This is a genomic window from Bacillota bacterium (genome assembly GCA_018818595.1).
Classification (GTDB): Bacteria; Bacillota_I; Bacilli_A; order Izemoplasmatales; family Hujiaoplasmataceae; genus JAHIRM01.
Genome location: JAHIRM010000013.1, coordinates 230,687 through 286,525 on the forward strand (window position 1 = coordinate 230,687; position 55,839 = coordinate 286,525).

Sequence of the window (55,839 nt, forward strand, 5' to 3'; positions counted from 1 at the left end):
GAATTGTCAAGTTTTGCCATTAATAGTTTAGCAGCTAAAACTTCATTTATTTTAGGTGAAAGTCAGTTTTCAAATAAATACATGCTTGCAGTTTTACCGATGTTTCATGGGTTTGGATTATGTATGGGCGTTCATGCAATGCTTTGTAATGGCGGAATTAACACATTAATGCCAAAATTTGATGCGCTTCAAGCAATTAAATTGCTTAAGAAAAATCAAATTAATTATGTTATTGGAGTTCCTTCTTTATTTGAAAACTTATTAAGCAAACCTGAAATCAGAGGGACACATCTACAAAATCTTCACCAAGCATTTGTGGGGGGAGATTATGTTGCTTTGGATTTAAAAAACAGATTTGATCGTTTGATGAAAGAATTTGGATCAAAAGCAAGATTGTTAGAAGGATATGGGTTAACAGAAGTTGTTACTGTTTGTTCGGTTAACACGTTAAAAGAACATGTACAAACAAGTGTTGGAAAACCTCTTCCAGGAATTGATATGAAAATTGTCGATGTAGAGACAAGAGCAATACTTGAAACCAATGTGCCAGGAGAAATTATTGTAGCTGGTGATACGATGATGAATGGATATTTAGAAGATGATGAAACGAACGCTTCAACCTTCTTAATAGATGATAAATCCAAAAAATGGATTCTAACAGGAGATTTTGGTTTTTTAGATTCAGAAGGCTATGTTCATTTTAAACAAAGATTAAAACGAATAATTAAAGTTTCTGGAATCCCAGTTTTACCTGCAGAAATCGAAAATTTATTGATGAATTTTAAAGAAATTAAAGAAGTTGCCGCAGTAGGCGTTCCTGATATCGAAAAAGGATTTATGATTAAATTATTTGTCGTTACAGATAATTCCGTTTCAACTGCTATTTTAAATGAAAAAATACATAAAGCAATCAAATCAGAATTATCGATGTATGCTATTCCCAAAGAAATCGTGTATTTAGATTCTTTGCCCAAAACAATTATTGGAAAGATTGATACGAGAAAATTAGAAACGATGTAAAAAAAACGACCATAAATGGTCGTTTTTATTTCATGCAGTATTTTTGTTTAGAATAAACGGTTGTTTACATCGCGGAAGTAGAAGACGATTAATTGTACAATGATTTCTTGAATTTTCTTAGCATCATTTACATTGTCTCTAAATACGACAAACAGCGCTTGAATAAAGCTTGAAGCTACTACTTTTAAGAAATAATCATTAAACTTACCTGGGTAGTATTCTTTGATTTTGTTGATGACCAAAGATTCTAATTGATTTTTTACTTGATGGTAATGAGTTCCACTTGAGTTAAAAATCATGATGAAAATTTCTTTTGTGTAAGGGCGAAGCACATTCATGACGTATGTCACGATTTGATTGGCTTCTTTTGGTGTTTCAATGTGTGTAATGTGTAACTTTTGGTCAAATGATTCGAGATCGTCAATTGCTTGTTGCGCAGGTAAAAGGATTGCATTAAATAGTGCTTCCTTATTCTCAAAATAACGGTAAATATTTCCTACAGTAATATTCGCGCTATCTGCAATTCTACGCATATTGGCACTTTGAAAACCGCGTTCAAAGAATTCCGCAATTGCGCCTTCGACGATCGCATTCTTGACTGATTCTTTTAGAACTTGCATAATATTCCTCCCTTGGATACGAGTATCCTTTTTTCTAGAAATTACCCGCATACTTAAATTCTTAAGGTCAACAGATAATTTATACATTCATTATATACGATTGATAAAAAAAAGGCAATACCTTTGCTTGAATTAACACAATATTTAGTTTTTATAACAAATAAAGCCAAAAATTTAACTAAAAAGTAACTGATAAATATTAGAAATATACTGTTTGATTTTTGGTTTTCCCTATTGTTTACTAATTAAATATTTATATCGAAAATCATTTAAGATAAACTGATTAGTTTATTGACATAAATATACATACGTTATATAATTTTTATATATTCGAAAAAGAGGTGAATCAAATGAAAAAGTTTTTTGGAAATGTAGTGATTCTATTATCTCTATTGCTTGTTTCTGCCGTCGCTATACCTTGGAATAACATCCATCAATGGTGGGGATTAACCTTTCCATTAATGAGCGACAACGAAATTTATGTCAAAGCAGGAATTGGCGGTCTGTTATTTATATTAAGTTTAATTTTCTTATTTATCGGTAATCATGAATATAAAGAGTATGGACATGTAAAACGTTCTACAGCCAATGCCGCGTTTTTCCCAATGTATATGTATTCCATTGGAGCACTTGTTTATCTAACAGCTTTAACATACTTTATTTACAAAGATAGTGGTTCTGGTTACGATTTCGTCTTTTTGCTAGGTTTATTAGCAACTACCGTTAATCTAATCGGATTTGGTCACATTATTGCTTCTGGATTCAAATCAAGAAGTAATCTCGTTCGAATCATCATTTTTGTTTTTTTAGTAGAATTAATGGCCGGAGTCATTTATGTAAGTCGTTTTATTAGGGTTTACAAAATTACAAACGCTGCTTATGGAGACCTTTACACTTATAATCATATTTTAATTGGGGCAGTTGCGATAGGACTTTACATTGTTCATGCAATTGTAATGACAATTCTTAAGAAAAAACATCAAGAAGAAACAGAGCTTGAATCTGAAATTGATGAAGTAAGACAAGAAGCACCTGTTTCTAAAAAACATGATCAAAAAGAAAAAGAACATGTAGTTGAAAAAACTAAAAATTCAACGAAAACGATTATGGTTTCTAAAGAACAAACCATTGTCAGTGGTGGTCAAAATTTAGATCCAACGAATATGCTTTATGAAGACATTAACGTTGATCCAGAATTTTCAAAGACTAGCAATCAAGACAAACAAGTTAGTTCGATAGAATACTATATTGAAAAACCTAAAATGTTTAAACCATTAGATCCTACATTTGATAAATTGGTTGAATATGTTAGAGAATTGCCTCAAGTAGTTACAAAACTAAGTGATGAAAAAATAACTTTTTATGTTGATCGAAAACCATTTTTAGTTTTGATGAACTATGGAAATTATTATCGTATGGCCTTTAAATATGAATTAGAAAAAGGAATCAGATTAATTATTAAATATCCTACCATTTCAAAAAACAAAGGCACCAAGGAAGAACTATGGTTTAAAGCCAATAATTATGGGGACTTACCTAAAGAAGTGGTTTATCAAATTGTCAAGACTTCATATGACAATGTTAACGCTTAAAAAGCATCCTTTTTGGTTGCTTTTTTCTTTAATTAATTTTAGTAAATCAATTGATTGCGTATGCTTTCTATGATAATATAAAAATGAGGTGATTGAAATGAAAATTCAAGAGGTTGAAGTTCTTAAACAGGCTTTAAATGACAAGAAAATAACATTAACAGAAGAAGAGTTCAAATCTTTGTGTGACGAATTTGATAGACTTTATATCTATGAATCCACAAGCTTTGATAATGGAGATTTTTCTTTTGAAGATGTATGTTTCTTGTTAGAAGATCATTCAAGAATATTCCCTGATAAAAGCGAACACATGAGAAATGCAATTATTAACAATTACCACGCGATTCAAATGGTACATAAATTAGTCAAAAATAATACAGCAATTACAGAAAACATTGTAAAAGATTTGCATCAAATTCTTGTGGATGATATGATTCCAGGAGGAGTGTATCGAACAAGAGACTTATTCATTCTTGGGGCGAAACATGTTCCGCCAACTTATCTAAAGATTTTCAAAAAAATGAACGATTACTTTCAAGAACTTGAAAATCCTGAATTAAAAGGTTTAACAAAAGCAGCTTATGCTCATTTACAAATTTTAAAAATCTATCCTTTTATGGATGCAAATGGTCGTCTTGCTAGATTGCTTTTGAATTATCAATTGGAACTAGAAGGATACCTTCCTCTTTCCATTACAAAAGGCGAACGAGATGAGTATTTCAGAACAATTGATGAATACAAGATAAACAAAGATATTGTTCCATTCACTGAATTTATTGCTAAATTAGAAGCCAAAAGAATACAAGAATTTTTAAACAGAGAGTAAATTTTTACTCTCTTTTTTCTTGGATTATGATACAATATTGTTGAGGTGAATCTATGAAATATGTTAATTATCCGTTAGATGAAGTAAGAAGATTATCATTTTATTTAGCAACAGAAGAATTTTTAGCAAAACACTATCCAAATGATGAGTATTTTTTTATGTGGCAAGTAAATCCTACGGTTATTTTTGGTAGAAATCAATTAATTGAAAACGAAGTAAATTTGGATTATGTAAAAGCGAATAATATTGAATTTTACAGAAGAAAATCAGGCGGAGGATGTGTATACGCCGATTTTTCGAATATTATGTTTTCGTTTATTACTCCAAACTTCAATAAAGATTTTGTTTTTGATAAGTATTTAGGAAAAGTAGTAGATGTATTAAAGAACCTTGGATTAAACGCATATTTTTCAGGAAGAAATGATATTTTAATTGATTCTTTAAAAGTGTCTGGCAATGCTTTTTACAAAGTAAACGACAAATCGATTGTACATGGAACAATGCTTTATGACACCGATTTATCTGTAATGGTGAAAGCCATAACTCCTGATAATGAAAAATTAATTTCCAAAGGTATTGATTCTGTTAGAAAAAGAGTTACCAATTTAAAAGAACATTTTGATTTGGACATTGAGACGTTTAAATCGGCTATGAGAAAACAACTTTGTGATACTGAAATGACTCTTTCAACGAAAGATATGATTCAAATTGAAAAAATAGAAAAATCTTATTTAAATCCAGATTTTATTTACGGAAAAAACCCGAATTATTCCATTATTAAAAAAGGAAAAGTTCCTGCAGGAATGATTGAAATTTCCCTTGAACTCAAAAACAATATCGTAAAAAAAATGAACATGTTAGGCGATTATTTTTTAGTAAGTGATCCAGATTTATTTATCAAAAACTTTATCAATATTCCGTTTACAAAGTCAGATTTTTCGAAGGTTTTAGATGAATTTGATATAAGCGAATACATTTACAATTTATCAAAAACTGAATTTTTAGATTTATTATTCTAAAGGAACTTTCTTGTGATATAATATTTTATTAGAGGTGAAGATTATGTCAGAATGGAACAAAACATGTCTTTATGATTTTCATGAAGAATTGAAAGCTAAAATGGAACCTTTTGCAGGTTTTTTAATGCCAATTGTTTATGAAGGGATTCAACAAGAACATTTAGCGGTAAGACATGACGTAGGAATGTTTGATGTTTCACATATGGGAGAAATAATTGTAAGTGGAAAAGACGCTATCGCCTTTGTCGAATACATTTTTTCAAATGAAATTACTTCCAAACCATATGGAAAAGTAGTTTATGGATTAATGCTTTATGAAAACGGAACAATTGTGGATGATTTACTTGTCTATAAAGTAAACAAAGAAGAATGTTTTCTAGTAGTAAATGCAAGTAATGTTGCAAAAGATTATGCTTGGATTGTCGAACAGACCTCCTCGTTTGAAGTGCTTATCAAAAATGTATCAGATGAGTTTTCTCAAATTGCCTTACAAGGGCCAAATGCAGAAACAAAAGCTTTAGAAGTTTTAGGACTTGATTTAAGTTTTTTAGAGTTTTATACGTTTCAATCAACTATTTACCAAGGATTTCCTTTAATTGTATCAAGAACTGGGTATACAGGTGAAGATGGATTTGAATTTTACGGAAATCACGATGTTTGCAAAATCATTTGGCAAAAATTGTTTGAACATGGCGTTGTTCCTTGTGGTCTTGGAGCGAGAGACACTCTTCGCTTTGAAGCTGCACTTCCATTATACGGTCATGAAATTTCAGACCAAATCACTCCACTTGAAGCAGGACTTAAAATGTTTGTCAAACTAGAAAAACCAAATTTTATTGGAAAAAAAGCATTAGAACTTCAACTTCTTCAAGGGTTAAAAAGAAGAGTCGTCGGATTAGAACTATCTGAAATGTCGATTCCAAGGCAAGGATATTTGATTTTTAAAGATGACATACAAATTGGAGTTGTAACAACAGGTTATTTATCCATTAGTTTAAATAAACCAATTGCTATGGCATTAATTGATATAGAGTACTCAAAAATCGGAACGGAAGTTTTCGTACAAATTCGCAAAAAATTAATTAAAGGAATTATTAGAGATAAAAAATTCTTAAAGAAAAACTATAAACCAAAAGGAGAAAATGTATGAGTAAAATAGTAGAAGGACTTTATTATACAAAAAGTCATGAATGGGTCAAAGTCGTAGATAAAAATATCGTTTTAATTGGAATTACTGATTTTGCACAAGCTCAACTTGGAAATGTTGTATTTGTGGATTTACCAGAAGTAGGATCTAAATTAGTAAAAGAAGAAGAATTTGGAGCAGTAGAATCTGTAAAAGCTGCATCCGATTTAATTGGCCCAGTATCAGGAGTTGTTCTTGAAGTAAACGATGATTTAATCGGAGAACCTGAAAAAATCAATGAAGATGCATTTGATGCATGGATGTTAAAAATTGAATTATCCAATCCAAATGAAATCAATGAATTATTAAGTAGTAGCGAATACCTTGCCATAAGTAAGTAGGTGAGATCGTGTTTAAATACTTTCCACATACAATAGAAGATATTGAGGAAATGAAAAATTTCCTTAAAATCAATAAAATTGATGATTTATTTCAAGACGTCCCAAAAGAAGTCTTGTTTCAAAAAGAATACAATATTCCTTCGCACTTATCCGAATCAGAATTGCGACGTTATTTTGAAAAGATAGCAAGTAAAAACAAAGAACTCATTCTTTTTACTGGACTTGGGTTTTATGATCATTATGAACCAGCCGTCATTAATTCTCTTCTTTCAAGACAAGAATTTTTAACAGCTTATACCCCATATCAACCAGAAATATCGCAAGGAACCTTGCAATACATTTTCGAATACCAATCCATGATTCAAACATTAACAGGAATGGATGTTTCCAATGCATCGATGTATGACGGAACGACCTCAACTGCAGAAGCTTGTTTTATGGCAGAATCAATTACCAAACGAAAAACAATATTAATATCTGGTACGGTTCATCCTTCAGTGATTGATGTTGTAAGAACATATGCTAAATTTAAAGGATTAACTGTAGAAATTATTAACGAAAAATCAGGAATTACCGATTTATCTCATTTACAACAATTGCTTGGAAGTCACGTTGCAGGAGTAGTCGTCCAAAAACCTAATTTTTTTGGAATCATTGAATCATTTGAAGAAGTTAGTAAAGCCGTACATGAACATGGGGCTATTTTAATCGAAAACGCAGATATTTCTACCTTATCAGTATTAAAGACCCCAAGACTTGATGGAGCAGACATTGCAGTAGGAGATTGCCAAAGCCTTGGAATGAATGTTGCTTATGGTGGACCTACTTTAGGATATTTAGCTACACTGAAACCTTATGTCAGAAAAATGCCAGGTCGAATTTGTGGATATAGCCTTGATGAGGAAGGCAGAAGAGCCTTTGTATTAACTCTTCAAGCTAGAGAACAACATATAAGAAGAGAAAAAGCCAATTCTAATATTTGTTCTAATCAATCCTTAATGGCATTATATGCAACAATTTATTTGGCTTTACTAGGACCAATTGGTCTTAAAAAAGCCAATTTACTATCGTATCAAGGAGCACATTATTTATACGATGAATTGATTAAAACTGGTAAATTTAAACCATATTTCAATCAACCTTTTTTCAAAGAATTTGTTTTAGAAACGCTGATTCCTTATGATATGTTACAAAAAGCGTGTATCGATAATGGCTTTTTAGCAGGCATAAGTTTATCGAATTATGATGAAAAATATCAAAATTTAGTAACCTTTGCGGTCACTGAAAAAAGACAAAAATCAGAAATAGATGAACTAGTATCTTTAGTAGGAGGTTTATCATGGTAGAATACGATAAACTGATCTTTGAATTATCTAAAGAAGGTAGAATAGGATATTCACTTCCCAATTCTTTTGCTAGTACATATCAATTTTTAGATTTAAACCAAGACTTACTCAGAACAGACTCTTTGCTTTTACCTGAAGTATCTGAACTTGATGTCGTAAGACATTATACAAATATTTCAAGAAAGAATTTTGGAGTAGAAACTGGTTTTTATCCTTTAGGATCTTGTACAATGAAATACAATCCTAAAATCAATGATGAAATCGCTTCAATCCAAATCTTTAATCGACTTCATCCATCACAACCAATGTCAACGGTTCAAGGTGTTTTAGAAATTTATGATCATCTTCAAGAGATGTTATCTGAAATTTCAGGTATGCACTCGTTTAGTTTGAATCCTTATGCGGGAGCACATGGAGAATTAACCGGACTTATGATTATGAAAGCCTATCACGAATCAAGAGGGGATTATAGTCGTAAAAAAGTGATTGTTCCTGATTCGGCTCATGGAACCAATCCTGCATCGACCATCGTTGCTGGAATGGAAGTCGTTGAGATCAAATCGAATTCATTAGGTCGAATTGATTTAGAAGCACTAAAACAAGTTTTATCGAATGAAATCGCCGGAATGATGCTTACCAATCCGAATACCCTTGGAATTTTTGAAAATGACATTATTGAAATTACTAAATTAGTTCATGAAGCGGGTGGATTAATGTATTACGATGGAGCTAATCTAAATGCATTACTTGGAAAAGTAAGACCTGGAGATATGGGATTTGACATCATGCATATTAATTTACACAAAACGTTCTCTACTCCTCATGGAGGTGGAGGCCCAGGATCTGGTCCAGTTGGAGTTTGTAAAAAATTAAGTTCCTTCTTACCAAATCCAAAAGTGAAAAAGGAATCGAATTATTACTACATAGAAAATGAAAAAGACTCTATAGGTCAAATATCTTCTTTCTTTGGAAATTTTAAAGTATGGTTAAGAGCGTATGCTTATATTTTGTCTTTAGGGAAAGAGTATTTAAATTTAGTTGGAGATTTTTCTACACTAAATGCTAATTATATTAAAGAATCCTTAAAAGAGGATTATAACTTGCCCATTGAAGGACCTTGTATGCATGAATGTGTTTTTGATGGATTAAAGGATCAATCGACAGGAGTTAGAACATTAGACGTTGCTAAAAGATTATTAGATTATAATTTTCATGCACCAACGATCTATTTCCCACTTTTGTTTCATCAATCCATTATGATTGAACCAACTGAAACAGAGTCCAAACAAACAATGGATGAGTTTATAAATGTTATGAAAAAAATTGCAAAAGAAGCAAAAGATGATCCTGATTTAGTGAAAAAAGCTCCTCATAATACACCGATTAAACGGATTGATGAGGTCTTTGCTGCTAAAAAAATGATTCTAACCTACAAAGACTACTTAGAACAAAATCTTTAGTAAGGGGGAATACTAATGAATATATTTAATTTATTTGGAGTTATTGATGTTGTCATTGTCATCGTCGTCATTTTATTTGCTGTTATTGGTTGGAAAAAAGGGTTTTTATTAAAAATTGTGGAGATGGCTTCGGGTATTTTTGGCCTTATAGCCTCCATCATTCTTGCTAGACCTTTTTCAACGGTGTTAAACAAATGGGTTGGGGAGTCTATTGGATTAAAAATCAATGAGTATTTATTGTCAAGATCGGATTTGTTTTCCGATGGATTAGCATCGACTGAAGTGAATTTTAGAGCGGCTTTAGAAGGTATGAGTTTGCCTCAATTTATGATTGATTGGATTGTGGACCCATTGGATTTTGCCAACATGACTACGTCCATTATTGATACCATTCAACCTATTATTTTGTCGCTTGTATTACTGGTTCTTTCGTTTATTGTCTTATTTTTCGGATCGATGATTGTGTTCTTTATTTTAAAGATTTTAGCAAAAATGGTTACTTCCATTCCTGTTATCAAGCAAGTTGATAAAATATTTGGTGTGCTATTTGGGTTAGTTAAAATTGGTGCTTTGATTTTTATCTTATTATTCATATTAGCATTATTGATTACCATTCCAGCAATTAATAATCTAATCGGAGAGTTCTTAGCCGTCGATATGCAGCTTGGAACAGAACAGTTTCGTTTATCGAAATGGCTCTATGATAATAATCTTTTGAAGCAAATAATTGATGTATTTATTTAAAATTTATTAATCTATTGAGAAAAACTGATTTGTAATTCAGTTTTTCTTTTTTTAATTGACAAAGGAGTTATTTTCCTATATACTCACCAAGTAAATCAAATTGAGAATACATGCTTTTATAAAAAAATAAAGCAGAAACGATTTTGATTTTATGAGGAGTTATGATGACAGATAAAGACATAAATGGATTAATAGATCATTTAAATAAAAATATCAGTTGCACATCCTCTTCAAAAGAGATGATAAAAAGTATTTTAAATACATTGTATAAAAAATATCAATTTAATAATGTTTCATGGGTAATGTATGATGATGAAAAAATTATTGATTATCTGAATGCAGTAGATTACGTGAATCCATTTTCTATCGTTGATGAAATTAGATATTTTGAAAGAAATCAAGATGTCGAATATAAAAAAGTTCTAATCGACACCAATATTATCTATTTATTTCGAATTAGTGCTAGAAGCATCCTAATTTTAAATTCTTCAACAGATCAAGACGAAAAAATACTTTATGAACCATTTATCGCTATAATTACTTCATTGTTTTTAGATTGTGATCTTGTTGCTTCTAAAAATTAAAAAGATGTGTTTGAAAGACAAGTTCTTTTAAAGCACATTCGTTGTGTTTTTCTTCTTAATATACTATAGTTATAATGTATTATTAATAGTTTTATAGGAGGAATGATTATGGATTTTTATGAAGCGTTATCAAATAGAAGAAGCATCTATCAATTATCGAATCAATCAATAGTAAGTGACGAGAAAATCGTCAAACTCATAGAAGCTTGTTTACAATATACCCCATCTGCATTTCATTCACAAAGCCAAAGAGTAGTAGTGTTATTTGATCAATCTCATGCTGATTTATGGGATATTACTTTAAAGTCTTTAAAAAACATCGTTTTAGCATCAGATTTCTCAGCTACAGAAAGTAAAATGAAGGGTTTTAAAAATGCTCATGGGACGATTCTTTTCTTTGACGATCAAGAAACTACACTTGGTTTGATGAAAAAGTTTCCTTTATACGAAAACAATTTTAAACTTTGGTATCAACAACAAAACGGAATGCTTCAAGAAAACGTATGGGTTGCTCTGTCTTTAGAAGGACTTGGCGCATCCTTACAACATTACAATGAATTAATTGAAGAAGAAGTAAAACAAGTATTTCATCTTCCAATTCATTGGCAAATGATTGCTCAAATGCCTTTTGGAGATATTTTAGTTAAACCAGAAGAAAAACCAAACATGCCGTTAAATCAGAGATTAATCGTCTTAAAATAAGAAAAGAGCGCTAAAGTTACCTTTAGCGCTCTTTTTAATAGTTGATAATTGCTTCTTTTAATGCTTCAATTAATTGTTCTTGTTTTACTTTCTTTACTTTAATACCATCAATATAGAGTATTGCTTCTTTTAATCCACCTGCAATGGCGATATTAGCCTCTCTTGCTTCTCCTGGTCCATTTACTGCACAACCCATAATCGCAACGGTTATCTCTTTGTTGATCGTTGTCAGGAATGCTTCAATTTCATTTGCGATAGGAATCATATCATATTGAATTCTTCCACAAGTAGGACAACTAATTAATTTTGGCTTTCGATATAAATTGAAATTAGATAAGATTTCTTTTGCGACTTTAATCTCTTCTTCAGGAGAGGCCGTTAGTGAGACACGAATGGTAGAACCAATGCCTTCACTTAATAATATTCCAAGACCAACGGAAGAACGAATGGTTCCAGAAAAAATGGTGCCCGCTTCCGTGATTCCAAGATGAAGAGGATAAGGAAATATTTGAGAGGCCATACGATTTGCTTGAATCGTATCTTCCATGTTTGTTGATTTTAAAGATAGTACGATATCAAAAAAACCTAATCTTTCGAGAAGTGAAATGTGGTATTTTGCTGATTCAATCATCGCTTCAGGAGAAGCAGACCCATATTTATCTAAAATATGTTTTTCAATGGAACCTGAGTTTATACCGATGCGAATAGGAATGTTTTTTTGAAGGCATTTATCAACAACCAGTTTTACGAGTTCATCACTGCCGATGTTCCCTGGATTAATTCTGATTTTATCGATTCCTTGGTTAACTGCTTCAATGGCTAACAAATAATTATAATGAATATCTGCAACAAGTGGAATATGCGTAAAACGCTTAATAAACCCAATGGCTTTTGCATCTTCTAAATCAAGAATGGCTAAACGAACCATTTCACAGCCAACGCTTTCTAAAGCTTGGATTTGTTTAATGGTTGAGGCGGTATCTTTTGTTAACGTAGTTGTCATGCTTTGAATGATGACTTGATTTGATCCTCCTATTGAAAGAGCACCAACACTTATTTTTTTTACTTCATGCCTTTTATACATTTGCTTCACCTACGTCTATTATACTCTATCAAAAAAAGAATTGAATATCTTTTTTGAATTTATAATAATTCAAAATAAAACATTTATCGTTTCAATTTGGTTTGTGATATTTAAAATCAAACATAATTATGATAAACTACGAGTAAGAAAAAGATATCAATTAGTAATTGAAGACGTTTAATATAAAAGAAAATAAAAAAAGGAGTATACTATGATACATACTTTAAAAAAAATAGCCATGATTTTAAACGCAGAATGTGTTACTTGGGGACTTGGAGGATCGACTCTTTTATATCACTATGGGTTAGTTGAAAAGCCACGTGATTTAGATATTATCATTGAAACAAAGTCCGTAAAGCAAGTAGAAAGATTGCTCTTACTTATTGGGTATAAAATGACTCCTCTTAGAAACGATGTTTATTCTACAGAAGTATTTATGGAGTTTGTAGTCGATGATGTCGATGTAGATATCATGGCAGGCTTTTCAATTTCCAAAGGGGCATTTACATATGTGTATGATTTTAATGCTTCCTCTGTTTCGAATTATATGGTAATTGAAAATGAAGATGTTCCTTTAACTTCGTTAGAAGATTGGTATATTCTCTATCAAATGATGCCAGATCGTAGCGATAAAGTACAATTAATTGAAAAGTACTTCCTTGAAAACGGAATTGAACATTTGCATTATTTATATGAAGCTTTGTTAAAACCTTTGCCAATGGAGATTAAAGAATCGGTTTTACAATTGATTAAAAAAGCAAAATAGGATGAATTTTCATCCTATTTTTTTTAGATATCTAAAAAGTCATATTTTAACTCTAGTTTTCTAAAAATTGTTACAATTAGAAAACTAAAAATCAAATAAAAGATGGCAGCTAGTATAAAAGGTGAAATCGTAAAATCTCTTGAAACAATTTCTTTTACATTTCTTAAAAGATCAGATAAGGCAATCACGCTTACTAAAGCAGTATCCTTTATCAATGTAATGACTTCATTGGTAATGGAAGGAATTTCTTTTCGAATCGCTTGTGGTAAAATAATAAAACGATATAATTGGAAATTACTTGCACCTTCAACCCGAGAAGCTTCAAATTGCTCTTTTGAGATGCTTTCAATTCCTGCTCGAACAATTTCTGTAAAATAAGCAGAATAATTGAGAATAAATCCAATGTATGCCACCATCATTCTATCTACACTAATGCCTAATGCGGGCAGCCCATACATGAAAAAGAATAATTGAAGCATTAAAGGAGTTCCTCGAAATAACCAAGTATAAAAAGAGATTCCTTTTTGAATGAGTTTGCCTCTTGATTTATATAATACCCCAATCAAGATACCAAAAGGTAACGACAGACAAAGTGTAACAGTAAAAATTTTAATTGAAACCAATGCACCATCCGCTAAATATTTGATTGTGTCAATTAAATAAATCATTCTCTATTTAAAAAAACATCCTCATCAAACCATTTTACAGAGATTTCAGCAGTGGTGCCATCTAGAATCATCTCGAGTAAAACTTGATTTACCATATCTCTAAAATCAGTATCTTCCAAACGAAAACCAATTCCGTATTCTTCCGTTCCAAAATTTTCAAGACAAATTTTATAAGTGTCATCTACTTGACTTAACATGTATCGTCCCATGATTTCATCGATTACAACTGCATCAATTGTTCCATTCTTTAAATCCAATAATGCAAAATTAAATGTATCATATTTTACGAATTCTCCAAGAGAAGAATAAATATCATTTCCCACAACCGCTTCTTCAGAGGCACTACTGATTTGAACCCCCACAGAGAGCCCTTCTAGATCAGAAATTTGATCGACAGAAGAATCACTATTTACAATAATAATTTGACTATTAGCAAGGTAAGGTTCAGAAAACGACATCTCAAGTAATCTCGAATCAGTAATCGTTAGACCATTCCAAATCATGTCAATTGTTTTGCTATTTAATTCTAATACTTTTGAATCCCAGTCGATGGATTGAAATACAACTTCAATTCCAAGCCTTAAGGCAACTTCTTTTGCTAAATCAACATCAAATCCTACAAGGTCTCCGTTGTCGTCTCTAAAGCCCATTGGCGCAAATGTATCATCAAGCCCTAACACAAAATATCCTTTTTCTTCAATTTGCTCCCACGTAGAACTTGTTTGTTCTTGAGCGCATCCTATAACTAATAAACTCAGTAAAACAGTAAAAAATAATGCAGTAATTTTTTTCATATAATTCACCTCGGACTACATTATACACAAACACTTTAGCGTTGTAAAGCGCTAAAGTGTTTGTTTCATAATGAAAACGGTTTCCAAGAATTTACTCTTTGAAAAACCGTTGGTTTATATAAAAATTTGATTATTCCTTTTTCGTTTTCATTCGATCTAAGACCAAAGAATATCCATTTGCACCATATTGCAGCGATTTATTTATTCGACTGATGGTCGCAGTAGAAGCGCCAGTTTCTCGAGATATGATTTGATAAGAGGTTTTACAATCTAACAAAGATGCCACTTTAAATCTCAATGCCATTTCTTTAATTTCTTGGATAGTGGATAAGTCTTCAAAGAAGCGATGACATTCTTCTTGCGTCTGAAGTTCTAAAATGGCTTCAAATAGAAAATCAATATTATCGTTTGCATATTTTGATTTATAAGTCATGAAGAAACACCTCTTTTGTCTATTTCATTTAAAAGATTTTAATTCCTTCTAAATATACACTTGTAATCTCTGAATTCTTTAATAAAATAAAATTAGCTTTTTTTGAAACTTCTAATGAACCGATATCATTAAATAAATGCAAAAAAGAAGCTGGATTTTTGGAAAATAATTCAATGGCTTTTTCGAAAGGAGTGTTTGTATAAGAAACAAAGTTTTGTAAAGCAAGAAGAGGTGTTAAGGTAGAACCAGCTCTTACACTGCTTTTTTTCAATCGAGATACTCCATTTTTAACAGAAATAGCAGTTTTTCCTAAAAAGTAGTCACCATCTTTCGCTCCAGTTGCCATGATGGAATCAGTCACCAAGATTGCTTTAGATAAACCTTTTAGTTTTACTAGTAAATTAACGGTATCTTTATGAAGATGTAATCCATCACAAATCATTTCGTAATAGATATCATTTGTTAATAAAGAATTAATAATACCAGGATGATGATGATCAAAAGGTTTCATAGCGTTAAAACTGTGAGTAAAGCTTTCTGCTCCGTTTTGTATGGCTTTTTCGGTTTCTTCCATACTTGCACCACTATGCCCTAAAGAAACACATACATTGTGAGCTTTAAGGTATTTAATAAGAGAATTTGCTCCTGTTATCTCAGGAGATAGAGTAACGAGAGTTATTAATCCTTTTGCAGCTTCTTGAAATTTCTTAAACAAATCAGTCGAAGCATTTTGTAAGTATTCTTCTGACATAGCTCCTTTGTAAAGAGGTGCTAAGAAAGGGCCTTCTAAGTGAATTCCTTTGATTTGTGGGAATTCACTTTGTAATGTAGCAATTTTTTCAAGTTGTAAAATCAAGGTTGGCACATCATCTGAAAGTAATGTGGGAAGAACGCTTGTCACACCATTTTTAAGATAAAACTTCATAATGATTTTCATTTCATCAAAAGACGCCATATTAAAATCATAACCCATGGCACCATGGGTGTGAATATCAAAAAAACCAGGAATTACATGAACTCCATCGATTGAAACAACAGAAGAAGTTTCGTCTTGAATCATTGAATCCATTTTTACAATCAGATCATCTTCAACTAAAAAATCCATTTTCGTCCATTGACCGTTTTGTGAAAGCATTCCGTTCTTATAAATAGTTTTCATCATGAAACCATCCTTCTTATTATATCTATACCGAAACTTCTTTCACTTAAAAGAGCTTACAAAAATGTAAGTTTTTTAATGATAATTGACAAATAAGTCATTCAATCAAATGAGTTCTTTGATTTTTTGTAATATCTCATCTACAATTGGAAGATTCTTCTTAAGCAAAAAAGTGTTTATTTCGCCAATTACTTTGTTAGAACCATCATAAAAAACGAGTGAATTCACATCTTGATTTTGAACAACTTTGCTTTCTAAAGCGACGTTTCTTACGATTTCTAAATGAATAATTGTTTGTTGGATAAGGCGAACATAAACCGTTTTTGAACGAGAATCAATTTTAACAAAAGAGAAAAAGATAATGGAAGTATAAATTCCACAAAGGACAATTGAAAAAAGAAAAAAGCCGATTAAGTAGCCTAGTTCAATAGGCTTGGTGTAAAGGGTAAGAACATTTATGCAAAGAAACAAAAAGTCAATAAACACACAAGTGATTTTCTGAGGAGTAGTGGTTAAAGAATATTTTTCCATAATTATCATCCCTTTTTGAGATTATAGTTTATTATACCTCTTAATGAAATGTAAATCTATTGGTTATGCAAAATTGATTAATTTGCAACATAATGTTTCATAAACGGTTGACATCGGTATATAATTTGATATTATATAGGTATACGATATATCGTAACGCGTTATAAAAAGAGGATATTATGAACGAAAAAATTACTTTATCGGAAGCAACTTATTACATCTTACTAAGCCTTAAAACGCCACTTCATGGATATGGAATTCTTAAGAAAGTAAAACTTTTGACAAATAATAGATTAATTCTTTCAAGTGGAACGCTATATGGAGCTATTACTTCTTTGCAAAAAAATAACTTTATTGAATTATTTAGTAAAGAACAAGGGAAAAAAGGGAAAAAGAATTATGTCATGACTCCTTTGGGATTTGAAGTATTAAAAAGTGAAATCAATCGTTTTAAAGAGATGGCAGAAAATGGAAGAAGTGAGATTTCAAAATAAAAAAAAGCATCTGATTAGATGCTTTTAAGATTATTTTAGATGAATAAGGCCAATTTGCAAATGAGCAGAAAAGGAAATGTCTAACTCATCACTTGTTATAAAACCAAAGTCACCTTTTTTAATAGGTTCATTTTGAAGAAAGCCATTTCCATTCAAACAAACAAAAAAACTGCCATATTCGTTATTTTTGATGGTTAATGAAGAGTCAATATCTAACACGTTAAAATCAAATGAATTAGAATCGATACTTCTTTTGATTCCTGAATCGGGAATTTTTGTCACACTGATAGCTTTTTCTACATGTAAATCTCGTTTTTTATTGTGATAAAGACGATCATAATCATAAAATCGATAAGTGATATCGCTTGATTGTTGAACTTCTAATAATAAAGTTCCTCGAAGAATGGCGTGTAAAGTTCCAGCTTCGATATAGAAAAAGTCACCTTTTTTAATTTCGATGGAACGAATCAAATGATGAAAATCTTGACGTTCTAAATAAGTTAAGAATTCAGCTTTGGTTTTTGCATTATGACCTATAATGATTTCGTTATGTGGCAAGGTATCGATGATATACCAACACTCGTTTTTACCACTTGAATGTTCTTTCTTTGCTTGTTTATCGTTTGGATGAACTTGAATGCTTAAATCATCTGAAGCGTCAATAATCTTAACTAAAATCGGGAAATCTTTGCTTGGATGATTTCCAAAAAGTGATTTATGATTTTCCCAAATTTCTTTTAGAGTCTTGCCGGAATATTCTCCGTTTTTGATGGTACTCATTCCATTAGGATGAGCACAAATCCCCCAGCATTCACCTGTATGTTCAGAAGTTGGATAATGAAATGTAGTTTTAAGTAGGTTTCCACCCCAGATTGTTTCTTTAAATATTGGGTTAAAAAATAGAACCATCCTTATCACCTCTATCATTATTATATCATATTTTAAAAAACTCATTCCTTAAAAATGAAAAGGAGAATAAGATTATGCGTATTCGATTTATTAAAACAACTGAATCAGACTTAGAAAACATTTTATCACTTTGGAACGATGGAGAAGTGATGAAGTATGTAGGATTTCCTGAAGGACTACATATGACACTAGATAAACTTAAAGTATGGCTTGAACGCGTGAATGCAAAAAAAGATACCTTACATTATTCCATTTATAGTAAAGATACCTATTTTGGGGAAACCTATTACTCCTTAAATGAAAATGAAGAAGTAGCATCGCTTGATATTAAACTAAAAAAAGCAGCAAGAGGTAAAAACATAGCTTATCAAGCTTTATCTTTTTGCATTGATCAGCTGTTTTTAAACACCAATGCGTTAAGAGCTAAAGTAGATCCTTCCATGGAAAATGATAAAGCCATTCGGTTATATAAACGATTAGGGTTTCAAGAAATAAGGCTTGTGACTTATGAAGGAAAGAATCACGTGTATATGGAAGTAAAGAAAGAACAGTGGCATAAGTATAGAATTAATCAATTAAGACTTGAAGACGTTAATTTTGATAATTTTATTGAAGTCATTTTTCTTTCGGTAAAAGAAAATCAAATCAATTTTATTGCTTCAAACGCCATTTCATTGGCTCAATCAAAATACCAAGAAGAATGCATTCCAAAAGCTATTTATGTTGGTTCAAATTTAGTAGGATTTTTAATGTATTGTGTGGATAGGGACGACCATGACTTCTGGATTTACCGATTTATGATTGATCAAAAGTATCAAGGAATGGGTTATGGATTGAAAGCGATGGAAATCATCATAACTTTCATCAAGAAAATATCGACAAAACCAATGCTTAAGATCAGCTTTGCTAAAGACAATGAAATTGCCAAAAATCTCTATGAAGCTTGTGGCTTTCAATCCACAGGAATCACTCAAGATCATGAAATAGTATATGAATTAAAATGGTAGTTTTTATGAACTACATTGAATTTTATATCTTATAAGAGGTATAATAAAGTATAACTGAAAGGAAATAGTCTCTATGCAATTACCAGGTTTTATTGATTCGCATTTGCATTTTTTAGGAATAGGATATAGCGCCTTTTTAGTTGATTTATCTGAGTGTAAATCGATTAAGGAAATCCAACAAAAATTATTAAATTCACCACGTCACTTTATTGTTATTGGAAGAGGTTGGAATCAAGAATCATTTTTAGAAAAAAGAATGATTTCTAAAGAAGATTTAGATGCAGTCTTTACACAGATTCCAATGGTATTAATTCGAACTTGTGGTCACATTATCGTTGTAAATAGTAAAATGCTTGAACTTGCTTCAATTTCTTCTAAGACCTCTCAAATTGAGGGAGGAACGTTTGATTTTGTTTCAGGCGTATTTACTGAGAAAGCCATTCAGTTAGTCTATAAGGCGATGCCGTCCCCTTCAAGAGAAGATTTACAACAATATTTTATAAAGGCAAATGAAATTTTACTTAGCAATGGAATTACTTCCGTTGCAAGTGATGATTTTTCAACATTTTCCATTGATTATGAAGAAATCATTAGTGTGCTTTTGGAACTATATGAAAAAAATCTCATTCAAGTAAGAGTAACAGAACAGGTGCATTTAGCAACTCTACCTTTATTAATAGATTTCATTCAAAAGGGATATGTAAATAAAAAGATAGGCAAACTAAGAATGGGACCTCTAAAACTTTTGGCAGATGGAAGCCTAGGCGGAAGAACCGCTCTTCTGAAGGAACCCTATTCAGATGATCCTTCCAACAAAGGAATCCAATCCTTTTCTTCGAAAGAGTTATTTGATTTCATTCATCTAGCAGATTCAAATGGCATGGATGTTGCCATACATGCGATTGGAGACCTTGCAATCGAACAAGTAATCGATGCAATTAGTGCTTCACTACAAATTACAAAAAGAACCAATCATAAACACAGTATTATTCATGCTCAAATGGCAACGTTATCTCAAATTGCTAAAATGAAAAAGTATAACATTGGCGCAATCGTTCAACCCATCTTTTTAAATAGCGATATTCAAATAATTAAGAAAAGAATTGGAAATAGGTATCTTGAATCGTATTTATTTTCTTCTATGGCAAAACTAGGACTTCGAGTTGGATTCAGTACGGACTCACCAGTAGAAAGTGTCAATCCGTTTCACAATCTGTATTTAGCTTTGTCAAGAACTTCAATGAAAACGCCATCTTTAGGTATTTTCTTGAAAAACGAATGTTTTACTCTAAAAGAGGCTATGGCTTGTTATCATAATGCCAATCTTGCATATACTTATCAAGAAAATACCGAAGAGGCCGATTACATTGTTATTGATACAGATCTTATAAATTGCACACTAGAAGAATTAAAAAACGCATGTGTATTAGAAACATATATTGCTTCTACACTTGTATACAAAAAGAAAGAGGAATGAATATAAAGGAGGTTAGAGTTAAATGCATCCTTGGTTAACGATGGATCCTTTTATTGTTTTAAGCCTTGCGAATATGAAACTTCGTAATTTTTATCATAGTCTTGATGCGCTTTGCGAAGATATAAACATTGATAAAATTGTATTAATTGATAAACTTTACGACATTGGATATCATTACGATGAAAAAGGGAATCATTTTATTAGTAATGACCTAGAAGAAATAGAAACGTTTAAGACGCAATCTTAAGCGTTTTTTTAACATTAATTTCTTATGAAAACATTTTCATTCAAAAAAGCATTGCCAGAAAAAATAAAAAGAATATAATGGATACCAAAGCGATGAACAAGAGAAGTAGAAATCTAAATTCTTTAAAGAGAACTTGTGGTTGGTGCAAACAAGTAAGAATCAATTTCGAACGTGCTTGGGAGTTTTTGAATCGAAGTTTTCCGAGGTTCAAACGTGTTTAGGCGTTAACTAAGTCAAGAGCTGGTATTTATTACCAGAATTAAGGTGGTACCACGGATATCCCGTCCTTAGCAAATTTATTTTGCTAAGGATTTTTTTATCTTTTGACGACTAAAATTCTAGAGGTTTAAACGTTGATTGGCGTTAACAGTCAGAGGTGTCAGATTCGTCTGAAATCAAGGTGGTACCGCGGATATTCCGTCCTTGGCAATTTTTTTGCCAAGGACGTTTTATTTATATAAAAATTTGAGAAAAAAGAGGAAAAGAAAAATGTTAAAGAAAAGTTTAAGTTTAATGCTTGTGCTATGCCAAGTACTTGTAGGATTTTTTTTAATGGGTTGTACATCGAGTAATGTATTTACGTACATTATCGACGAAGAGTACGAAGAATTTATTACAATGGGAACGAGCGCTGATTATCCACCTTATGAGTGGCCAACTAACGTTGATGGTACTCAAACTTTAGTAGGAATCGACATTGAAATTGCCAAAGAAATTGCCAAAGCTCTTGGCATGAATTTAAAGATTGTAAATAAAGGTTTTGATTACTTATTAGATGACTTAACCAGTGGAAAAGTCGATTTTGTCATTGCAGGAATGACTCCAACAGATGATAGAGCAGAAAAAGTAGATTTTTCTGTGGTATATTATGAAGCCATTCAAGTCGTATTAGTATCAGAAGATAATGCATCAGTCTATACAACGATTGAATCATTAAATAGTTCTTCGATAAGAGTTGGAGCCCAAATGGGAGCAATCCAACAAGACTTAGCAGAAGAGTTTTTTATCGATTCTCAAAAAGTGTATTTACAAACCATCCCTGATTTAATCATGAAATTATCAGAAGGATTAATCGAAGCTTTGATTGTAGAAGAACCAGTTGCAACAGGTTATTTAGCGAATGTAGAAGGATTAAGCATTGCATCATTCTCCATTGGAGATCCTGATGGTGGTTCTGCAGTTGCCGTTCAAAAAGGCAATCAAACTTTACTTGTAACTATCAACGAAGTATTAAATGGTTTAATGACATCCGGAAAATTAGAAGAGATTGTAAGTGAAATGATTTTATTAAATGGAACCGTTGAATAACAAGTAAGGAAGTGTTACCATGGATTTTAGTTTTTTATTAGAACCATACTATATAAAATTGCTTTTACAAGGGTTATTCGTAACTCTTGTTTTGGCAATTGTTGCGGTGTTTATTGGCGCAATTTTGGGAATTATTATTGCATTAATTCGGATGTCTAAAATTAAAATTGTTTCAATTATAGGGTCTTTTTACGTGGAAATCATTAGAGGAACGCCCATAGTTGTGCAATTAATTATATTTTATAGTTTGTTTCGAGTACCTGTTATTTTGATTGGAAATTATGATTTATCGCCTTTTGTTCCAGGAATGTTTGCATTATTTATCAATTCGAGCGCTTATATGTCTGAAGTCATTCGAGCAGGAGTTAACGCAGTTGACGTAGGACAAACAGAAGCCGCAAGAAGTCTTGGAATGAATTCTAAAATGACGTTTATTAAAATCATTTTTCCTCAAGCTATAAAGAATATTTTACCAGCATTGGGAAATGAATTTGTGACACTGATAAAAGAGACTTCTGTTTTAATGTATATGGGAGTTGCAGAACTTACATACCAAGCAGCGATGATTAAAACAGAGACTTATAGCTTTATGGAAAGTTATCTTGTTGTTGCAATTTTGTACTTGGTATTAACCTTTCCTACTTCTAAATTAATGGGCTATTTTGAACGGAGGTTAAAACGTGCTGATGCAAAATAAAATGATTGAATTACAAAACGTTTCAAAAACGTTTAAAGATGGAACAATCGCATTAAATCAAGTTTCATTAACAGTTTGTAAAGGTGAAGTATGTGTCTTGATTGGTCCTTCAGGATCTGGGAAGTCCACATTGCTTAGAACATTGAATCTGTTAGAAATACCTACAATAGGTGAAGTGATTTTTGAAGGGGTTAATCTATTAGACAAAAACATAGATGTAAATTTACATAGACAAAAAATGGGAATGGTCTTTCAAGGATTTCATCTATTTCCACATTTAACTGTTCTTGATAATTTAATGGTAGCTCCTTTATCAATCAAAAAATGGGATAAAGAATTAACAAAAATCAAAGCATTAGAAATGCTTGAAAAAGTAGGGTTGCTTGAAAAAAAATCAAGCTATCCCAATCAATTATCTGGAGGACAAAAACAACGAATTGCCATCGCAAGAGCTTTATGTATGGAACCCGACATCATGCTTTTTGATGAACCAACAAGCGCACTTGATCCTGAATTGATTGGTGAAGTCTTACAAGTAATGCGAGTATTAGCTAAAACAGGAATGACGATGGTGGTTGTTACCCATGAAATGGGATTTGCAAAAGAATTTGGCGATAAAATTGTTGTGATGGATGAAGGAAAAATCATTGAAGAAGGAACAAGTGATGAGGTGTTCAATCATCCGAAAAACGCTAGGACTTTAGAATTTTTAAGAAGAGTCATCGATAAAATTTAGTCAAATAAAAATATATAAAAAAAGGTAAGCAAGTTGCATTGACTTTTTAGACTCTAGGACTATAATTAAACTATGTGATTAAATTAGTCAATCTTTGAATTTCTAAGATAGAAAAATGGGGGAAATAAATCAATGCACAATAAAACAGTTGTTCTTTATCGTTCTAAAACAGGGTTTGCCAGACAATACGCCAAATGGATTTCACAAGATTTACACTGTGATATGTTCGATGCTTTTAAAATAAAATATGAAGACTTAGATAAATATCATATTATTATATATGGAGCCGGTCTTTATGCAAAAGGTATCAATGGTTTAAAAAAAATGAAAAAGAAATTTGCATTACTAAAAGATAAAAATATTATCGTTTTTGCAACAGGAGCTACTTTAGACCAAGAAGAAGATATTAAAAACATTCAAAAATCTAACTTTACTGAAAAAGAAATAAATACACTTAAATTCTTTTACTTAAGAGGCGGATTTGATTATAAACGTTTAAGTTTAAAAAACAAGTTTATGATGACACTATTAAAAATGAAAATTAGAATGCAAAAACATTTAACAGATAATGAAGAATCTTATTTAGATGCATTTCAAAAACCTGTAGATTATACAAACAAAGAATATCTCATGCCTTTACTAGAGTATGTACATAGTTTTTCTAAAACAAATAAGAAATAAGTTACTATTTATAGAAAATAAAATAACATATAAATCGCCACATTTCGTTTATAATTTGTGGCGATTTCCATTTTTTTACTTTATTGAATCGAGATTAAAAGTGCGAAAACATTGATATTTGATTTAGAATGTGGTACTATGGGAAAAACTCTTACAGACAAAAAACATTGGTTTTTCAGTATATTAGATATTTAATAAGGGGGAAAAGTTATGAAAAAATTATTAACTTCACTGTTAGCCATTCTTTTATTTTCAACAATGGCTGGATGTGATTTACTAAGCACAATCATCGCTGTAAAGGATTTTTCAGTAGAATACAGAGAATACTCAGATAAGTATAACGCTGCAGAGATGATGACCATTTCTACATCAACAACTTTAGAAATAATTGATACAGATATTGAAAGCTTTGAAGATATGGATACTCTTATGTATTTTGAAATTGATAAAAGAAATGCATTTACGTACACCGAGCAAACCATTAATGATGTTAAAAAGATTTCAATTTTAGAAGATACAGAAGATTTTACCATTGAATACATCTTAAACGAAGAGAATAACTATGTAATTCCTACTATTTTATCAGATGAAAGTGAAACGACAGTTTCCTCAAATGAAATCTTTACTTTAGATGAATCTTTTTCTATTTCAGATGTTCAAAACGAATTAAAAACAGGAGAACATGCATACGAGTTTGATATTTTACTAGACAAAGTAATTGATTTAAATAATATATCAGGATTTGTCGATCAATTTAAAATCTTTGATAGTGAATTATCCACGTTTGCCAATGCCGTTGCGCATGTCAACCTAGAATTTCTTGGAGAAAATGGTGGAATTCATGTGAATGCCGTTCTTGATTCTTATCAAATCACGTTTGAAGATAATACTTATGTAACGCTTACTCTAACAAACGAAACTACGTTAACTATTTTAGATGAATACGTTGGTATTGATATTTATGGAGACGATTATTTTATTACTCCAGTAGAAGACATTAGACTTGCAAAAAAAGTTTACAACGCCGATCAATTAATTAAAGCTTCTATTACAGAATTTGAAAATGGATACGTTAAGCTTTATTTAGAACCAGGAATATATGATGTTTTTTCAGATAATTTTGGATTATTTTCAGCTTCGCAACTATATGATGCTGATCAAAATGAAGTTCTTTTAAACGCTGTAGATTCGATTCAATATGAAATTATGACTGAAGGAACCTATTATTATTACTTGATACCAACGACCAGTTTTATTTTAGATTTAACGTTTGCAGAAGTAGTAATAGAGCCAATCGAATAAATACTAACTATTTAAAAGCAAGTTTGAAAATTCAAACTTGCTTTTTTTTATGTCTTTTTGAATACTGAATATTATATTTAAAAATTAATTGATTTCGTTTGTCTCAAATGATAAAATATATAATGATAATAATAATATAAAAATTATTTTTGTAATTGATTTTACGTTTATTTAATTTTCATTAATTACTTTTTTAAAAATTAAAAGAGAGAATCTTTTAATCAAATACAAATTAAGTGTGGGGGTACACTAAAGTGATGAAAAAAGCAATGTGTGTAATATTTTGTTTAGCGTTTTTATTTACTTCTTATGGTTGCGAATTGCTTAAGGGAAGTTCTGATTTAACTCAATTATCTGCACCAGTTGTGACAAGCGTTGATTCAAGTCAAGTCATACATTGGAATAGCATTTCAAATGCCAGTGGATATGTTGTAAGAATTAATACCGTTGAAGGATCAACGACAGAATTATCATACAGTATTTCTTCTTTAATCGATGATTCACAAACGGTTGTTATTAAAGTCAAAGCAAAAGGAAGTGCACTATACTCTGATTCAGAATGGTCAAGTGAATATACATTTGACTTTGTTAAATCTACGACAATTGATGAAAATGACTCTCTTAGATTAACTGGAATAGGTCAATCCATTAATGTGGTTGAAGCAGGCTATGTTACATCAATCATTTATGATGCCATTTTTGATAAAGAAGAATTATCAAATCTTGATTTCAACGAAACAGACCCAGATTCACCAAACATGGGTGGGTATTATTCAGAAACCTCCATTTCTGGATTTAATTCTAAAACGGAAGTGACATTTGGAATCAATAAAGCTTCAAGTAAAGAAACGAAAAAGAAATTCACAAACAATGGATTTTCTCTTGGCGTTTCAGCAACGTTTGACTATAAATCTTATTCCAATCAATTCTATTATACAACGTATCAATTTGTATATACCAAAGTACTTTCTTTAGATGAGTATGCGACTAATATGAATAAATATAGTGATATGTTATCAGATAACTTTATTGCTACCATTAATGGTTTTAATCCAGATACAGTCACAGAAACGCAATTAAAAAATTTCTTTAAAGTTTATGGGACACACATTATTACTTCAGCGGTTTATGGAGGAAGTACACAAGCTTATTATTCGGTGTTAAATAACTCAGTTAACATTGATGCTTCTTTAAAAGTTGAATTAGAACAAACGACAAATAGTGTCATGCAAACAGCTATGACCGGTGGTGTTAGCAGTTTGTCTGCTTCTGTTTCCGAGGAATTAGGAATTAGTAACGAATATTTTGAAACAACTTTTTATGCTTCATTTAAAGGTGGAAACGTAGTCCCTTGTACCAATGAAGCTGCTTTTGCAGATTCATTAAGTGAATGGACAGAATCTTTTAATAACGCAGAAGATAAAGAAGATAAAAGTGTTATTGTAGGAATCTCCGAAGGTGGATTGTATCCAATTTGGGAATTATTACGTGCAGATTATCCTGCTCTTGCAGAAAAAATGGAAGATGCTTATGCAGATTATTCTGAAAACACATACAATGAATTTATTGATAAATTTGCCTTTACTGGAATTGAAATTTCTACTGCAAGCGATTTAAGTCTATTAAGAACAAATCCAAGTGGGTCTTTTATTCTTATGAATGATATTGATTTAAATAACTCTTATTTTACGCCAATCGAATCTTTTCAAGGAACGTTTGATGGAAATGGAAAAACGATAAGTAATTTTCTTATGACGGTACCAGCAGTAGATAATCCAGGAAATTTTGGATTATTTAAGACACTTGGTGCCAATGCACATGTTTATAATTTAACAATATCTGACGTTTCTATTGTAGGCAATGCTTATCAAGAAGGAACATATAGCTATATTGGTGCTTTAGCAGGAGTATCTCTTGGTAAAATTGAGAATGTAACCGTAGTTTCTTCAGATATAGCAGTTAATAGGGGAAAATCTGCCATTGGCGGAATTGTTGGTTCAAATGAAGGAGAAATCACAGATTCTTATGTATCTGGGCTTTATTTGTTTAATAACGGAGATATTGGAGGCATAGCAGGAATTTCTTCTGGAACCATAAATAATTCCGAAGTGGATGATTTGGAAATTATCCACTGGGGAAGTAAAATAAATAATTCCAAAAGCATCGGAGGATTAGTGGGATTCAATACAGGAGTTGTCCAAAATTCAGGTGGAGCAGGGCCAATATCAATGGAATATAAAGGCACAGGAACCGGTGGAATATGGCCTTTTACAATATACATTACTCCTAAATTTGGATTTGTGGTAGGAAACAACGGAACAACAGGTGTATTAAATTCAGTCTATTTTGATACAAATAGTACAAAAACAAATACAGGTGGATGCAGCACAGATTATTATTTTGCAAAAAGCAATGGTGCTGCTGGGAAAAATGACGGACAAATTGTCTAGTTTTTGTAAAAAAAGATAAAATAAAAATCAACCTCTTCTGTCATTTAGAAAAGAGGTTTTTTTATCGTCTTTCTTTTTAAAAGATTGTTTCAAAAGAACGTAGCGTAAAGTACATAGTATCTAAAATCACGAAAAAGTGGTATAATGAAACGAGTTTCTATAAATAGTAATTATTTTATTGAAATCGAAAATTCGATTATCAATATTTATCGAACTATAAAATTAGATTCAAAGAGGAGTACTATAAATACATGTCATTTAAAAAATTAGAAATTATCGAACCAATTCTTAGATCTCTAGAAACAGAGGGCTATGAAGTTCCAACCCCGATTCAATTACAATCTATTCCAGTATTGTTATCAGGAAAAGATGTACTAGGTAGTGCACAAACAGGTACAGGAAAAACAGCAGCTTTTGCTATCCCGATTTTACAAAATTTAACGATTGAACAACAAGACGTTAAAAGTCGTAGAGTAATTAAAGCCTTAATTTCAACACCAACTAGAGAACTTGCCTTACAAATAAAAGAAAGCTTTCAAGTCTATGGAAAACATCTAAAATTAAAAACAATCGTTGTTTTTGGTGGAGTTCCACAACGAAGTCAAACTGAAGCCATCAGATCAGGAGTAGATATCTTAGTCGCAACTCCAGGAAGACTACTTGATTTAATCAATCAAAAGATTGTTCATTTAGATCAAGTAAAATATTTTGTCTTAGATGAAGCCGATCGAATGCTTGATATGGGCTTTATTCATGATGTGAAAAAGATTATCGCTTTTATCCCAACCAAAAGACAAACCATGTTGTTTTCGGCTACGATGCCAAAAGAAATATCAAGTCTTGCCTCATCTATTTTAATCCATCCCATTAGAATTGCAGTTGTTCCTGTTGAAACAACCATTGATGCGATAGATCAAAGTGTGTACTTTGTCACAAAAAAGAGTAAAACAAAATTATTAATCCATCTTTTAAAAAGTAAAGATGTAACATCAGCTTTGGTTTTTTCTAGAACCAAACATGGTGCAAATAAAATTGTGAAAGATTTGCTTTTAGAAAAAGTGAATGCTGAAGCTATCCATGGTAATAAATCACAAAGCGCAAGACAACAAGCACTTCACTTGTTTAAAACCAATAAAATTCAAGTACTTGTCGCAACCGATATTGCCGCAAGAGGTCTTGATATTGAGAAATTGTCGCATGTATTCAATTATGATTTACCTGAAGTTCCTGAAACGTATATTCATCGTATTGGTAGAACCGGTAGAGCTGGTCTTGAAGGAAAAGCCATTTCTTTCTGTTCTGAAGAAGAACTTCCATTACTTAAAGATATTCAAAGACATATTAAAAAACAACTTCCTGTTATAAAAGATCACCCTTATATCGTTGTTTTTTCAGACACGCCTTTAAAACAAGTCATAAAAAACGTGCCTCAACATTCACAAATCCCAAAAAATTACTCGAAACATGATTCTAAAAATCGTCGTTATAAACCAAGTGAAACGTCGAAAAAAAATATCTCAAAATAATCTAAAAATTTAAAACAAACAATTTATTAAAATAAATGTTTGTTTTTTTTAATCTATTTTTACTGTCAAAAAATAATTTAGATATTTTTTATTGAATTGAATAAAACTGTGATAAAATAATTACTAGAGTTTAAAGGAGTGAATGTTATGAGAACTTTTAAAGGCATTGGAGCATCAGAACATGTAGCTGTTGAACAAATATTTTATCTTGAATCACTTGATTTAAGTGTGATAGAAAAAAATGATTGTATCCCAGAAGTGGAACTGAAACGATATGATGATGCAAAAAATCAAGCAATCACAGAACTAGAAGTACTATATGAAAAAACGAAACTGACAAGTGAAGAAACCGCTCAAGTATTTCTTGCACACCAAATGATGATAGAAGATTATTATTTTGTTCAAGAAGTAAATCAATTACTTGAATCAAATAAAAACGTTGAATACGCTGTTCAATTAACTGCAAATAAATTCAAAGAGATGTTTGAAGCCATGGACGATGAACTGATGAGAGCAAGAGCTGCAGATGTTCAAGACATTTCCAATCGACTCCTTCGCATTTTGAAAGGAATCAAAGAAGAAGTTCTTTCACCCAAAGGGAAATTTATACTAATTTGTGAAGATTTACTCCCATCTGATATTGTTAAATTTGATCAAAAATCCATCGCTGGATTTGTGACAAAATATGGTTCTAAGAGTTCGCATGCTGCGATACTTGCCAGAACCCTTAATTTGCCAATAGTAGTTCATTTGGATAAATTATTTGACGAAATTCCTCATGAAGGAATTTTAGCGATAAATGGTGAAACAGGAGAAGTCATTGTTAATCCAGATGATTCTATCATTAAAGAATACCGCAGTAAAATGGAAGCACAAGAAAAAATGGATAAAGATTTAAAAAAATATCGAGGACAAAAAGCCATTTCTTCGAAAGGACATGAAGTAATCGTAGCCGCAAATATCGGAAACGTAAGCGACGCTGATTTAGTTCTTGAAAATGATGGAGATGCAGTTGGGTTATTTCGAAGTGAATTTATTTACCTTGAAAGTCATGATTATCCTTCTGAAGAAAAACAATTTCAAATTTACAAAGAAGTCGTCAAAAAACTGGCACCCAGAAATGTGATTATTAGAACATTAGATATAGGGGCTGATAAAACAGCTGATTATTTCAAATTAGATAAAGAAGAAAATCCAGCACTAGGATATCGAGCGATTCGTATTTGTTTAAAAGAAAAGGAATTATTTACAACACAATTAAGAGCACTTTTAAGAGCATCTCATTATGGAAATCTATCCATTATGATTCCGATGATTACCCACTTAGAACAAGTCAAAGAATCAAAAGCCATCTTTGAAGGCTTAAAAAAGGAAATGGATTTAGAAAATATTCCTTACAAAACGGATATTCAATTTGGAATCATGATTGAGACACCTGCAGCAGTGATGATTTCAGATAAGCTTGCAAAACTCGTCGATTTCTTCAGCATTGGGACAAATGATTTAACCCAATACACGTTAGCGGTTGACAGAATGAATGCCAAAATTCAAGATTTATTTGATTCAAGACATGAAGCCGTGTTACGAATGATTGCATTAACCGCTAAAAATGCTCATGATGCAGGGATATGGATTGGAATTTGTGGAGAATCCGCAAGCGACTTAACGCTCCTTGACTTTTACTTAGAACATCATATCGACGAATTAAGTGTATCTCCTAGCAAAGTATTACGTTTAAAAAAAGCGATTATTGAAAAATAATCTAAGAAGAATATAGATTTTTAGAAAGAAGGACAAATCAAATTGAAAAATCAAACAAAACAAACTCAAATTCATATTACAACCCTTCATTTATTACTTTATGTTAAATTTAAACTAAAAGAGTTATTGTTAGTTGAAATTGCCGTATTATCTTTACTTGGGTACTGTTTATATCAAAGCATGATAGAGTATGTCATCATTTTAGCTTTCCTTGCCCTTTTATATATTATGTTTCAAATCATGAAAATTGTTGTACCTATGATTAAACATAGAAAAGCAGTTCAAAGCGAACCTGTGTTAGAATTTGAATTTTTAGATGATGAAGTCGTTATTCAAAAAGTAAATGAAAAAGCTTCACCTCTTACACTTCCTTATTCAGAAGTATTACTTTTACTTGAAACAAAAAAATGTTTTTACATTGTTTTGGAACAAAAAATGGGGTTTGTACTTGAAAAAGCGAATTTTGAAAATGTGACATTAGGCTCATTCAAGATATTCTTAAATGAAAAGAACATTGCGGTTCAAAAATAACGAAAACTTAAAATAAATTTTAGAAAAAAGGTAGACGAAACGTTCGTTTATCTTTTTTATTTTTCGTAAAACAAAGTGTTTCAAAAAATGGTTTATGTTATAATGACCTAAAAGACGTAACGAGTTTAATTGTATAATAAATTTAAAAGAAAGGCTCGTTATTTAATCACACATTAAACATATTTATAATCATTTTATTTTTTTTATTTTTTTTTTACTTTTTTTGTTTTTGCAAGAATTTGACAAAGATTAGCGCCTTAGAAACACGACTATCTCCTCGTGTTTATTAGCAATCCTGCCTAAGATAGCGTTTACATTTTTGTACAAATTTGACAAATTTTCATTGCAATAATTTGGTCTTTCAATCTATACAGATATAAAATATAATGTAAAGTGAGGTAATAGAAGTGCTCGATTATAAAGATAGTTATATCCTAAATTTATTAATTACGTCCAATCAAATTTTGAATATTTTGGATATCTCAAAACTATTAGGGATTTCACAAAGAAGTGCATATTATTCCATGACAAGGATTAATGATTACTTAGAATCCAGAGGGCTTTCTAAGTTAATCAATAAGAGATCTTTTGGGATCAAAATTGATCCAAAAGTAAAAGAAATCTTACAAAACGATTTATCAAATTCTTTGGAAGAAATGTATCTTTACACTCAAAAAGAACGAAATGCAATTCAAACATTAATTCTTCTATGTTTTAATGAGTTGATTAACGTCTCTTTTTTTGAAGCCCTTTTTGCGTTAAGTCGAAATACGATTGTATCCGATTTAAAAGACGTTAAAAAAATGCTTAGTGTTTACAACTTGGCCTTAGAGTATGATTCAAATTGTGGATATGTGATTGAAGGCAGTGCCTTAAGAAAAAGAAGTGTCATCTTAAACATTATCTCAAAATATGAATACCTTTTAAAAATTAAGTCATATAATTTGTTTTCTGAAAAAGACGTCAAATTTGTTTATGATAAATTTACCGATTTAGAAAACATCTTAAACATTCAGTATGTAAATGATACGCTTGTCTATTTATCCATGCTCATTTCAATCGTAAAACGAAATCAAATCGAAAAAGTGACATTTACCGATATCGATGAAATGATGTTAAAAGATTCAAAAGAATATAAAGCCGTTGTTCAGGTGTTTAAAGATTTTATCGATGACGATGAAATCTTATATGTTACTCTTCATCTTTTGGGCCTTCGAGTTCAAACACCTACCGAACTAGAAAATTTTGAAGACGATTATATTAATGAAATTGTAGACTTCATGATTGAAGAATTTTCAAAACTGACACTTATTTACTTTGATAACCAAGATGAATTATTTAAAAATTTGTATTTGCATATGCGACAAGCTATGTTTCGTTTGAAATATGGAATCATATTTGAAAACGAAGTTAAAGATTCCATCTTCGAAAATTACCCTCAAATTACTTATGTGACCAATCAAATATGTAATAAATTGGAATCAAAACTGGGATACCCTATAGGAGATGACGATGTTGCATACATTGCCATGCATTTTGGAGGTCATCTTAACCGGGAAAAACGAGATTTACCAAAATATAAAGTATTACTTGTTTGTTTAAATGGAATCGCAACGAGTAAACTATTGAAAAAAGAATTGGAATACCTTTTAGGAAACATTGAAATCATTGACGTTGTAAGGCTAGATGAAATTGAACGATACCAAGATGAAGTAGATTATATTATTTCTACTGTTCCCATAAAGAATCCAGCACTCATTCACAAATCCTTACAAGTAAACTCTGTATTAAATGAAGTCGATAAAGCTCAAATAATTTCCTTATTTGGTGCTTTTAATCCAAACTATGGAGAAAACGAAATGTCAAAGATGATCATCGATGACATTAAAGAATATCTTCCAAAAGACAAAATTGAAGAAGTGAGACGAAAAATCCTTTACCGCATTAGTAAGATTAATGTGGTAAAAGAAGAACATGGAAGGAAAAAAAATATTATGTTAAAAGAACTCATTCGTGAAGATAGAATTATTTTTAAAGACAAAGTATCTAGTTGGCAAGAAGCACTTTGGGTAAGTGCGAAACCCCTACTTGATGCAGGAGATATTGAAAAAAGATATATTGACAAAGTCATCAGTAACGTTCATGAACTTGGCCCTTATATCGTGATTGCTCCAAACATTGCAATTTCACATGCAAGACCAGAAAATGGAGTTAAAAACCTTTCCATGTCTATCTTAATCTTAAAAGAAGCAGTTAATTTTTCAGAAACGTCTGATCGTAATTCAAAAATTATTATTACACTAGCCGCTCCGGATGGAGAAAAACATTTATTAGCTTTACAACAACTATCATCATTATTAATGGATTCCATTGATGAATTATTTGCCTCAGAGAATGTGGAACAAGTTTTAAAATTGATTAAGGAATATTCAGAAAAGGAGATCTAAAATGAAAAAAATCGCATGTATTTGTGGATCGGGACTTGGAAGTAGTTTACTGGTTGCTATGAATGTAAAATCTGCAATTAAAGAAATGCATTTAGTAACTGAAATCGACGTTGAACATATGGATTTAGGCTCAGCATGGCCTGGACTTGCAGATGTAATTGTTTGTGGACAAGACTTACAAGACAACTGTAAAAGATTTGCGGATGTAATACCACTTAACAACATTATGGATAAGAAAGAGTTGAAAGAAAAGTTAACAACTTACTTTTCTTCCAAGGGAATTCTTTAAACATAAAATAAAAAAATGGAGGAAGAAATATGAAGTTTATTACCGATTTACTTTCCACCCCCAGTATATTACTAGGAATAATAGTTTTTGTGGGGTTAGTTGCACAAAAGAAAAACGTGAGTGAAGTCATTCGCGGAACTTTAAAATCAATTTTAGGGTTCATAATTCTTGGTGCTGGTGCCGGAGTTTTAGTTGGAACACTTGACTATTTTGGCGTACTTTTCCAAGAAGCATTTAGCGTTCAAGGTGTTGTTCCAAACAACGAAGCCATTGTTAGCTTAGCTTTAGTAGATTATGCTACTGCAACTGCAGCGATTATGGTTATCGGAATGGCAGCAAACATTTTGATTGCTCGCTTTACCAAATTAAAATTCATCTTCTTAACTGGACATCATACTTTATACATGGCTTGTTTAATCGCCGTTGTATTAAAAGTTGGCGGACTTGACGGATGGTTGCTTTATCTAATCGGTGGAATGGCTCTTGGTTTAACCATGGCTGTATTCCCAGCAATCGCTCATCCTACTATGAAGAAAATTACTGGAAACGATGAAATTGGATTTGGACATTTCTCTTCAATCACTTATTGGTTAAGTGGAGAAGTTGGTAAACTTGTTGGAAAAGGTTCAAAATCTACAGAAGAAATGAAATTTCCAAAAGGCTTATCTTTCTTAAGAGATTCAAGTGTTGCAATTGCTTTGACTATGCTTATCATGTTCTTAATCGTTACTTTAGTGGCTGGACCAGATTTTGTTCTTAACACATTAGGCGTAACTCAAAACTACATCGTATTCGCAATCATTCAATCCATTACTTTCGCTGGAGGAGTTTACATTATCTTAGCTGGAGTTCGCATGGTTATTGCTGAAATCGTTCCTGCATTCAAAGGAATTTCTGAAAAAATCGTTCCAAATGCAAAACCCGCACTTGACTGCCCAATCGTATTCCCATACGCTCCAAACGCTGTTATCATAGGATTCTTAGTATCCTTCTTAGGTGGTATCGTTGGTATGTTAATACTTATCGCAGTTGGTGGAATTGTTATACTTCCTGGAGTTATTCCTCATTTCTTCGTTGGTGCTACAGCTGGTGTATTCGGTAATGCCACCGGTGGTAGAAGAGGCGCAGTTGTCGGCTCATTTATCAATGGATTAGTTATCACATTCTTACCATTACTATTAATGCCTGTACTTGGAAACTTAGGATTTGCAAACACTACTTTCTCAGATGCTGACTTTATCGGTACTGGAATCGTTTTAGGCTTCTTTGCACAATACGGAGTATATGCTATATCTGCTCTTGTAATCGTATTATTTGCTCTACCATTTGTTTTGAATTTTCTACCGAAGAAAAAACAAGCATAAGTTTTAAAGGAAATGTAAAGGGGAATGAGAATTCCCCTTTCATATTGATAAGGAGTGAGATAAATGGAACAATTCAGTAAAAAGATCAGAATCGAATTATTAAAAATGTTAAAACATAGAGGATTTGGCCATATTGGTGGAAGTCTATCTATCGTAGAAGTGTTAAGTGTGTTATATGATAAAGTGCTAAAGATTGATCCTCTAAATCCTTTATGGGAAGAAAGAGATTATTTTGTTTTGTCCAAAGGACATGCAGGTCCTGCGTTATACGCAACCCTTGCACTTAAGGGATATTTCAAGATAGAAGATTTATTAACTTTAAACGAACCACATACCTCACTACCAAGTCATACAGATCGCTTGAAAACAAAAGGTGTCGATATGACAACCGGCTCTCTTGGACAAGGATTTTCAAGTGCGGTAGGAATTGCGAAAGCTTTAAAAATACAACACAAACAAAACAAAGTCTATGTGATAGTAGGAGATGGAGAATTAAACGAAGGTCAGTGCTACGAAGCGATGCAATTTGCAAGTCATCATTTACTGGATAATTTAGTTGTATTTGTGGATGAAAACAAATTACAACTCGATGGATTCACAGAAGATATCTGTAATCCATTTGACTTAAGAAAGAAATTTGAAGATTTTGGTTTTTATGCTTGTCGTTGTGATGGACATAATGAACAAGCAATTTTAGATGAAATCAAAAAAGCAAAGACAAATAGTGGAAGACCTACTTGCATTATTTTAGAAACCATCAAAGGCAAAGGTGTAAAAGAATTAGAAAACACCATTGGAAGTCATCATGTCCGATTTACTGAAATTGAGAATAAAATGATTGACAATTCCATCAAAGAATTGGAGGCTTCTATCAAATGACTTATAAAATAAAACAAGAATTTAAAGATGCTCCTCTTGAAATGAGAGCAGCATATAACAATACAATGACCTTGCTTGCTAAAACGAATCCAAACATCGTTTTAGTAGAAGCAGACCTTATGGGAGCTATTAAAACAAACGGCTTCATGAAGGCCTTTCCTGAACGTTTTGTCAATGTGGGTATTATGGAACAAAACATGATGGGAGTTGCGTCAGGGCTTAGTTTAAGAGGCCTAACACCTTATGTTCATACGTTTGGTCCTTTTGCGACAAGACGTTGCTTTGATCAAGTGTTTCTAGCTATAGGATATGCAGGACTTGATGTGAAAATTATTGGCAGTGACGCTGGAATTACCGCAAGCCATAATGGTGGAACTCATATGCCTTTTGAAGATTTGGGCCTGATGAGACTTATTCCAAATGCTTTTGTCTTGGAGATAAGTGATCATGTGATGTTTGAAGATATTTTAACTCAAACTCAATATTTAAAAGGACTCTTTTATCTAAGAATTATCCGAAAACAAATGATGCAAATTTATGAAGAAGGTTCTACTTTTGTCATTGGTAAAGGAATAGTGTTAAGAGAAGGAAAAGACGCCACAATCGTAGCGACTGGTATTATGTTAAAAGAAGCGTTACTTGCTCATGATTTATTAAAAAAAGAAGGAATCTCTGTTAGTGTTTTAGATATGTTCACCATTAAGCCTCTTGACAAAAGCTTGCTTTTAGAGTATGCTAAAAAAACAAAATTCATTGTGACTTGTGACAATCACAATATCATTGGTGGACTTGGATCTGCCGTTTTAGAAGCGTTAAGCGAAGACTTTCCTACGAAAGTCATTCGTCTTGGTGTAAAAGATCGATTTGGTCAAGTAGGACCTCAAGAATTTTTACAAGAAGAATACGAATTAAGAGCGATTGATATTGTAAGGAAAGTGAAGGAGAATTTATAATGAAATATTACTTAGATTCAGCTAACCCCGCTTTAATCAAAGAATGTTTAGAATATTATCCTATCGCAGGAATTACGACAAACCCATCGATTATTGCAAAAGAAAAGAAAGGTTATTTGTCCTTGTTACAAGAATTAGATGTTATACTTATGGGAAAAGATTTTCATGTTCAACTGACATCAGAACATTATGATGGTATGATTATGGAAGCTCTTATGTTAAAAGAGCATATTAAAGGAAATTTATTTTTTAAGATTCCAGTTTCCAAGGATGGACTAAAAGCCATTCGCTATTTATCTTCACTTGGACATCAAGTGACAGCGACTGCCATTACTTCTTTAAATCAAGGTGTCATGGCTTCTCTTGCAGGAGCAAAATATCTTGCGATTTACGTTAACCGTATTTCTAATACCGGAAAAGACGGAGTGATCGTTGTAGAAGAACTAGCTAAAGTGCTCCGAGATAGTCATCTTGACACGATCATTTTAGGAGCTTCTTATAAAAGTGTTACCCAAATTAATGAATCCATTTTACATGGTTGTCTTGCAGTAACGATTCCACCTGACTTATTTTTACCATTAATCGAAACTCAAACAACGACATTAAGTATCCAAAAATTTACAAAAGATGTATTAGATACTTACGGTGTTACAGGAGTTGATTTACTCAAAGGAGGAAAGGTAAAATGACCAAAAAATCGTATACTATCATTGATAAAGCAGGACTTCATGCGAGACCTGCATCCATTTTATCAAGGATTGCCTCAAAATATCTAGGAGAAGTCAATATCATTTATAATGGAAAGAATCTAACTTTAAAATCGATTATGATTGTCATGAGTTTAGGAATTCCTTACAATGCTTCATTTGATATTGAAGTGATTGGAGAAAATGAAATAGAACTTTTACAACAATTTACAGACACTTTAAAACAACATGGAATGATTGAATAATAATGCTATATATCTAAAAAAGTGCTTCGGCACTTTTTTTTTATATTTATGAATAATTAATTGTGCAAACATATTGTATATGATATAATTTATTCAAGAAATATGCGCTTGGAGGAAAGAACATGACTTCGGTTCAATGGTTGATTCTAGCGATTTACCTGTTAGCTTTGTTTTTAATTTGGGTTTTGAGAAGGAAATGGAAACTCTTTAAAAAAATCTTGATTACTATCATCATGTTATTTGCTTTAAGCATCGGATTCAAAGTCTCTTTTTCACCCATTACTTCCTACTGGATGGACAATTTTTTCTATCGAAATGATGTCGAAATTTGCGAAGCAATCCTTCTTGAGAAAGACGGCATCGTCGTTGATTATCGAAGCGATAGCTATTCCTATTCTCTATCTGTTTATTCAAAACTTGCATTTATCTATTGTCTTTCAAACAAGTCAGTAGAGTATCCTTGGTTTCAATACAGCGATGAATTACTTCAAATGGGTATAGGAATTGAAACCATTCAGTTAGATAATGATACTTCATTTGTTTTTTTGTTATTAGATTTGGACACAGAACTTGATACCTTAACGATTGATTCTGAAGCGGTTGATTATACGTATAATGAAGAATATGGATACTTTTATTTTATCATTCCTGGACACATTTCAGAGGATTCTAATATTATTTTAAATGGATACACATTAGAGTATTCGGAATTTATAAATTAATCCGTTCATTTCAAATAAAAAGAGGATGGTCTATTTAGGACCATCCTCTTACATTGATTGAGTTAGATTTTATCCAATATTTTCTTTTTTTGTTCTTGAAACTCAGCTTCAGTAATTAAGTTTGCATCTAACATTTTTTTAAGCTTTTCGATTTTAACCATAAAATCTTCTTGTAAAGGAACAGAAGTCGGTACTGTTTTTTCAAGAGGAGTCTTTTTTTCTGTCAACTTTTTGCTTGAAGCTACTTTATCAAGAGCTTGAAGCATAATACTATCAAATTGAAGGGTAACTATTTTTTGATTTTGATAGGAAAGCTTCATTGTATCATAGGTATTAATGATAGAAATTAGTTTTTTCTTTTGATCATATCCTTTTTCTGTTTTTGTTATTTTTTCACTTGGATTAAAAGATAGAATTGAAGAAATAGGTAAAATAGATACAGAGTATGAGATATTTTGACTGATGTAGTCATCTAGTAGTTCAATGGTAGGTTTTACTGGAAAGAAGTATAAATTCTCTGAATCTTGCCAGTGATAGTAATTAAAATTAGCATACACTTTAAGATCAAAATCTCCTACAAAACAAACCGTTCGTATGACTTCAGATGTTTTTGGTAAAGCATCAAAATTTTGTTTGTGATTTAGTAAGTGAGTTGTAAATAAATCAATTTGCTTTTTTTTAGGGACATAAGAAACAAAATAACCCACCACTAAAACGATAACAGCTAAAGGTATACCATATCTTGTGATCATTGGAGCGATGAAGGCATCTCCTGAATCGCCCATAACGAAATGATCAATTACTAGGATAAGAATGGCGTATACCATGAATACTTGAAACGTCGTGATGATAAATCTACCTATTACAATCTTGACTCTTGCATCCCAAACATCTTTCTTAATTTGTGGATCATTAATCATATAAATCATCTCCGTTTATATTAATTATTATAGCATCATTATAGAATGCAAGTTATTGGTTGTCAATGTACTATCTTAATATATATTTAAGAATATAAGAAATAAAATTCATCTGAAGAAGTAAAAATTATTTACAAAGAAATTTAGAAGATTTCAGCCTAAAATTTCATTTTTTTTAACGAAACAGAACTTTTTTTAAAACAAATCTTTATCCCTTTTTCAATAAGTGTTATAATGGTTTTTAGTTTGAACTTAAAAGTATTTACAATATAGAAATGGTTGGTGCCTTATGCAAACAAAATCAACACATAAAAAAGTCACGATTTTCACAAAAATAATGTATTCTATGGGGGAATTTCCATTTTCGTTTTCAGCTACGTTAATTGGATTCTTCTTAATGATTTATCTAACAAATACAATTGGAATCAGTGCATTTTGGGCTGGAGCCATTATTTTTATTGGCATTTTATGGGATGCGATTACTGATCCCATTATTGGTTATATCAATGACAATACTAGAAGTAAAATCGGAAGAAGAAGAAAGTATATGTTTTTGTTCTTTTTACCGATGGCGATTACTTTCTTAATGATGTTTTCGGTTCCATCCCTTTTTCGAGATGGAAGCGAAACGATAAAGATTTTAATTACATTATCTCTTTATTTATTATTTACTACCTTTTTAACGCTTGTCTCAACTCCTTTTCAAGCCATCATCAATGAAATTACTGACGATTATGATGATCGCACCAAAATGATGACGTATCGGATGATTGGATCGGTTTTAGCTACCCTTTTATCCATCATCATTCCTGAGTTTTTAGGACTTGGTAATGCCAGTCAAAACAATTCACAAGGCTATTTGTATATGGGAATCATCTTTGCTGTTTTAATATTATTCTTTGGGTATTCTTCGGCTTTTTCGTTAAGGGAAAGAAAAAGAGGAGTCGATTATACAAGGCATGGATTTGAGTTTAAAAAATACTTTTTACAATCATGGAAATCCGCTCCGTTTAGACAAGTATGTATAATGTATATGTTTTCCATTATTACCATGAATTTCATTCAAGGAAATCTAGTTTACTTTATTAATTATAAATTACTGCTTCCCGGACTCTTTTTACCGATTGCAGGAGGAGTTATGGTTTTAGCGGTTTTGTTTATGCCACTTTGGATGCTTGTTGCTCAAAAAACTTCCAAAAGAGTTGCCTACATCATTTCAGTTTCGATTATCGCTATTGCTTTATTTTCGTTATACTTTGCTCCACAATTTAATTATACCGATGCAGGAATTATTCCAACTCAAGCAACTGAAGAAATGTTGCTTGAAGGATACCAAGATTTAGAAGTCTATTATATTCCTGATATGAATCAAGATTATGGAGTAGTTGTAAAAACGTTATTTGAAAGTGCGCCATGGGTATATATAAGTATTTTACTGTTAAGCTTTGGATTTTCTGGAATTCAGATGTTACCATTTTCAATGGTTCCAGATGCCGTAAATTTTTCAAATACGGCAAAAGAAAAAAAAGAAGGAGCTTATTTTGGAATTGTAACTTTTGTTCAAAAAATGGGTTGGGGAATAGGAATGCTTCTCACCGGAATGATTTTAAACATTACGGGGTATCTAGAACCTGCCAAAGTATTTACTTTTGAAAGTCAAAGTACAATATTAACCGGACAAATTGTTTTGCAATCGACTGGTTCTGTTTTAGGAATCACTATTTTATTTAGTTTATTTCCAGCAACATTTGGTATTTTAGGAGTTATTTCGATATGGAAGTATAAAGTGAATCGACATGCTTTAAAAAAACAAATTGATGCCATTAATACCGAAGATACCGAATACGTGATTGAAACAAGAGAAGTAAATAGCCTTTTAGAGATTGAAAACTTTATTCGTCTTCATGAGTTTTTATATGAAGACGATCCATTATTTGTACTTCCGATTCGTTCTGAATTTAAAACCTTATTAACCAATCAATTATTAAAAGGAAAATACAAAGAAGAAGTAACTGCTTTTAATGTATACTTAAACAATCGAATTGTGGGTAGAATTTGGCTTACTATTTTTAATGCAAGACCAGGAACAATTAAAGAGAAAAGACAAGGAGCATTTAACTTCTTTGAAACCATTGATAACATAGATATTTTTAATGCCTTAATGAAGGCAACCGTTTCTTGGTATCGTCAAAGAAACATTGATTTCTTCTATGGAAATACGAATCCTTTAGATCCAGATGATGCAAGAGGAATCTTAATTGAAGGATTTGAAGACGCTCCCGTTATTATGTGTGTCTATAACAAACCTTATTATCAAGAAATGTTTGAATCCACAGGCTTTTTAGCACATGAGGATTTATATGGATATAAATTAACCCTAGATGACGTGCCTTACAAACGGTATGACGTTATCGAAAAAATTAAAAAAAGATATCAATTTGTAGTCGATTCTGGAAACAAGAAAAATGTAGATAAAGACGCAAGAGACATCATTGAAATCATTAACAACTCGATTACAGATGATTGGGACATGAGAGCCCCAGAACCTGAAAAAGTATATGAACTCTTAGATACTTGGAAAAACTTTCTTGATTTTGATTACGTCAAAATCGCAAGAACAAAAGAAGGAAGACCGATAGGATTTGGACTTGTTATTCCCAACTTTAATGAAGCTTTAATAAAGATAAAAGGGAAATGGAATCTATTTTCCATCTTAAAATTACTTTATTATAAAAATAAAATCAAATCGACAAGAGCAATGATTCAAATGGTTATTCCTGAATATCAAGGAAAAGGCATTATCAATGCCATCTATCAAGATTATTTCCAAGTGTTAAAAGATAATAATGTTTCCTTTATTGATGCTTCAACGATTGAAAAAAACAACTTGAAATCTCGATTTGTGGTTGAAAAATTAGGAGGCAAGCGATATAAAGTCTTTAGGTTATATGGGTTTAATATTGAACCAAAGGAAATAAATAATGAAGATTCTCTATAAAAACGATTCAGACATGGTAAAACAATTAATCAAACAAGATTCTTATCTTGAAGCGTTATTCCAAACACCAAACGAAATTGAAATTGAACTTCAAGATAAGTATTTTGTGGCACTTGTTTCAACCATTCTTTTTCAACAGTTATCAGGAAATGTCGCTCAAATTATCTATAACAGGTTAAAATCATTTTGTCAAAATGATATAACAAAGACAAAAATATTAGAAGCATCAAATGAAGAGTTAAGAGAATTAGGACTGTCTTTTCGGAAAATTGAATACATTAAATCTTTGGCAACCAATGTCAATACAAAAGCGGTTAATTTAGATATCATCGATTCTTTAAGTGATGAAGAAGTTATTGATATGTTAGTACTTGTCAAAGGAATTGGAAGATGGACAGCTGAAATGTTTTTAATATTTTCACTTGGACGAAAAAACATTTTTTCAAGTTTGGATTTAGGGTTAAGAAATGGTGTTAAAAAACTCTATAGGCAAGAATTAACATTAGAAGAAATCGAAAAAATTAGTCAAAAATGGAACCCTTATAAAACCATAGTGTCACTTTTTTTGTGGCGTTTCCAACAAAAATAAAAAAAAGGAGTTAACAAGTTGAATAAAATAGAAAGAATTAAATCTTTTTGGCAAGAGATGAATTTGAAACATTGGGAAAACCTTTATTCCTATTTTCACGAAAGAGCTGTAATTATTTGGCCAAATACCAACGAGATCTTTGATGTGTTAACTTATGTTGAAATAAATGAAGAGTATCCAGGTTCTTGGACGATTGAACTAAACAAAATCATTGAATCAAATCAACAAGTCATTACGGTTGAAAGAATCTTTTCAACCGAAGAAAAGACAAGTCTTCATGGAACGTCTTTTTTCACGTTTGAACAAGATAAAATCATTGCACTTGAAGAATATTTTAGTGAAGATGGAAGTCCTCCTATTTGGAGACGATAAAAATTAGATTTTAGAGGAGATGCACTTTTGAAAAAATGGCAAAAGATCTTAATCATCATACTTGTAATCGTAGGAAGCATTACTGTTTTTGCGGTGATAAAAATAAAAGAAATTACTTCAAATTTAGAGGCTTTGTTACAAGAAGAAGTCTTGGTCATTGATTTATCTTTAATTGAGGATGGCACATATTTTGGAGCTTATTCTTCTTTTCCAATCATTGTAGAAGTAGAAGTCACCATCTTAAGTCATGAAGTGACACAAATTATCATAACAAAACACGATAATGGACAAGGAGAACCAGCAGAAGCCATCGTAGATGAGGTCATCTTGAGTCAATCTCTTCAAGTGGACGCCATAGCTGGAGCCTCATATTCTAGCAAAGTAATATTACTCGCGATAGAAGACGCTTTGGTTACGCTTACTTTAGTTAGTTAATTGTTTTAATTTTAATCAAAAAGCCTCATGCTTTTCACTAAGCAAGAGGCTTTTTTAATATGAAAGAAGTTTAAGGAGTTAAAACTGATACTGTATAAGTATAGTCATCTAAATCGAGAACCCCTGAAGTAATACTTTCTTCAATAGATGTTTTATCGAGTTGATTAAAGATAAAGTCTAAAATAGTAAGAGATAAATTATTATCAGAAAGATAATACGATTCAAGTGTTAAGGTGACACTTAAATCAATTAGATCAATATCGACATCAAAGTTTAGAAAAAGTGCAGAATGCATTGTAATGTATTTATCGGTTCCAAAACTAATACAAACAACGATTTGGTCATCTTCGTTTAAAGTGGCGAAAACATAATCAATGTAAAATACATCATTAAAGAAAACAAAATTTGCTTCATCGGTATCTAAATCTCCAAGGGGATCATAAGAAGAGTTAATATTGGTTTGGATGGAATCCAAAATCATATAATTCATAAATTCTTCGATGATGGTATATTCATCTTCAGGAGATGCTAAAATCAAACTCAGAAGTTTACCTTCCGCAATTCCTAGTAAATTACCATTTTCTTCATACACATCTTGAGGAAGATCTGCGTCTGTAATACTCATTTCAATCGAACGAATAAAGATAAAAGAAACTGTTAAGATTAAGGCAATTAAAATAAGGACAAATAGAATTAATCGTTTCAGAAATTTCAAAAAACATCACCTCGCTTTAAGATAAATAAATTATACCACATTATAATTTAAAAAGAATTACAAACAAAAAAAAGCCGCAAGACTTTAAGTGATTCAAGTCTTGCGGCACCTTTTAAAGAAATAAATATTTTTTAATGCAATAGAACTAACTGATAATAAAAGCGGTAATATCAGCAATCCATCCTTCATCTGCTTTTAAATAATCATAGCCGCCCCAAGAATTTGCGACTTTGTAGTAAAGATGATCTACTCCACCATATTGAACAATTTTAGTTCCAATAATCGTCATGGAATGGGCTTGCACGATTCCATGGAACGTTACGTCTTGCCAAGTAGAAGGAAGATAAGTACCGCCAATCGTTGCCAAAGTCCAATTGTTATAAACCGAAATAATAAGAGGAGTATCTTCTTCAATATAAGCTGTGACTAAGTCGAATACAGCACGGTAATTGCCTTGATTTTGCCCTAAATTAATGGTTTGAGTTTCTACTTGGTATCCTTGATCTAAGATGTATTGTTTTAAACCATAATTAACACAAAAAGCAAAACCGCCACCAATTTCAGCTTCATCAATTGCAACACATAGTTCATTTAAGTTATCAATGTATTCTTGATCAAGTGTTTCAAATCCATTTAGTATACCATCAAAAATAACAAATATTGCCAAAGCGTCATAAATAATCGTATCCAACCAATCGTTAATTAGCATGTAATCATATAATTCAGCCATTACTTGGTCGGTAAAGAAATTATTGATTTCGACAATTGACGAAAAATCAATGAAAAACGGAATGTCTTCAAAGTAGATTGGGTCTTCTAAGTCAGCGTAGAGTTGATTTTCATCGTTAGCATAATAGATACCTAAAGGTGAATTGTACGTTGCGTAATTTGGCACTAAATCTGGGAAATAACGATCATAATAAGCTAAAATGGTGAGTCCTGCAGCGGCAGGGCAGTGATTAGTAAGGCCAACTATTTCGTCATCTGCTCCTCGATCATAGGAAGGGGCAGAATATAGATTTGTGTCGTTTCTTGGATCGTTATTCACATAATAGTCCGGATCATTTTCTAATTGTTCTAGACGAGAATAATTCACCTGATCGAAAAGAGTATAGTTTAATGTGGTTGCGGTATATACATTAAATAAGGAAGTAACTGAGTCTGAGTTATTATCAAGAATGTGCGAGGAGTCAAAGAAAGCAGCAACACTTGAAAACATATCAACCACGACTTGAACTTTATCGGCTATGCTTTCAGATGGGCTTATTATGGTTGCTAAAATGTTATAGATACTGACAATTAAACTATTCATCCAAATAGTTTCCACAATATCGTTTTCACCGTTTACGATGATGTTTCCATTTTCAAAACGAAGTGCTACTGCTGAATTCACATAATCATCGTCAACTTTCATATTGTACGATCCCGTTTCTGTAAAACTAGCACTACAAACAAAGACAAAATAGGTTTCACCAGCCGTTAGTTCTACATTCCAAACTTGAAAACCAATTGCATTAATAACGCAAGTTTCATCAATTTCAGCTGTAGTTGTACCATTTTTGAATACAGCAAAGACAATGTTATCGTTTGTACGGTTCATCGTAAAAGTATAAATTTGTGTAACGGTTGGATGGAACGTATAAATGTCGTAATATTCATAGGCAGTCATAGAACCATAAACGGTTTTTGAAGCTACCTCAGTTGGATTTCCATAATCTTGAATAAATTCAATTTTTGAGGTTTCAGGATCATTAAATGGCATCGTGGTGAACTTCCATTTAGCGGCTAGCGCCACATTAGAAGTTGTGGTAATGTAATTATAGGCAGTATTTTCAACGAGATAGTATCCTGAATATGTTTTTAAATAGTAATAGGAAGATCCATCAAAGTTTCCAGCATAGACCTTTGTGAATTTTTGATAGGTTGTGCTAGGATCTTCTTTAATCAATCTTGTGGAAGAATAATAAGCATATCGGTGGTCTAGATTCATTTCCGTTTGATGCATAGGTGAATAATAGAAATAAGGGCTATTGTAGACTTGTTTCCAAAGTTGATTTTCTCCACCAGAAAAAGCTTCCATTTTTGTGTAAGTAGAATTTGTAGTACTGTAATTTGGAACCGTTAAATATTTTCCTGTTGTATAACTTTGAATATAGTATTTTGATGCAGTATCAGCTGAATATTCGTATCGTTCAAAACGCCACTCACTATATGCTTTTGATGAACTTATAAAAGAAGAAGCTGCTTTTGTCACGACATCTTTTAAATCAGTATAGATTGGGAATCCAAACAAGTAAAAGACACTGTATTTTACACTTAGAAGATCCAAATAGCCACTTTCTTTGGTAGAGATAGAGTACGTAGTAGAAGAAAGTGGATTTATTTTAAAGGCTTGTTCTGAAGTGTAACTTTGAGCAGAAATTTGTAAAACATCAGATAAATTTACATCAAGATTCATATTCACGTAATAAGGATAAAATTCATAAGTATCTTGACCTAAATATTTAACTTTAAAGATTTGGTTAGTACCGGTAGTAGAAACATTTGTTGTAACGATTGTTCCATCAGTTACACTAGCGTTTTTAACTTCCATGTACTTTCCAGTTTTAACGTTTACAATTCGGTAATATCCACCATCTACGATATTGTAGGTGTAATACTTTCCAGGTACACCACCAATATCATCGCCGCCTTCAACAAAGATAAAATCAGAAGGTGCTCCATCAGGTATTTCATTATCTAGATTTTGGCTTTCAGTAAAGACATTATTAACGGTATCCGCAATTTCGGCTTTGTTTAGGTCTGCGGCTTCATACCCTAATTCTGCAGTTGATACACCGATAAAGTTTGCATATGACATACCTACAAAAGAAAATACGCATAAAAGAAGTATTAATATAATTTTTTTCATTTGTTCCTCCATTTTTATTTTATTTTTTTAATAATTGTAATGACTATTTGTGTTCAAGTACAAAACACGTTGCAAAAAAATAAGAAAAATAGTTTATATTGCTATTACCGACGCCTCCTTTCTCCTCCCAAGAATGAATAGTTTTTATCAAATACATTATAGCAAACATCAATAGTGAATAAAAGACATCATGAAATAATTATGACTAATTTGTGATATATATATTGTTTTGAGATATGTTTATGATTTTATAATCTTTTACGTCATACTTAACACCTTAACCCGTTATAGTAGACTGTCGGTCCTATGTATGTCACTATGAAGCGTTATGAAATGATTACATAAATTTGAATGAAATGACGAATGATAGAAGCGATTTCTATCATTTTTTTATGGTTTTTACTGAAATGTCCAAAAACAGATTTTTTCTACACCATGATATATATATTACGAAGTGCAAAGTTTACTTTTCCTGTTATTTAATAAGTGTTATAATGTAAATAAAGGATTTCAGTTATTGAAAAAAATTAAATTTGGGAGGGAATTATGAAAGTAGAGATAATCAAAAAGGTCGGATGTATTGAAGAAATGACTATACCTATTGATTTGTCAAGTAATGCTTTTATTTATGGGTTAAATGGATCGGGAAAATCTACAATAAAGAATATATTAAAAGGAGGCTTTACTGAAGGCTCTAAATTAGAACCTTCTTTTAGTGGCACGCCAAAGATGTGTGAAGCTAAATTGAGTATATTCAATGAGACGATTATTTACGAGTCTGCAAAACTTCAGAGCCCTTTCACAAAAAAGATAAAGTTGTTTTGTTTTGATGAAGAATTTATTGAAAACAATATATATATTAATGGGTCTATATCTGATGATCATAAAAAACAATATTTTCGTATGTTTGTTGGTGAAAATGTTGGTCAGAAAATTGATCATTTGTTAAATAAACATTTGGAAATGTTATCAGAAAACACTCAGCTAAAATCAAAACTTGATGTAATGTCTAACAATTATAATAGTCTTGACTATTTTTACGAAAATTTAGATGAATCAATCAAGATATTAAATACAAGTTATGATCAAAACTTTCTAATTGAAGAAGCTGTAAGAAAAAGAATATCGAAAAATATTAATAGTATCGATACTTTTTCAATAAAGTGGCTAAAAACAGGAGCACAAGTAAGAAAGGCAGATAATATATGCCCTTATTGTGGGCAAGAAATAGACACCGACTTACAATTATCTTTGATCAGTTTTTACAAAGATTTATCCATAGAAAAAAATGATGTAAATGAAATGATAATGGCTAAGATCAATGATATATATAATAATATTGCTACTTTTGACCCAAATACTGAATATATCTTCGTTGAAAATATAGATTTACATATGCTTAAAAGTGAAGTCCTTGATCTACTAAATGAGAAAAAACAAAATATTGCAAAAAAAATCGTTTTTACTAAAATTAGCGAGAAAACTGCAATAAAGGAAAGATTAAGATATTTTAAACTATATTTAGCTGAAATAAATGAAGTTATAAATAATTTGGAAATCAAAGACATATTCAATTTAACGACTGAAATGATGGAACCGAATAGAGTGATTAATATTATCTCTAGATCGGAAAATTTAATTAAAAACGATGATTTAAAAAAGGACATAAAAACTAAAACATCCATTTTCTATAAACTAAATAGATCGATAAAGCAAAAAATGAGTGATATTAGAGATAAACAGGAAGTAGCATTAACTAATCATATAGGGAAAATAAATAAGAAACTTAAGGATTATGGACTTAAGTATACTATTGAGTTCAAAGAGTATAAGCAAAAGAGTACCACAAGAATTAATCAAGCTCATCTTGAATTGGAACTAATACCAATTGGCTTTCCAAAAAAACACAAGAGTTTAAATAAAGATACAATTAAAAATGTTTTAAGTGAAGGGGAAAAATCAATTTTAGCTTGGATTTTCTTCATGGTAGATCTAGAAAACAAACTTACTAACGGCAAAAATATGATTATTATTGATGATCCAATTTCTAGTTACGATGCGCAAAGAAGATTTACGATGGTTAGTGATTTAAGAAATATAATGGCAAAATCAATTTCAAAGGAAGTAATTATTTTTTCTCATGAAAAGAGTTTTTCAAATACACTCGCTTATATACCAAAAATGAAACATTTTAATTTAATTGATGGTAAATTAGAAGAAATAGATGCTAGAGAAATTATAGAGAGTGATTTGAAATTCGATTTATCTTTCATCAAAGACAATTCAAATAGTATTACGCAGGAAATTTTACTTGAATTTGTTATACGTTCCAGAAACGTTTTAGAATATAATCTTATGGTAAACCGATTTGTTAATGGAAAATATTTTAGAAAAACAGAATATGGCAATTTTTTTTCAGAAGCAAGTAAATTAATTCATTTTAGAACTAATAAAATTAGTGAAGAATATTTTAAATATTTAGAAAAAAAGTTCAAGCAAATTACAAATAATTCAATTACATTTGATTTATCTAATGTGAATTTAGAAAATATTGACTTTAAAGAAATTTTAAGTTCTGATACAAGCAACATGTATAATACCCGATTGAAAATCGATAAATTTTTGCTTGATATTATTGATAAAAATAGCATTTCCGGATTGTCAGATTTTATGACAACAAGAGACTTGCTAGAGTTGGCAAAAAAACATGTTCCAGAGAATATTTTAGATAATTTGGAAATGTATATTCCAATAATTAATACTTACAATCATCCTAATCAAAATTACGGACTTAGAAGAATTGATTGTTCAGAAATTGAAATGAGTGAATTGTTTTATTTCGTCAATAATTTGCCATACGAAACAATAACAATTTAAAGGGAGAAGAGAATGATAAACACAGATTTTAGCGAATTTCAGTATGGATATGCCGTATTATACGAGCTTTTAAATGGATCGATGTTTAATTTTAAGGATGGGTCTTTATTCAAAATGCCAAATCTTCGTCAAGAAGCTAAAGTTGGCTATGATCTTAAAATAACAGCATACAGGCCATTCTATTTTCAATTTAAAGTTCCAGAATTCATGAAATTAAGTACAGCAACCGAATACAATAGTTTTAACTCTAGTTACTATAGATATGATTTGAGAAACAAAAAAAATAACTTTAACTCATCACAGCACAATACCTTATTTAACTTGACGTTAGACAAGAGAAATAGAGTTTACTATGTATCTCCAATGTTTCATACAGATACAGATTTTGACAATTTTTTCTTGAATAATAAAATTTGTAGTTGTTCCCTATTTTTGAATGTGAAAAGAATAGGAAAATATAAACTGGATTCCGACCATCGTATTGGGTATACATCAAAACCACATCAAGTCATTAAATTTTCAGAGCCTGAAATAATTGAGGGATCTCATCATTTCGATGATTTTATAAAAGATATTGATGATAAAGAGATAATTTATGATTTAAATGAATATATGACATATTTGGTTGAAAAATATAATATCCATGTCAAACAAGTGTCAAATGATGGAGTAGTATATGACACTTATCGAAAAATTCAAGAATATTTTATTTCTAACGGAATCTTTTTTTTCTTGGATGAAATAGTAGCACTTAATTAAAGTTTTTGTCTAAATTATAGTATTAGAGAAACTATATTCATCTATTCCTTGCTATTTGATAATATTTGAGCAATATATATAGTAACCAAAAAAAGGAGACTATATATTATGTTCAAAGAGTACAATTCGCATCCAAAAGGAATTAAGACAAATGATTGTGTTGTTCGTGCAATTGCTACAGCAACCAACAACAATTATTTAGACTGTCGTAAAGAATTAAACCGCAAGAAAAAAGAACTTGGGTACTCAAGCTATAAGGATACCAAGTTCTTATATGATTATTTCAAAGGTTATCCAAGATTGATCTTTAAACCAGTTAAAGGTGAACCTCGAATCAAAGGTACCGACTTTACTGTGTTACACCCTAGGGGAACCTACATCTTAAAGATGTCAGGGATGTAGTTGCTTGCATCGATGGAGTCATCCTAGATACTTGGGATTGCAGCTACCGTTCGGTTTATACCGCATGGGAGATCAAACAAGGATAATCTTCCATGTAATTGTTAGATTGCTTTTACCATTCGTTTTATAAGATCCTTCATGCAGTGGCTCTCGAGTCACTGCATTTTTCATTGTTTCAAAGTTAAGTTCTTTTCCCGAAATATTGATTAAGGATACATAATTCTCTTTATCTACAATCACAAACTTTTCAAATATCTGAGTTACCTTTTTAGAATCGAGTTCCTTTATCGGATATGATTGTTGCTTGATAGCTTTCTTAATGGATTCTAATGAATCCAAACCATCTTGAATATTCATATACTCATCTTCTATAGAAGTATATTTCATACTCTCCTGAATAATGATATCCTCTAGTTCAAATAGAAGTGCACGATCCTTTGAATCCTTTTGACTTTTTCGTTCTAACTGATAATATTGTCTCATGTAATCATTTAAAAGTTCCTCTTGCTTTTCTAATCTTTGTTCAATATATTGTTTACTTAAAAGTTCATTCACTTGCTTGTCAAATCCCCCTTCCAAAGCGCTAAATTTCGAGCCTAAGGCATTGAGTGACTTGAGTAGCACTTTGGATACGTGTCTAACATAAAAACGGGGGAAGTGGGGATTACGGAAATAGTCGTTTTCTAGTAGATCATATTTCGGATCATTGATGTATTTCTTTTTTCGATACAAATAAGCTTTATGGATAAAGGAATAGACAAAACGTTTGTATTCACTATGATTTGATTCAGCAGGTTTATCGTTTATTCTTTTCGCAGTTTCGATGATCTCCTGCACCTTATTAAAGGTAACGTCATCTATAATCGGTTCATGATGATTACTGATGATGTATTTTGGACGCTCACCTTCATTGATGACGGATTGCTTTTCAAATCCCTCAGTTTTGACATAACTTTTTCCGTATGTGATTTTACCAATGTATTTTTCATCTCGTAAAATATTCGTTATTTGACTTCCGGTGTAAAATGGTTTTCCAACGCTTGTTGTAAAATTGTTGGAATTTAAATAATCTAGCATTTCTTTATTGGATTTCCCATCTAGCTTCATTTGATATAGTGTTCTTACAGCTTCAGCTTCTAATTCATTGATTGCATATTTCTTGTTCTTATCCAAAACATAGCCAAACGTTTTAAATGCTTTGACTTGTCCGTTTTTTGCTCTACTTTGACTGCCCCATCTGATGTTTGATGACATTTGTTGAGACTCTGCTTCAGCCATTCCTGCAATCATTGTAAGAATCATATCTATACTTGTATCAAGAGAAGAGATGTTTTCTTTTTCAAAGAAGAACTCAACTCCTAGTTTTCTCGTTTCCTGGAGGACTTTTAAAGCATCAAGGGTATTTCTAGCGAACCTAGATAAAGACTTGACTAAGACCAAATCTACTTGTCCTGCATGGATTTTTTTAAGGAGAGCCTGCAAACCATCTCGTTTGATCATCGATGTCCCACTTTTCCCGTGGTCATAGTAAATGCCTGCGAAGATATAATCAGGATTAAAGATAATCTCTTTTGCATAATGCTTGACCTGTAAGTCAAGTGAGGACTCTTGAAGCTCGTTTTTGGTTGATACACGTGCATATGCAGCGACGCGTTTAATTTTATATTTTTGTTCTCTTGCTTTTGAAGATTCGATGACTTTAACGTTTTTCATGTTTTACTACCTCGTAATAGAAATTTTGTTTTGATAAGGTGTCGATATAAACACCCTTAACAATGGGTTTATATTTTTTGATGGAATCCATTTGTTGATGCAAATCATCAATGATCGAAAATGTATCATCGATGACATAGCGAACATAGTTCTTACCCATAACAAGAAGCATTCCGAAGAAACTTTTGATGATGTGTAAGTCTTCATAGTTTGAATCAATAAAGTTCTTTAATGCATAGAACCGTCTGCGCATCAAAAGCTCTCTATTCACATCATTTTTTAAGTTTTCGATATCTGTTTCACATTGATTTAAATCTTGTTCTAGTTGACTATAGATTTCATCATATTTTTCATCAGACATGCCAGAGCGGATTTTGCTTCTGACATGTCTTTTTAATTCATTAGCTATATCTATGTTTTTTTCTCTTAATAGCTTTAATGGTTCATGAGAATTGATTGTTTCAAGTGATTTTTCCATATAGGCTAGAACGGATGCTTGCATCTCTTTGGTTTCTGTAAGTTGTTTAATGACGTATAAGGTCGCTCTTTCTAGAAGAGGTTCGTGAATCGAATGATTATCACAGTTATCTGGATTGTTTCTTGAGGTATGACATTTAAGCATGCTCTTTTTGAAGATGGTTCCTGAATTGTGCATTTTAGAATTATACATGCGTTTGCATTTACTACAATAGACTAATCCCTTAATCGGTTTTTGTGCCAAGTGTTTGAAGCGTTCTTTATTGTCATTGGATAAGATGATATCTCTCGCATGAATCATGGTCTGGACAATATCAAAGGTTTCCCTGTCGATAATCGCTTCATGACTGTCTTTGATATAGTATTTGGTTGCGTGTCCATCATTCTTAACAGATACATGCGATAAATAATCTATGGTTACTGTTTTTTGAAGAAGAAGATCACCTACATATTTTTCGTTTTTCAAAATATCCTTTACTGTATCTGAATACCAGGTCACGACACCTCGGCCATTACTAAACTCATGTTCAATCAGATGCTTCGCAAGTGTTGTGATGCCCATGCCATTTAAATACTGTTGAAAGATATATCTGACGGTTTTTGCTTGTTCCTCGTCAATCACGAGTTCTCCGAATTCATTCTTATCATAGCCTAGGAAATGTCTTGTTCCCATGAGCAACTCTCCTTGGGCAAACCGTTTTCTGATTCCCCATTTGGTGTTTTCGCTGATGTTTCTGGACTCTTCTTGAGCGATTGAAGACATAATGGTTAAGATGAAATCGATTTTAGGATCCAGGCTACTCATGTTTTCTTTCTCAAAATAGATTTCTACATTGATGGTTCGCATTTCTTTGATGACGGTTAAGATGTCTACTGTATTTCTTGCAAAGCGTGAGATGGATTTGGTGATGATTAAATCGATGTGCTGATCTCTTGCTGCTTCAAGCATGCTTAACATGCCCACTCTTTTTTTCATACTCGTTCCTGAGATACCTTCATCACAGAACATACCAGCAAAATCCCACTCGGGATTTTCATTGATTCTGTTGGTAAATTCAGTGATTTGA

53 protein-coding genes and 1 other annotated feature (1 of these 54 running past the window's edge) are annotated in these 55,839 nt (G+C 31.5%); of the genes, 40 read left to right on the top strand and 13 right to left on the bottom strand.

All coding sequences use genetic code 11. From position 1 onward, the window contains the following. Positions 1 to 1,020, top strand: partial view of an acyl--CoA ligase gene (locus KJ971_03735; GenBank protein MBU1144954.1) — the 3' portion only. Its footprint begins 600 nt before the window's first position; only the last 1,020 of its 1,620 coding nucleotides appear in the window; the start codon falls outside the window, past its left edge; its stop codon occupies positions 1,018 to 1,020. 47 nt (positions 1,021 to 1,067) lie between these two features. Here the strand turns inward: KJ971_03735 and KJ971_03740 are convergent, their stop codons facing one another. Beyond that, the gene (locus KJ971_03740) at positions 1,068 to 1,640 is read right to left on the bottom strand and encodes a TetR/AcrR family transcriptional regulator (GenBank protein ID MBU1144955.1); all 573 of its coding nucleotides are present in this window, start codon (positions 1,638 to 1,640) and stop codon (positions 1,068 to 1,070) included. A 350-nt stretch (positions 1,641 to 1,990) separates the two neighbouring features. On the opposite strand from KJ971_03740, the gene KJ971_03745 reads away from it, so the two are divergent. The 10 genes from KJ971_03745 to KJ971_03790 all read left to right on the top strand — a co-directional run bounded on the left by KJ971_03745 (position 1,991) and on the right by KJ971_03790 (position 11,437). Further along, on the top strand, positions 1,991 to 3,232 hold the full coding sequence (locus KJ971_03745; GenBank protein ID MBU1144956.1) for a hypothetical protein: 1,242 nt from the start codon (positions 1,991 to 1,993) through the stop codon (positions 3,230 to 3,232). Between the two features lie 97 nt (positions 3,233 to 3,329). Beyond that, entirely contained in the window at positions 3,330 to 4,055 is a 726-nt protein-coding gene (locus tag KJ971_03750) for a Fic family protein (GenBank protein MBU1144957.1), read from the top strand. Positions 4,056 to 4,108: 53 nt separating this feature from the next. Further along, positions 4,109 to 5,074 carry a lipoate--protein ligase gene (locus KJ971_03755; GenBank protein ID MBU1144958.1) on the top strand — a complete coding sequence of 322 codons (966 nt, stop codon included), beginning with the start codon at positions 4,109 to 4,111 and terminating at the stop codon, positions 5,072 to 5,074. A gap of 43 nt (positions 5,075 to 5,117) precedes the next feature. Next, entirely contained in the window at positions 5,118 to 6,224 is a 1,107-nt protein-coding gene (gene gcvT, locus KJ971_03760; protein ID MBU1144959.1) for a glycine cleavage system aminomethyltransferase GcvT, read from the top strand. Next, the gene (gene gcvH / locus KJ971_03765; protein ID MBU1144960.1) at positions 6,221 to 6,601 is read left to right on the top strand and encodes a glycine cleavage system protein GcvH; all 381 of its coding nucleotides are present in this window, start codon (positions 6,221 to 6,223) and stop codon (positions 6,599 to 6,601) included. Before gcvT ends, gcvH begins: the two co-directional genes overlap by 4 nt. Positions 6,602 to 6,606: 5 nt before the next feature. Next, complete coding sequence (gcvPA, locus tag KJ971_03770; GenBank protein MBU1144961.1) at positions 6,607 to 7,947, top strand: aminomethyl-transferring glycine dehydrogenase subunit GcvPA; 1,341 nt, start codon at positions 6,607 to 6,609, stop codon at positions 7,945 to 7,947. After that, positions 7,941 to 9,407: an aminomethyl-transferring glycine dehydrogenase subunit GcvPB gene (gene gcvPB, locus KJ971_03775; protein MBU1144962.1), complete on the top strand. Its 1,467-nt coding sequence runs from the start codon at positions 7,941 to 7,943 to the stop codon at positions 9,405 to 9,407. Before gcvPA ends, gcvPB begins: the two co-directional genes overlap by 7 nt. A gap of 15 nt (positions 9,408 to 9,422) precedes the next feature. Next, positions 9,423 to 10,151 (top strand): CvpA family protein, encoded by a 729-nt coding sequence (locus KJ971_03780; GenBank protein MBU1144963.1) that lies wholly within the window; start codon positions 9,423 to 9,425, stop codon positions 10,149 to 10,151. Positions 10,152 to 10,315: 164 nt separating this feature from the next. Next, positions 10,316 to 10,735 carry a hypothetical protein gene (locus KJ971_03785; protein ID MBU1144964.1) on the top strand — a complete coding sequence of 140 codons (420 nt, stop codon included), beginning with the start codon at positions 10,316 to 10,318 and terminating at the stop codon, positions 10,733 to 10,735. A gap of 102 nt (positions 10,736 to 10,837) precedes the next feature. Further along, positions 10,838 to 11,437 carry a nitroreductase family protein gene (locus KJ971_03790; GenBank protein ID MBU1144965.1) on the top strand — a complete coding sequence of 200 codons (600 nt, stop codon included), beginning with the start codon at positions 10,838 to 10,840 and terminating at the stop codon, positions 11,435 to 11,437. Between the two features lie 34 nt (positions 11,438 to 11,471). Here the strand turns inward: KJ971_03790 and ispG are convergent, their stop codons facing one another. Beyond that, on the bottom strand, positions 11,472 to 12,521 hold the full coding sequence (ispG, locus tag KJ971_03795; GenBank protein MBU1144966.1) for a flavodoxin-dependent (E)-4-hydroxy-3-methylbut-2-enyl-diphosphate synthase: 1,050 nt from the start codon (positions 12,519 to 12,521) through the stop codon (positions 11,472 to 11,474). Between the two features lie 211 nt (positions 12,522 to 12,732). Between ispG and KJ971_03800 the strand changes: the two genes are divergently transcribed. Further along, positions 12,733 to 13,287: a hypothetical protein gene (locus tag KJ971_03800; GenBank protein MBU1144967.1), complete on the top strand. Its 555-nt coding sequence runs from the start codon at positions 12,733 to 12,735 to the stop codon at positions 13,285 to 13,287. Between the two features lie 23 nt (positions 13,288 to 13,310). Here KJ971_03800 and KJ971_03805 read toward each other — a convergent pair whose 3' ends face one another. The 5 genes from KJ971_03805 to KJ971_03825 form a co-directional block, all read right to left on the bottom strand. Further along, entirely contained in the window at positions 13,311 to 13,955 is a 645-nt protein-coding gene (locus KJ971_03805; protein MBU1144968.1) for an amino acid ABC transporter permease, read from the bottom strand. Then, entirely contained in the window at positions 13,952 to 14,749 is a 798-nt protein-coding gene (locus KJ971_03810; protein ID MBU1144969.1) for an amino acid ABC transporter substrate-binding protein, read from the bottom strand. The genes KJ971_03805 and KJ971_03810 overlap by 4 nt, the downstream gene beginning before the upstream one ends. A gap of 130 nt (positions 14,750 to 14,879) precedes the next feature. Further along, the gene (locus KJ971_03815; GenBank protein ID MBU1144970.1) at positions 14,880 to 15,182 is read right to left on the bottom strand and encodes a hypothetical protein; all 303 of its coding nucleotides are present in this window, start codon (positions 15,180 to 15,182) and stop codon (positions 14,880 to 14,882) included. Positions 15,183 to 15,210: 28 nt separating this feature from the next. Then, positions 15,211 to 16,344 (bottom strand): N-acetylglucosamine-6-phosphate deacetylase, encoded by a 1,134-nt coding sequence (gene nagA / locus KJ971_03820; protein ID MBU1144971.1) that lies wholly within the window; start codon positions 16,342 to 16,344, stop codon positions 15,211 to 15,213. Between the two features lie 102 nt (positions 16,345 to 16,446). Next, positions 16,447 to 16,872 carry a hypothetical protein gene (locus KJ971_03825; GenBank protein MBU1144972.1) on the bottom strand — a complete coding sequence of 142 codons (426 nt, stop codon included), beginning with the start codon at positions 16,870 to 16,872 and terminating at the stop codon, positions 16,447 to 16,449. A gap of 179 nt (positions 16,873 to 17,051) precedes the next feature. On the opposite strand from KJ971_03825, the gene KJ971_03830 reads away from it, so the two are divergent. Continuing rightward, positions 17,052 to 17,366: a PadR family transcriptional regulator gene (locus KJ971_03830; protein ID MBU1144973.1), complete on the top strand. Its 315-nt coding sequence runs from the start codon at positions 17,052 to 17,054 to the stop codon at positions 17,364 to 17,366. A 30-nt stretch (positions 17,367 to 17,396) separates the two neighbouring features. Here KJ971_03830 and KJ971_03835 read toward each other — a convergent pair whose 3' ends face one another. After that, the gene (locus tag KJ971_03835; protein MBU1144974.1) at positions 17,397 to 18,275 is read right to left on the bottom strand and encodes a class I mannose-6-phosphate isomerase; all 879 of its coding nucleotides are present in this window, start codon (positions 18,273 to 18,275) and stop codon (positions 17,397 to 17,399) included. A 74-nt stretch (positions 18,276 to 18,349) separates the two neighbouring features. Here KJ971_03835 and KJ971_03840 point away from each other — a divergent pair, with 74 nt between their 5' ends. The 20 genes from KJ971_03840 (at position 18,350) to KJ971_03935 (ending at position 39,604) form a co-directional block, all read left to right on the top strand. After that, positions 18,350 to 19,282: a GNAT family N-acetyltransferase gene (locus KJ971_03840; GenBank protein ID MBU1144975.1), complete on the top strand. Its 933-nt coding sequence runs from the start codon at positions 18,350 to 18,352 to the stop codon at positions 19,280 to 19,282. Positions 19,283 to 19,355: 73 nt separating this feature from the next. Beyond that, the gene (locus KJ971_03845) at positions 19,356 to 20,759 is read left to right on the top strand and encodes an amidohydrolase (protein ID MBU1144976.1); all 1,404 of its coding nucleotides are present in this window, start codon (positions 19,356 to 19,358) and stop codon (positions 20,757 to 20,759) included. A gap of 22 nt (positions 20,760 to 20,781) precedes the next feature. Next, entirely contained in the window at positions 20,782 to 21,006 is a 225-nt protein-coding gene (locus KJ971_03850) for a DUF4250 domain-containing protein (GenBank protein MBU1144977.1), read from the top strand. Between the two features lie 83 nt (positions 21,007 to 21,089). After that, positions 21,090 to 21,298: a binding site (T-box leader), on the top strand. Between the two features lie 197 nt (positions 21,299 to 21,495). Further along, complete coding sequence (locus KJ971_03855) at positions 21,496 to 22,314, top strand: transporter substrate-binding domain-containing protein (protein MBU1144978.1); 819 nt, start codon at positions 21,496 to 21,498, stop codon at positions 22,312 to 22,314. Positions 22,315 to 22,333: 19 nt separating this feature from the next. Beyond that, a complete protein-coding gene (locus KJ971_03860) occupies positions 22,334 to 23,011 on the top strand; it encodes an amino acid ABC transporter permease (GenBank protein ID MBU1144979.1) in 678 nt (225 codons plus the stop codon). A 1-nt stretch (position 23,012) separates the two neighbouring features. Next, positions 23,013 to 23,747, top strand: coding sequence for an amino acid ABC transporter ATP-binding protein (locus tag KJ971_03865; protein MBU1144980.1), 735 nt, complete (start codon positions 23,013 to 23,015; stop codon positions 23,745 to 23,747). Positions 23,748 to 23,879: 132 nt separating this feature from the next. Then, a complete protein-coding gene (locus tag KJ971_03870; protein MBU1144981.1) occupies positions 23,880 to 24,428 on the top strand; it encodes a flavodoxin domain-containing protein in 549 nt (182 codons plus the stop codon). Positions 24,429 to 24,638: 210 nt separating this feature from the next. Beyond that, on the top strand, positions 24,639 to 25,730 hold the full coding sequence (locus tag KJ971_03875; GenBank protein ID MBU1144982.1) for a hypothetical protein: 1,092 nt from the start codon (positions 24,639 to 24,641) through the stop codon (positions 25,728 to 25,730). 257 nt (positions 25,731 to 25,987) lie between these two features. Beyond that, positions 25,988 to 28,180: a hypothetical protein gene (locus tag KJ971_03880; GenBank protein MBU1144983.1), complete on the top strand. Its 2,193-nt coding sequence runs from the start codon at positions 25,988 to 25,990 to the stop codon at positions 28,178 to 28,180. A gap of 251 nt (positions 28,181 to 28,431) precedes the next feature. Further along, positions 28,432 to 29,706: a DEAD/DEAH box helicase gene (locus KJ971_03885; GenBank protein ID MBU1144984.1), complete on the top strand. Its 1,275-nt coding sequence runs from the start codon at positions 28,432 to 28,434 to the stop codon at positions 29,704 to 29,706. Positions 29,707 to 29,853: 147 nt separating this feature from the next. Continuing rightward, positions 29,854 to 31,467, top strand: a complete 1,614-nt coding sequence (gene ptsP / locus KJ971_03890; protein ID MBU1144985.1) for a phosphoenolpyruvate--protein phosphotransferase — start codon at positions 29,854 to 29,856, stop codon at positions 31,465 to 31,467. 42 nt (positions 31,468 to 31,509) lie between these two features. Continuing rightward, positions 31,510 to 31,998, top strand: coding sequence for a hypothetical protein (locus tag KJ971_03895; protein ID MBU1144986.1), 489 nt, complete (start codon positions 31,510 to 31,512; stop codon positions 31,996 to 31,998). 407 nt (positions 31,999 to 32,405) lie between these two features. Beyond that, positions 32,406 to 34,445: a BglG family transcription antiterminator gene (locus tag KJ971_03900; protein ID MBU1144987.1), complete on the top strand. Its 2,040-nt coding sequence runs from the start codon at positions 32,406 to 32,408 to the stop codon at positions 34,443 to 34,445. 1 nt (position 34,446) lies between these two features. Next, entirely contained in the window at positions 34,447 to 34,734 is a 288-nt protein-coding gene (locus KJ971_03905; GenBank protein MBU1144988.1) for a PTS sugar transporter subunit IIB, read from the top strand. Positions 34,735 to 34,763: 29 nt separating this feature from the next. Then, entirely contained in the window at positions 34,764 to 36,098 is a 1,335-nt protein-coding gene (locus KJ971_03910) for a PTS ascorbate transporter subunit IIC (GenBank protein ID MBU1144989.1), read from the top strand. 63 nt (positions 36,099 to 36,161) lie between these two features. Further along, positions 36,162 to 36,977 (top strand): transketolase, encoded by an 816-nt coding sequence (locus KJ971_03915; GenBank protein ID MBU1144990.1) that lies wholly within the window; start codon positions 36,162 to 36,164, stop codon positions 36,975 to 36,977. Further along, on the top strand, positions 36,974 to 37,930 hold the full coding sequence (locus KJ971_03920) for a transketolase family protein (GenBank protein MBU1144991.1): 957 nt from the start codon (positions 36,974 to 36,976) through the stop codon (positions 37,928 to 37,930). Before KJ971_03915 ends, KJ971_03920 begins: the two co-directional genes overlap by 4 nt. Continuing rightward, positions 37,930 to 38,619 (top strand): fructose-6-phosphate aldolase, encoded by a 690-nt coding sequence (locus KJ971_03925; GenBank protein ID MBU1144992.1) that lies wholly within the window; start codon positions 37,930 to 37,932, stop codon positions 38,617 to 38,619. The genes KJ971_03920 and KJ971_03925 overlap by 1 nt, the downstream gene beginning before the upstream one ends. Further along, positions 38,616 to 38,882 (top strand): HPr family phosphocarrier protein, encoded by a 267-nt coding sequence (locus KJ971_03930; GenBank protein MBU1144993.1) that lies wholly within the window; start codon positions 38,616 to 38,618, stop codon positions 38,880 to 38,882. The genes KJ971_03925 and KJ971_03930 overlap by 4 nt, the downstream gene beginning before the upstream one ends. A 122-nt stretch (positions 38,883 to 39,004) precedes the next feature. Further along, positions 39,005 to 39,604: a hypothetical protein gene (locus tag KJ971_03935; GenBank protein ID MBU1144994.1), complete on the top strand. Its 600-nt coding sequence runs from the start codon at positions 39,005 to 39,007 to the stop codon at positions 39,602 to 39,604. A 62-nt stretch (positions 39,605 to 39,666) separates the two neighbouring features. Here KJ971_03935 and KJ971_03940 read toward each other — a convergent pair whose 3' ends face one another. Continuing rightward, a complete protein-coding gene (locus KJ971_03940; GenBank protein ID MBU1144995.1) occupies positions 39,667 to 40,524 on the bottom strand; it encodes an SHOCT domain-containing protein in 858 nt (285 codons plus the stop codon). A 289-nt stretch (positions 40,525 to 40,813) separates the two neighbouring features. Here KJ971_03940 and KJ971_03945 point away from each other — a divergent pair, with 289 nt between their 5' ends. Genes KJ971_03945 through KJ971_03960 form a run of 4 tightly spaced genes read left to right on the top strand, consistent with a single transcriptional unit; the run spans position 40,814 to position 44,918 of the window. Beyond that, the gene (locus KJ971_03945; GenBank protein ID MBU1144996.1) at positions 40,814 to 43,522 is read left to right on the top strand and encodes an MFS transporter; all 2,709 of its coding nucleotides are present in this window, start codon (positions 40,814 to 40,816) and stop codon (positions 43,520 to 43,522) included. After that, a complete protein-coding gene (locus KJ971_03950; GenBank protein ID MBU1144997.1) occupies positions 43,506 to 44,111 on the top strand; it encodes a DNA-3-methyladenine glycosylase 2 family protein in 606 nt (201 codons plus the stop codon). Before KJ971_03945 ends, KJ971_03950 begins: the two co-directional genes overlap by 17 nt. 18 nt (positions 44,112 to 44,129) lie before the next feature. Beyond that, positions 44,130 to 44,483 (top strand): nuclear transport factor 2 family protein, encoded by a 354-nt coding sequence (locus KJ971_03955; protein ID MBU1144998.1) that lies wholly within the window; start codon positions 44,130 to 44,132, stop codon positions 44,481 to 44,483. Between the two features lie 27 nt (positions 44,484 to 44,510). Next, positions 44,511 to 44,918 carry an FMN-binding protein gene (locus tag KJ971_03960; GenBank protein ID MBU1144999.1) on the top strand — a complete coding sequence of 136 codons (408 nt, stop codon included), beginning with the start codon at positions 44,511 to 44,513 and terminating at the stop codon, positions 44,916 to 44,918. 70 nt (positions 44,919 to 44,988) lie between these two features. Here KJ971_03960 and KJ971_03965 read toward each other — a convergent pair whose 3' ends face one another. Together KJ971_03965 and KJ971_03970 are read right to left on the bottom strand one after the other, a co-directional pair. After that, complete coding sequence (locus KJ971_03965; protein MBU1145000.1) at positions 44,989 to 45,633, bottom strand: hypothetical protein; 645 nt, start codon at positions 45,631 to 45,633, stop codon at positions 44,989 to 44,991. 145 nt (positions 45,634 to 45,778) lie between these two features. After that, a complete protein-coding gene (locus KJ971_03970) occupies positions 45,779 to 48,544 on the bottom strand; it encodes an RICIN domain-containing protein (GenBank protein MBU1145001.1) in 2,766 nt (921 codons plus the stop codon). 546 nt (positions 48,545 to 49,090) lie between these two features. Between KJ971_03970 and KJ971_03975 the strand changes: the two genes are divergently transcribed. From KJ971_03975 to KJ971_03985, 3 genes are all read left to right on the top strand, one after another. Continuing rightward, the gene (locus tag KJ971_03975; GenBank protein MBU1145002.1) at positions 49,091 to 51,421 is read left to right on the top strand and encodes an AAA family ATPase; all 2,331 of its coding nucleotides are present in this window, start codon (positions 49,091 to 49,093) and stop codon (positions 51,419 to 51,421) included. 12 nt (positions 51,422 to 51,433) lie between these two features. Further along, positions 51,434 to 52,180: a hypothetical protein gene (locus KJ971_03980; protein MBU1145003.1), complete on the top strand. Its 747-nt coding sequence runs from the start codon at positions 51,434 to 51,436 to the stop codon at positions 52,178 to 52,180. Between the two features lie 108 nt (positions 52,181 to 52,288). After that, positions 52,289 to 52,582 carry a hypothetical protein gene (locus KJ971_03985; GenBank protein ID MBU1145004.1) on the top strand — a complete coding sequence of 98 codons (294 nt, stop codon included), beginning with the start codon at positions 52,289 to 52,291 and terminating at the stop codon, positions 52,580 to 52,582. Positions 52,583 to 52,654: 72 nt separating this feature from the next. Here the strand turns inward: KJ971_03985 and KJ971_03990 are convergent, their stop codons facing one another. Together KJ971_03990 and KJ971_03995 are read right to left on the bottom strand one after the other, a co-directional pair. Next, positions 52,655 to 54,295: a recombinase family protein gene (locus tag KJ971_03990; protein ID MBU1145005.1), complete on the bottom strand. Its 1,641-nt coding sequence runs from the start codon at positions 54,293 to 54,295 to the stop codon at positions 52,655 to 52,657. Further along, a partial coding sequence (locus KJ971_03995) for a recombinase family protein (protein MBU1145006.1) occupies positions 54,282 to 55,839 on the bottom strand: 1,558 nt, incomplete at its 5' end. The genes KJ971_03995 and KJ971_03990, both read right to left, overlap by 14 nt.

Bases quoted from the DNA above. Each gene is read 5' to 3' on its own strand.
- KJ971_03740 (MBU1144955.1), bottom strand. From the start codon at position 1,640: ATGCAAGTTCTAAAAGAATCAGTCAAGAATGCGATCGTCGAAGGCGCA.
- KJ971_03745 (MBU1144956.1), top strand. From the start codon at position 1,991: ATGAAAAAGTTTTTTGGAAATGTAGTGATTCTATTATCTCTATTGCTT.
- KJ971_03750 (MBU1144957.1), top strand. From the start codon at position 3,330: ATGAAAATTCAAGAGGTTGAAGTTCTTAAACAGGCTTTAAATGACAAG.
- KJ971_03755 (MBU1144958.1), top strand. From the start codon at position 4,109: ATGAAATATGTTAATTATCCGTTAGATGAAGTAAGAAGATTATCATTT.
- gcvT (MBU1144959.1), top strand. From the start codon at position 5,118: ATGTCAGAATGGAACAAAACATGTCTTTATGATTTTCATGAAGAATTG.
- gcvH (MBU1144960.1), top strand. From the start codon at position 6,221: ATGAGTAAAATAGTAGAAGGACTTTATTATACAAAAAGTCATGAATGG.
- gcvPB (MBU1144962.1), top strand. From the start codon at position 7,941: ATGGTAGAATACGATAAACTGATCTTTGAATTATCTAAAGAAGGTAGA.
- KJ971_03780 (MBU1144963.1), top strand. From the start codon at position 9,423: ATGAATATATTTAATTTATTTGGAGTTATTGATGTTGTCATTGTCATC.
- KJ971_03785 (MBU1144964.1), top strand. From the start codon at position 10,316: ATGACAGATAAAGACATAAATGGATTAATAGATCATTTAAATAAAAAT.
- KJ971_03790 (MBU1144965.1), top strand. From the start codon at position 10,838: ATGATTATGGATTTTTATGAAGCGTTATCAAATAGAAGAAGCATCTAT.
- ispG (MBU1144966.1), bottom strand. From the start codon at position 12,521: ATGTATAAAAGGCATGAAGTAAAAAAAATAAGTGTTGGTGCTCTTTCA.
- KJ971_03800 (MBU1144967.1), top strand. From the start codon at position 12,733: ATGATACATACTTTAAAAAAAATAGCCATGATTTTAAACGCAGAATGT.
- KJ971_03805 (MBU1144968.1), bottom strand. From the start codon at position 13,955: ATGATTTATTTAATTGACACAATCAAATATTTAGCGGATGGTGCATTG.
- KJ971_03810 (MBU1144969.1), bottom strand. From the start codon at position 14,749: ATGAAAAAAATTACTGCATTATTTTTTACTGTTTTACTGAGTTTATTA.
- KJ971_03815 (MBU1144970.1), bottom strand. From the start codon at position 15,182: ATGACTTATAAATCAAAATATGCAAACGATAATATTGATTTTCTATTT.
- nagA (MBU1144971.1), bottom strand. From the start codon at position 16,344: ATGATGAAAACTATTTATAAGAACGGAATGCTTTCACAAAACGGTCAA.
- KJ971_03825 (MBU1144972.1), bottom strand. From the start codon at position 16,872: ATGGAAAAATATTCTTTAACCACTACTCCTCAGAAAATCACTTGTGTG.
- KJ971_03830 (MBU1144973.1), top strand. From the start codon at position 17,052: ATGAACGAAAAAATTACTTTATCGGAAGCAACTTATTACATCTTACTA.
- KJ971_03835 (MBU1144974.1), bottom strand. From the start codon at position 18,275: ATGGTTCTATTTTTTAACCCAATATTTAAAGAAACAATCTGGGGTGGA.
- KJ971_03840 (MBU1144975.1), top strand. From the start codon at position 18,350: ATGCGTATTCGATTTATTAAAACAACTGAATCAGACTTAGAAAACATT.
- KJ971_03845 (MBU1144976.1), top strand. From the start codon at position 19,356: ATGCAATTACCAGGTTTTATTGATTCGCATTTGCATTTTTTAGGAATA.
- KJ971_03850 (MBU1144977.1), top strand. From the start codon at position 20,782: ATGCATCCTTGGTTAACGATGGATCCTTTTATTGTTTTAAGCCTTGCG.
- KJ971_03855 (MBU1144978.1), top strand. From the start codon at position 21,496: ATGTTAAAGAAAAGTTTAAGTTTAATGCTTGTGCTATGCCAAGTACTT.
- KJ971_03860 (MBU1144979.1), top strand. From the start codon at position 22,334: ATGGATTTTAGTTTTTTATTAGAACCATACTATATAAAATTGCTTTTA.
- KJ971_03865 (MBU1144980.1), top strand. From the start codon at position 23,013: ATGATTGAATTACAAAACGTTTCAAAAACGTTTAAAGATGGAACAATC.
- KJ971_03870 (MBU1144981.1), top strand. From the start codon at position 23,880: ATGCACAATAAAACAGTTGTTCTTTATCGTTCTAAAACAGGGTTTGCC.
- KJ971_03875 (MBU1144982.1), top strand. From the start codon at position 24,639: ATGAAAAAATTATTAACTTCACTGTTAGCCATTCTTTTATTTTCAACA.
- KJ971_03880 (MBU1144983.1), top strand. From the start codon at position 25,988: ATGAAAAAAGCAATGTGTGTAATATTTTGTTTAGCGTTTTTATTTACT.
- KJ971_03885 (MBU1144984.1), top strand. From the start codon at position 28,432: ATGTCATTTAAAAAATTAGAAATTATCGAACCAATTCTTAGATCTCTA.
- ptsP (MBU1144985.1), top strand. From the start codon at position 29,854: ATGAGAACTTTTAAAGGCATTGGAGCATCAGAACATGTAGCTGTTGAA.
- KJ971_03905 (MBU1144988.1), top strand. From the start codon at position 34,447: ATGAAAAAAATCGCATGTATTTGTGGATCGGGACTTGGAAGTAGTTTA.
- KJ971_03910 (MBU1144989.1), top strand. From the start codon at position 34,764: ATGAAGTTTATTACCGATTTACTTTCCACCCCCAGTATATTACTAGGA.
- KJ971_03915 (MBU1144990.1), top strand. From the start codon at position 36,162: ATGGAACAATTCAGTAAAAAGATCAGAATCGAATTATTAAAAATGTTA.
- KJ971_03920 (MBU1144991.1), top strand. From the start codon at position 36,974: ATGACTTATAAAATAAAACAAGAATTTAAAGATGCTCCTCTTGAAATG.
- KJ971_03925 (MBU1144992.1), top strand. From the start codon at position 37,930: ATGAAATATTACTTAGATTCAGCTAACCCCGCTTTAATCAAAGAATGT.
- KJ971_03930 (MBU1144993.1), top strand. From the start codon at position 38,616: ATGACCAAAAAATCGTATACTATCATTGATAAAGCAGGACTTCATGCG.
- KJ971_03935 (MBU1144994.1), top strand. From the start codon at position 39,005: ATGACTTCGGTTCAATGGTTGATTCTAGCGATTTACCTGTTAGCTTTG.
- KJ971_03940 (MBU1144995.1), bottom strand. From the start codon at position 40,524: ATGATTAATGATCCACAAATTAAGAAAGATGTTTGGGATGCAAGAGTC.
- KJ971_03945 (MBU1144996.1), top strand. From the start codon at position 40,814: ATGCAAACAAAATCAACACATAAAAAAGTCACGATTTTCACAAAAATA.
- KJ971_03950 (MBU1144997.1), top strand. From the start codon at position 43,506: ATGAAGATTCTCTATAAAAACGATTCAGACATGGTAAAACAATTAATC.
- KJ971_03970 (MBU1145001.1), bottom strand. From the start codon at position 48,544: ATGAAAAAAATTATATTAATACTTCTTTTATGCGTATTTTCTTTTGTA.
- KJ971_03975 (MBU1145002.1), top strand. From the start codon at position 49,091: ATGAAAGTAGAGATAATCAAAAAGGTCGGATGTATTGAAGAAATGACT.
- KJ971_03980 (MBU1145003.1), top strand. From the start codon at position 51,434: ATGATAAACACAGATTTTAGCGAATTTCAGTATGGATATGCCGTATTA.
- KJ971_03985 (MBU1145004.1), top strand. From the start codon at position 52,289: ATGTTCAAAGAGTACAATTCGCATCCAAAAGGAATTAAGACAAATGAT.
- KJ971_03990 (MBU1145005.1), bottom strand. From the start codon at position 54,295: ATGAAAAACGTTAAAGTCATCGAATCTTCAAAAGCAAGAGAACAAAAA.